Annotated in this window: 52 protein-coding genes and 1 riboswitch (2 of these 53 running past the window's edge); of the genes, 23 read left to right on the top strand and 29 right to left on the bottom strand. The window is 46.4% G+C overall.

Translation table 11 applies throughout. The features are described from left to right. The 3 genes in view from AWQ21_RS15635 to AWQ21_RS15625 are tightly spaced (at most 45 nt apart) and all read left to right on the top strand, a layout consistent with a single transcriptional unit that may run on beyond the window. Positions 1-755, top strand: partial view of a prefoldin domain-containing protein gene (locus AWQ21_RS15635; protein WP_065715616.1) — the 3' portion only. Its footprint begins 250 nt before the window's first position; the window shows 755 of its 1,005 coding nt (coding positions 251-1,005); its start codon lies beyond the left edge, outside the window; the stop codon is at positions 753-755. Positions 756-800: 45 nt separating this feature from the next. Continuing rightward, positions 801-2,318, top strand: coding sequence for a hypothetical protein (locus tag AWQ21_RS15630; protein WP_157094817.1), 1,518 nt, complete (start codon positions 801-803; stop codon positions 2,316-2,318). A gap of 35 nt (positions 2,319-2,353) precedes the next feature. After that, entirely contained in the window at positions 2,354-3,601 is a 1,248-nt protein-coding gene (locus tag AWQ21_RS15625; protein WP_065715614.1) for a TM2 domain-containing protein, read from the top strand. Here the strand turns inward: AWQ21_RS15625 and AWQ21_RS15620 are convergent. From AWQ21_RS15620 to AWQ21_RS15610, 3 genes are all read right to left on the bottom strand, one after another. Further along, positions 3,598-4,803, bottom strand: coding sequence for a serine hydrolase (locus AWQ21_RS15620; RefSeq protein WP_065715613.1), 1,206 nt, complete (start codon positions 4,801-4,803; stop codon positions 3,598-3,600). The genes AWQ21_RS15625 and AWQ21_RS15620 overlap by 4 nt on opposite strands. Before the next feature lie 126 nt (positions 4,804-4,929). Then, on the bottom strand, positions 4,930-6,768 hold the full coding sequence (locus AWQ21_RS16445) for a protein kinase domain-containing protein (protein WP_065715612.1): 1,839 nt from the start codon (positions 6,766-6,768) through the stop codon (positions 4,930-4,932). A gap of 362 nt (positions 6,769-7,130) precedes the next feature. Then, positions 7,131-7,670 carry a DUF3592 domain-containing protein gene (locus AWQ21_RS15610; protein ID WP_198159740.1) on the bottom strand — a complete coding sequence of 180 codons (540 nt, stop codon included), beginning with the start codon at positions 7,668-7,670 and terminating at the stop codon, positions 7,131-7,133. A gap of 475 nt (positions 7,671-8,145) precedes the next feature. On the opposite strand from AWQ21_RS15610, the gene AWQ21_RS15605 reads away from it, so the two are divergent. The 5 genes from AWQ21_RS15605 to AWQ21_RS16005 all read left to right on the top strand — a co-directional run bounded on the left by AWQ21_RS15605 (position 8,146) and on the right by AWQ21_RS16005 (position 11,258). Further along, positions 8,146-8,445, top strand: a complete 300-nt coding sequence (locus AWQ21_RS15605; RefSeq protein ID WP_065715610.1) for a DUF3240 family protein — start codon at positions 8,146-8,148, stop codon at positions 8,443-8,445. 92 nt (positions 8,446-8,537) lie between these two features. Next, on the top strand, positions 8,538-8,966 hold the full coding sequence (locus AWQ21_RS15600) for a pentapeptide repeat-containing protein (RefSeq protein ID WP_065715609.1): 429 nt from the start codon (positions 8,538-8,540) through the stop codon (positions 8,964-8,966). Positions 8,967-8,985: 19 nt separating this feature from the next. Beyond that, positions 8,986-9,519, top strand: a complete 534-nt coding sequence (locus tag AWQ21_RS15595; RefSeq protein ID WP_065715608.1) for a hypothetical protein — start codon at positions 8,986-8,988, stop codon at positions 9,517-9,519. Positions 9,520-9,672: 153 nt separating this feature from the next. Further along, positions 9,673-10,764, top strand: a complete 1,092-nt coding sequence (locus AWQ21_RS15590) for a glycosyltransferase family 2 protein (RefSeq protein ID WP_065715607.1) — start codon at positions 9,673-9,675, stop codon at positions 10,762-10,764. Next, a complete protein-coding gene (locus AWQ21_RS16005) occupies positions 10,752-11,258 on the top strand; it encodes a hypothetical protein (RefSeq protein ID WP_071932310.1) in 507 nt (168 codons plus the stop codon). Before AWQ21_RS15590 ends, AWQ21_RS16005 begins: the two co-directional genes overlap by 13 nt. 164 nt (positions 11,259-11,422) lie before the next feature. Here AWQ21_RS16005 and AWQ21_RS15585 read toward each other — a convergent pair whose 3' ends face one another. Then, on the bottom strand, positions 11,423-12,661 hold the full coding sequence (locus AWQ21_RS15585; protein ID WP_065715606.1) for an RNA-guided endonuclease TnpB family protein: 1,239 nt from the start codon (positions 12,659-12,661) through the stop codon (positions 11,423-11,425). Positions 12,662-12,689: 28 nt separating this feature from the next. Here AWQ21_RS15585 and tnpA point away from each other — a divergent pair, with 28 nt between their 5' ends. Then, the gene (tnpA, locus tag AWQ21_RS15580) at positions 12,690-13,100 is read left to right on the top strand and encodes an IS200/IS605 family transposase (protein WP_065715605.1); all 411 of its coding nucleotides are present in this window, start codon (positions 12,690-12,692) and stop codon (positions 13,098-13,100) included. Between the two features lie 43 nt (positions 13,101-13,143). Here the strand turns inward: tnpA and AWQ21_RS15575 are convergent, their stop codons facing one another. The 3 genes from AWQ21_RS15575 to AWQ21_RS15565 all read right to left on the bottom strand — a co-directional run bounded on the left by AWQ21_RS15575 (position 13,144) and on the right by AWQ21_RS15565 (position 14,877). After that, positions 13,144-13,701 (bottom strand): ferritin family protein, encoded by a 558-nt coding sequence (locus AWQ21_RS15575; RefSeq protein WP_065715604.1) that lies wholly within the window; start codon positions 13,699-13,701, stop codon positions 13,144-13,146. Positions 13,702-14,091: 390 nt separating this feature from the next. Continuing rightward, positions 14,092-14,625 (bottom strand): cytochrome b6-f complex iron-sulfur subunit, encoded by a 534-nt coding sequence (gene petC, locus AWQ21_RS15570; RefSeq protein ID WP_065715603.1) that lies wholly within the window; start codon positions 14,623-14,625, stop codon positions 14,092-14,094. A gap of 57 nt (positions 14,626-14,682) precedes the next feature. Further along, positions 14,683-14,877: a DUF2892 domain-containing protein gene (locus tag AWQ21_RS15565; RefSeq protein ID WP_065715602.1), complete on the bottom strand. Its 195-nt coding sequence runs from the start codon at positions 14,875-14,877 to the stop codon at positions 14,683-14,685. A 513-nt stretch (positions 14,878-15,390) separates the two neighbouring features. Here AWQ21_RS15565 and AWQ21_RS15560 point away from each other — a divergent pair. The 5 genes from AWQ21_RS15560 (at position 15,391) to AWQ21_RS15540 (ending at position 21,643) form a co-directional block, all read left to right on the top strand. Then, entirely contained in the window at positions 15,391-16,413 is a 1,023-nt protein-coding gene (locus tag AWQ21_RS15560) for an iron ABC transporter permease (RefSeq protein ID WP_065715645.1), read from the top strand. Beyond that, positions 16,410-17,243, top strand: coding sequence for an ABC transporter ATP-binding protein (locus AWQ21_RS15555; protein WP_065715601.1), 834 nt, complete (start codon positions 16,410-16,412; stop codon positions 17,241-17,243). The genes AWQ21_RS15560 and AWQ21_RS15555 overlap by 4 nt, the downstream gene beginning before the upstream one ends. A gap of 99 nt (positions 17,244-17,342) precedes the next feature. Next, positions 17,343-19,994 carry a TonB-dependent hemoglobin/transferrin/lactoferrin family receptor gene (locus AWQ21_RS15550; protein ID WP_232315168.1) on the top strand — a complete coding sequence of 884 codons (2,652 nt, stop codon included), beginning with the start codon at positions 17,343-17,345 and terminating at the stop codon, positions 19,992-19,994. A 113-nt stretch (positions 19,995-20,107) separates the two neighbouring features. Further along, complete coding sequence (locus AWQ21_RS15545; protein ID WP_232315167.1) at positions 20,108-21,043, top strand: ABC transporter substrate-binding protein; 936 nt, start codon at positions 20,108-20,110, stop codon at positions 21,041-21,043. 60 nt (positions 21,044-21,103) lie between these two features. Further along, a complete protein-coding gene (locus AWQ21_RS15540; RefSeq protein WP_065715600.1) occupies positions 21,104-21,643 on the top strand; it encodes a hypothetical protein in 540 nt (179 codons plus the stop codon). Between the two features lie 38 nt (positions 21,644-21,681). Here the strand turns inward: AWQ21_RS15540 and AWQ21_RS15535 are convergent, their stop codons facing one another. Continuing rightward, on the bottom strand, positions 21,682-22,590 hold the full coding sequence (locus AWQ21_RS15535) for an MORN repeat-containing protein (protein ID WP_232315166.1): 909 nt from the start codon (positions 22,588-22,590) through the stop codon (positions 21,682-21,684). Positions 22,591-22,648: 58 nt separating this feature from the next. Beyond that, positions 22,649-24,082: a TonB family protein gene (locus tag AWQ21_RS15530; RefSeq protein WP_232315165.1), complete on the bottom strand. Its 1,434-nt coding sequence runs from the start codon at positions 24,080-24,082 to the stop codon at positions 22,649-22,651. Between the two features lie 358 nt (positions 24,083-24,440). On the opposite strand from AWQ21_RS15530, the gene AWQ21_RS15525 reads away from it, so the two are divergent. From AWQ21_RS15525 to AWQ21_RS15490, 8 genes are all read left to right on the top strand, one after another. After that, positions 24,441-25,538: a hypothetical protein gene (locus AWQ21_RS15525; protein WP_065715598.1), complete on the top strand. Its 1,098-nt coding sequence runs from the start codon at positions 24,441-24,443 to the stop codon at positions 25,536-25,538. A 68-nt stretch (positions 25,539-25,606) separates the two neighbouring features. After that, a complete protein-coding gene (locus tag AWQ21_RS15520) occupies positions 25,607-26,764 on the top strand; it encodes a DUF1822 family protein (RefSeq protein ID WP_065715597.1) in 1,158 nt (385 codons plus the stop codon). Between the two features lie 24 nt (positions 26,765-26,788). Next, positions 26,789-29,191: a CHASE2 domain-containing protein gene (locus tag AWQ21_RS15515; RefSeq protein ID WP_065715596.1), complete on the top strand. Its 2,403-nt coding sequence runs from the start codon at positions 26,789-26,791 to the stop codon at positions 29,189-29,191. Positions 29,192-29,255: 64 nt separating this feature from the next. Continuing rightward, the gene (locus AWQ21_RS15510) at positions 29,256-29,996 is read left to right on the top strand and encodes a DUF928 domain-containing protein (RefSeq protein ID WP_198159739.1); all 741 of its coding nucleotides are present in this window, start codon (positions 29,256-29,258) and stop codon (positions 29,994-29,996) included. A gap of 7 nt (positions 29,997-30,003) precedes the next feature. Further along, on the top strand, positions 30,004-33,135 hold the full coding sequence (locus tag AWQ21_RS16100) for a CHAT domain-containing protein (RefSeq protein ID WP_083998098.1): 3,132 nt from the start codon (positions 30,004-30,006) through the stop codon (positions 33,133-33,135). Between the two features lie 63 nt (positions 33,136-33,198). Then, positions 33,199-33,381, top strand: a complete 183-nt coding sequence (locus AWQ21_RS15500) for a DUF2281 domain-containing protein (RefSeq protein WP_065715593.1) — start codon at positions 33,199-33,201, stop codon at positions 33,379-33,381. A 93-nt stretch (positions 33,382-33,474) separates the two neighbouring features. Further along, complete coding sequence (locus AWQ21_RS15495) at positions 33,475-34,509, top strand: glycoside hydrolase family 10 protein (protein WP_083998097.1); 1,035 nt, start codon at positions 33,475-33,477, stop codon at positions 34,507-34,509. Positions 34,510-34,630: 121 nt separating this feature from the next. Further along, the gene (locus tag AWQ21_RS15490) at positions 34,631-35,479 is read left to right on the top strand and encodes an SH3 domain-containing protein (RefSeq protein WP_232315164.1); all 849 of its coding nucleotides are present in this window, start codon (positions 34,631-34,633) and stop codon (positions 35,477-35,479) included. A 56-nt stretch (positions 35,480-35,535) separates the two neighbouring features. On the opposite strand, the gene AWQ21_RS15485 is transcribed toward AWQ21_RS15490, so the two are convergent. The 13 genes from AWQ21_RS15485 to AWQ21_RS15425 form a co-directional block, all read right to left on the bottom strand. Further along, entirely contained in the window at positions 35,536-36,141 is a 606-nt protein-coding gene (locus AWQ21_RS15485; protein WP_065715591.1) for a hypothetical protein, read from the bottom strand. Between the two features lie 69 nt (positions 36,142-36,210). Beyond that, positions 36,211-36,525, bottom strand: coding sequence for a hypothetical protein (locus tag AWQ21_RS15480; protein WP_157094815.1), 315 nt, complete (start codon positions 36,523-36,525; stop codon positions 36,211-36,213). Between the two features lie 14 nt (positions 36,526-36,539). Beyond that, positions 36,540-37,412, bottom strand: a complete 873-nt coding sequence (locus AWQ21_RS15475) for a hypothetical protein (protein ID WP_065715589.1) — start codon at positions 37,410-37,412, stop codon at positions 36,540-36,542. Between the two features lie 54 nt (positions 37,413-37,466). Then, the gene (locus tag AWQ21_RS15470) at positions 37,467-37,811 is read right to left on the bottom strand and encodes a hypothetical protein (RefSeq protein WP_065715588.1); all 345 of its coding nucleotides are present in this window, start codon (positions 37,809-37,811) and stop codon (positions 37,467-37,469) included. Positions 37,812-37,935: 124 nt separating this feature from the next. Next, positions 37,936-38,313 (bottom strand): hypothetical protein, encoded by a 378-nt coding sequence (locus AWQ21_RS15465; RefSeq protein WP_065715587.1) that lies wholly within the window; start codon positions 38,311-38,313, stop codon positions 37,936-37,938. Next, complete coding sequence (locus tag AWQ21_RS15460; protein ID WP_065715586.1) at positions 38,310-38,543, bottom strand: hypothetical protein; 234 nt, start codon at positions 38,541-38,543, stop codon at positions 38,310-38,312. The genes AWQ21_RS15465 and AWQ21_RS15460 overlap by 4 nt, the downstream gene beginning before the upstream one ends. A gap of 22 nt (positions 38,544-38,565) precedes the next feature. Next, positions 38,566-39,270: a hypothetical protein gene (locus tag AWQ21_RS15455; protein WP_065715585.1), complete on the bottom strand. Its 705-nt coding sequence runs from the start codon at positions 39,268-39,270 to the stop codon at positions 38,566-38,568. A gap of 456 nt (positions 39,271-39,726) precedes the next feature. Next, the gene (locus AWQ21_RS15450) at positions 39,727-41,013 is read right to left on the bottom strand and encodes an NAD(P)/FAD-dependent oxidoreductase (RefSeq protein ID WP_065715584.1); all 1,287 of its coding nucleotides are present in this window, start codon (positions 41,011-41,013) and stop codon (positions 39,727-39,729) included. 5 nt (positions 41,014-41,018) lie between these two features. Next, entirely contained in the window at positions 41,019-41,891 is an 873-nt protein-coding gene (locus AWQ21_RS15445; protein ID WP_065715583.1) for a CoB--CoM heterodisulfide reductase iron-sulfur subunit B family protein, read from the bottom strand. Positions 41,892-41,896: 5 nt separating this feature from the next. Further along, entirely contained in the window at positions 41,897-42,508 is a 612-nt protein-coding gene (locus AWQ21_RS15440) for a 4Fe-4S dicluster domain-containing protein (protein ID WP_065715582.1), read from the bottom strand. A 27-nt stretch (positions 42,509-42,535) separates the two neighbouring features. Beyond that, on the bottom strand, positions 42,536-43,597 hold the full coding sequence (locus tag AWQ21_RS15435; RefSeq protein WP_083998096.1) for an FAD-dependent oxidoreductase: 1,062 nt from the start codon (positions 43,595-43,597) through the stop codon (positions 42,536-42,538). 64 nt (positions 43,598-43,661) lie between these two features. Then, positions 43,662-44,708 carry a heterodisulfide reductase-related iron-sulfur binding cluster gene (locus tag AWQ21_RS15430; RefSeq protein ID WP_065715580.1) on the bottom strand — a complete coding sequence of 349 codons (1,047 nt, stop codon included), beginning with the start codon at positions 44,706-44,708 and terminating at the stop codon, positions 43,662-43,664. 51 nt (positions 44,709-44,759) lie between these two features. After that, positions 44,760-45,467: a 4Fe-4S dicluster domain-containing protein gene (locus AWQ21_RS15425; protein WP_065715579.1), complete on the bottom strand. Its 708-nt coding sequence runs from the start codon at positions 45,465-45,467 to the stop codon at positions 44,760-44,762. 364 nt (positions 45,468-45,831) lie between these two features. Then, a riboswitch (Fluoride riboswitch) is annotated at positions 45,832-45,911 on the top strand. Between the two features lie 99 nt (positions 45,912-46,010). On the opposite strand from AWQ21_RS15425, the gene AWQ21_RS15420 reads away from it, so the two are divergent. Continuing rightward, positions 46,011-47,627, top strand: coding sequence for a sodium:proton antiporter (locus tag AWQ21_RS15420; protein ID WP_065715578.1), 1,617 nt, complete (start codon positions 46,011-46,013; stop codon positions 47,625-47,627). On the opposite strand, the gene AWQ21_RS15415 is transcribed toward AWQ21_RS15420, so the two are convergent. The 7 genes from AWQ21_RS15415 to AWQ21_RS15390 form a co-directional block, all read right to left on the bottom strand. Then, positions 47,624-49,240, bottom strand: a complete 1,617-nt coding sequence (locus AWQ21_RS15415; RefSeq protein ID WP_232315176.1) for an alpha/beta hydrolase — start codon at positions 49,238-49,240, stop codon at positions 47,624-47,626. The genes AWQ21_RS15420 and AWQ21_RS15415 overlap by 4 nt on opposite strands. 644 nt (positions 49,241-49,884) lie before the next feature. Beyond that, the gene (locus tag AWQ21_RS15410; RefSeq protein ID WP_065715577.1) at positions 49,885-52,323 is read right to left on the bottom strand and encodes a hypothetical protein; all 2,439 of its coding nucleotides are present in this window, start codon (positions 52,321-52,323) and stop codon (positions 49,885-49,887) included. A gap of 43 nt (positions 52,324-52,366) precedes the next feature. Beyond that, positions 52,367-53,485: a PilW family protein gene (locus AWQ21_RS15405; RefSeq protein WP_065715576.1), complete on the bottom strand. Its 1,119-nt coding sequence runs from the start codon at positions 53,483-53,485 to the stop codon at positions 52,367-52,369. Continuing rightward, positions 53,436-53,891, bottom strand: a complete 456-nt coding sequence (locus AWQ21_RS15985) for a prepilin-type N-terminal cleavage/methylation domain-containing protein (protein ID WP_071932308.1) — start codon at positions 53,889-53,891, stop codon at positions 53,436-53,438. Before AWQ21_RS15985 ends, AWQ21_RS15405 begins: the two co-directional genes overlap by 50 nt. A 206-nt stretch (positions 53,892-54,097) precedes the next feature. Next, the gene (locus AWQ21_RS15400) at positions 54,098-55,252 is read right to left on the bottom strand and encodes a prepilin-type N-terminal cleavage/methylation domain-containing protein (RefSeq protein ID WP_065715575.1); all 1,155 of its coding nucleotides are present in this window, start codon (positions 55,250-55,252) and stop codon (positions 54,098-54,100) included. 257 nt (positions 55,253-55,509) lie between these two features. Next, positions 55,510-56,298, bottom strand: coding sequence for a zinc ribbon domain-containing protein (locus AWQ21_RS15395; RefSeq protein ID WP_065715574.1), 789 nt, complete (start codon positions 56,296-56,298; stop codon positions 55,510-55,512). Then, a protein-coding gene (locus AWQ21_RS15390) for a hypothetical protein (protein ID WP_065715573.1) crosses the window boundary here: on the bottom strand, positions 56,292-57,671 show its 3' portion. 1,206 nt of this gene lie beyond the right edge of the window; the window shows 1,380 of its 2,586 coding nt (coding positions 1,207-2,586); its start codon lies beyond the right edge, outside the window; the stop codon is at positions 56,292-56,294. Before AWQ21_RS15390 ends, AWQ21_RS15395 begins: the two co-directional genes overlap by 7 nt.

Raw genomic sequence — 57,671 nt, 5'->3', positions numbered from 1 at the left:
ATAAATCAAACAAATACACAAAAAATTCAAGACCAACTTCCAACATATCCTCGCAGCCTTTGCGTTCAAACCCCAGCAAAAAGGCAAATAATATAAGTGGTCATAAATTTTCTGACCACTTACCTAAACTAGAAATAAATGAATTATTGGAATCACTGGACAAAAAGGTAGAAACTTTAGTTGACCAAAACCAGAAAATAGAACAACAATTGCAAAAGCTTGAGAAGCAAATTACTTCAATTAGTTCTCAAAACTCTCTTTCGTCCTCAAGGTTTTCAGAAAGACAACAATATCCAGTCCAAGATAAAACTAATTATTCAAATTATCCTGTTCATTCACAACCTGCTCCAGTTGTACAGCGAGATCCATACCAGGAAGTCATTACGGCTTTCAATACCAAAGATACAACTTTCTTCCAGCAGAATACTACCTATTATTTAGCTTTAGACGAAAGTACGATTGGTGGTGAGACCAGTGCAGGAGCGAAGCGAATCGTAAAATTCATTGATATTGACAACCTTAGAGATGCTCTTTGTTTAGCCGTCAATGTTAACTCTGAATATTTATTAATTCCTAACTTCTTTAGTCCATACTATGAAAATTTAGATCAGTGGTTATCTGACAACATTGACATTTTTGATTATCAAGGCAACGGGCAAACTGTCGAATTAATTAGACCTGGCAAAGTCCAGTACTCCCAAAGTGAAAATGGCATCTGGAATCTAATAGAACCCGTAAGATTACAGTTGAGCTAGGTTCATTTAATCAATCTAATTTTAAAAAAGTTGTTCTAAGCCATAATGAAAAATTTTAGATGGTTACTCATTCTTTTACTTATTGTCGGGAACATTACCTCATGTGGAACGCGAGATAGAGAACAAAGTCAGTTTCCTCGCAGTGAGACCTCGATGCCAGTAGAGTCTGACAATCTCAATAATGAAGAAAGTTCTGAGACCTTAGAAGCAGAAGTAACCGACAGGTGGCGCCCAGGTCTTGGCTGGGTGTCCGAGACCTCGACGCCAGTAGAGCCTGACAATTCTAGCAATCAAGAGGATTCTGATAGATCCAGTTTTCCATGGAATACTATCATTGTTTTTATAATCTTCAGTTGTGGCTATTTAGCACTTTGGGCTCCAGGCATTTTGGGATACATGCAATTAAAAATATGGGTTAATGCAGAGAAGAAGAAAAAGGATGATTTTCGCAAACGCTCATCTGATAAAATTAATGAATTAAATCAAACTGTGCAGAATTTAGAGAAAGAATTCGAACAATTTAGGAAACAAATTTCTTCAGATCATTCTCAAAGCTCTTTTTCAGCACCAAATTTTCAAGAAAAACAACAATATCAAATCAGAGATAAAATTGACCATTCAAACTATCTTGATTATTCACAATCTGCTTCAGTTGTACAGCAAGATCCATATCAAAAAGTAATTACAGCTTTCAATTCTCAAGATACAGCTTTTTTTCATCAGGATACTTATTATTTAACCTTGGATGAAAGTACAATTGGTAGTGATGATACCAGCACAAAAGCAAAAAGAATCGTAAAATTCATTGATATTGACAATCCCAGAGATGCTCTTTGTTTAGCTGTCAATGTCAACTCTAGATATTTACTAATTCCTAATTTTTTTAGCCCATACTATGCAAATTTAGATCAGTGGTTATTTGAAAATAGTGATATTTTCAATTACCAAGGCAATGGGCAAACTATCGAACTTATTGAACCTGGTATTGTTCAATATTCCCAAAGCAAAAATGGTATATGGAATTTAATAGAGCCTTGTTCTCTTCTTCTTGACTGGGAATATAATTCTCAAACTGAGTTAGACAATGAAAAAATTCAAAAATCAAAATATAAAGTAAAAGAAACTCAAGATAGTAAAGTAAGACAAAATTCCTCTGAAAAACATACTAGTAAAAATCAGCAGTTAATCATTGCGTTTAATATACAATCACAACGGTATTTTCGCTCTGCTTATTTGGCAACAACAAATTATACAAAGAACCAAAATACAAAAAAAATCTACTTTAACGAGGTAGAACAGCACCGTGATGCAGAATTTATGATTATTGAAGTTGACAACACATATCTGCTAGTGCCTGACTTTATGTCTCCTTATTACCAGCAATTTATTTCTCAGGAAACTTTTTCCGACACATTTAACATTAGTGGTTCCGGTAGAGAATTTTATCTTAAGACACCTGCGCAAGCTAAAAAAGATACTGATGGAAATTGGCTATTAACTAGTCCGGGAGAATGTCTAAAACTAGATGACATGGACAGTTTACTAATTTCTTCTACTCTATAAGTTGAATCCACAAAAAAATATTTTAGAAAATAATCATGGTTCGCAGAAATTCAGCAGCAGCCCTCGCCATTTTATTAGGCTCCTTTGGTATTCATAAATTTTACCTAGGAGAAGTATTCCTCGGAGTTCTTTATCTTTTATTTTTCTGGACTTATATCCCAACAATTATTGGCATAATTGAAGGAATTTATTACTGTTCTCTAAGCGAAGACGAATTTAGACAGAAGTTTAATATTCCTACAGTCCAAAACAAAGTTTCTCAATATCTTGCTAATAATAGCTCAGAAAATGCAGCGCTAAAACAAAATAATCAAAAACTAAATTACTTAGAGCAGACTATTCAGAAATTAGAAAGAGAACTCCAGACCTTAAAAAGTAAAAATAGAGAATTGAGCTCTATTATTATTAGTCAACAAGATTCTATTGCGGGCATTAAAGAAGCCCAATCTCAAATATTTACCCAGATCTCTGTTCAAACGTCATTTCAACCAACAGCGCAACCTAAAAATATCTTTGACCATTCCATCGAAAACTATTCTGCCCGCACAGTTGTGACTGCTTTTCTCAACAAAGATGAAACTTTTTTCAGGGAACGTGGCATGGTTTTACTCACCCCAATCCCCAAGAAAGAAAGAAAATCAAACTCAAAAGCCGATTTAATGCAGGTTCTGGATATTCCCAAAGCCGCATTTATTACTGTCCAGATTAACCAAGAGCATTTTGCTGTGCCTAATTTTCTATCCCCCCATTATAAAGATCTAGAATCTCTCTATTCAGGTACTAAAATGTTTAAAGTTTATGGTTCTGGGGAAGAACTAGCATTAAAAAAACCAGCCAAGGTAAAACAAACCGATGATAATAGCTGGCAAATTCAAGAATCAGGCTTATATTTTGGCCAAAATGCTGAATTTGAGATGTTAGTAGAAGCCTTTAATGAGAAAAACCAAACGTTCTTTGATAGTGCTTATCCCGTTACTATCAGTCAAAGCACTTTAAGCACACAAATTAATAAAGATGAAATTATCCAGTTTGATCAGGTAGAAACCCACCGTGATGCAGAGTTTATGATTGTTAAATTTGACAAACAATGCTTTTTAGTACCAGATTTTCTTTCTCCTTATTATGGACAATTAACTTGGCTCGATATGGGAAAAGACATTTTTAGATGTGACGGCCAAGGTGCGATTGTAAGCTTGATTAAACCCGCTGAAGTCAAAGGAGAAAAAGACGGTATTTGGACGCTCATTAAACCCGGTAATTGCCGTCTCACGGAAAGTACTTAGTTAGTAGGATTTACCCACGACTGAGCCTCAGTTTGTGGTGCAGCGCCAGCAGGGGACTTGATTTTTGAGTGGACGAGTTGGGCGATCGCCGGGAAAAAAGTTTCATTTTCTGAATAGGCAGGGTGATCGGCGAAAACACTCAGGACATATTTTTGTTGACCATCGGCACTCTCGATGTAAGCAACTTCATGGCGACCTTGACTTGTCCAACCAGCCTTTGAGTAAAGCTTGGTGTCTGGAGGAAGACCTTCACCAAAGAAATGCTGCACCGGATTAAAATAAGTTTTTGGACTTTGCCAATCTTGGCTCAGATCTCGCGCTAACAGTTGCAAAATCTCTGAATTGTCAGTGGGTGAGATTCCTTCTCCGACCGCAATTTCTGCCATTAAACGGGCAGCTTGGTAAGCACTCAAACGATTACGGATCGGTTTAGTCGCATCTTCAGGATTTTCTCGCATTTTTAGATCAAAACCGATGGGTTCCATAATTTCTACATCGGTGATCGGATAGGTTTTTTGGGTAATATTTAAACCTGCATAGCCAGCAGCCTGAAAAAAGCCGTTGAGTTGACCGCGTTGGGTATACCAAGCGCCGAAATTATCAGGAGTTGCGCTGGTTTGGGTTTGGGTCGTGCGGGTCATCGCATCAATGATCCGACTGGTGGCATTGTTGTCAGATTGCTCGACCATGAGGGCAACATCTTCTGCATAGCCAGCGTAGTTTAATAAGCCTTGCTCAACTTGGGCGTAAAAAGCGACTAGCCAAAAGAGTTTAGGGACACTTGCAGGATAGTGAAAGGTATCCGGTCGGTAGCTGGCGATCGCCTGACGATTGAGATCTACAAGCACCATAGACATCGCTTCCGGTGGCAGATTTTCAGCCTGGGCTAGCCCTTGAATCTCTGTGATAATGCCCTGCAGTTGAGCGCTAGGAGCATAGTTGCGCAGTGGATCTTGGGCATTGTACCAAGCCCGCCAAATTGGTTGTACTAACAGGGTTTCTGGAACGGCGGCGACCTCATTACCCGCTGAGTCTGGGGGAGCTGGAACAGGAAGTTCTTCTTGAGATCCAGTTTCGACAGTCTCAGTTGACTCGGTTGTTTGCTGAGTTGGCCCCAGAGAGGCCCGGATCAGCCAAACACCACCGACAACAATGGCGATCGCCATACCACCCACCAGAGCCACAAACTGCTGGGGACTCATAGCAACCTGGGATCGAGGACGACGATTTGGTTTTGGCTGAGATGATTTTGGAGCAGGCTGATTCAAACGAGTAAACCTCCACATAATTGAAGAAAAAAGCAATAACCGAACTGAATTGAATTAACTTTAGCGACGCCAAAGTACCTCGATGGTGTTGTAGTCAGCGATTTTCCAAGCACCATTGACTCGACGGAGGTTATAGCGCACCAATCGCTGGTCATAGCCGCTAGCATTGCGGTCAATATTGCCATTGGCGTTATAAAGGATTCGTTGTTCTGTAACAACCACATCGGCGATCGCCTGTTGTCCATCCACAACCTGGAGGTTTCTGACCTCTTCCACTGCCTGATTGGCGAAAGTGTAGTAAGACCCATTATTCTCAAGCCATTCCACCGAACTCTGTTGACCATCACTGCGGCGGATATTATCATTAAAGGCTTTGCCTGTCAGAATCTGCGTGCCACAACTGCGGTTATAGGGATAATCAAACAAATCCTGCTTACAGTTCAGCCAATCAGCGACCATATCTGCTGCCTCTCCCTGGGATATCGCAGCAGGTGGCGGTGATGTTTTTTGGGCTTCTTCGATCCGAAAAATTTGACCCGTTTCTTGGGTCAATTGATTAATAAAGCTCTGGGTTTTATCCCGCGAGAGAAAACTTGCCACTTGAATTGTATTATCACTCCGCAAGAAAGCATCGCCACAATAGTTGCTTTTAACCCGCTCTAACGTCGTAGCCTCACCAATCACTCGGTACCAAGTGCTGGCATCACCCAACGAATCACCACAACTATCCTTATAAGCTAGAGGAGGAAGTGTTTCTGAAGCTTGTCTGGAATTATCAGTAGAGCCAGAATCCGTTTCAGCTTGATTACTTTCTAGGGAAATGATGCCTTCACCATCAGGGCGATTGAGCAATTGCGTACTGAGAACAATCCCCCCTAACAAGAAAGCACCGACTACACTCCCCGTCAAAATTGCTTTTTGCCAATCAGCCATTCCCCTGGCAGCCGGCTGAATTTGACTATGATCGACCGCCGTGCCGCTACCTGCCACGGCAACCGTAGGATTGTGGATTGTTTGGGGTTGAGGAGTAGGGGGAACGACTACAGGCGATGGTGTTGCGACTGAAATCTCTGCTTGCAAAGCTGTGATCATCGCTTGGGCATCATTGAAACGGTCTTTGGGCTGGGGTTGAATGGCTTGTTCTAAAACTGTGGCTAAATGTTCATCGGCGACATTATTGCTTTGAAACCAGAGACGCCAGAGAATTTTGCCTGTTACTGGATCATTCGGTAGTTCACTAGGCAACTTTCCGGTCAACAGATAAATCGCCGTTAAACCGAGACTATACAAATCACTACTAAAAACAGGCCGACCAATACTTTGTTCTGAGGCCATGAAGCCTGGCGTACCAATCACAATTGACTTGCCGTTTTGATCTGAACCAGCTTTTGTCATGTTCATGGTTTCTTTAACGGCACCAAAGTCAATCAATACGGGTTGGCGATCGCCTTTGCGGAGAATGATATTGTCTGGTTTGATATCTCGGTGTACCAGTCCTTGGTTATGGATAAAGTCGAGAACAGGCAAAATTTCCAGGAGCCATTTTTTGACATCAGCACTTGACCAGGGGCCTTCATATTGCACTGCATCCTGTAGAGTGACCCCCTCAATCCATTCTTGAATGAGATAAAACCTCTTTGCTTCCGCGACATAGGCATATAAGCGAGGAATCTGCTCATGATCATCACCCAATTTTTCAAGAAGTACAGCTTCCCGTTCAAAACGATCCTGCACGAGCTGATGGGCAACGGGATCATTAGCAATGGGTTTGAGACGCTTGATCACACAACGTCTTAGGGATGGCATATGCAAGTCTTCAGCGAGAAATGTATCCCCGAAACCACCCTGACCCAGTTTCTGCAAAATCCGATAACGACCGTCGAGAATTTTTCTGTTCATTTCCCCATGGTGTCAAAATTTAACATCCATCTTACTGGAACTCGACTAAGAAACAAATTTCTTGCCCTATTTATGGCAAGCTTTAATCAGAATTACGCTCAGCTCGGCAGCATTTAAGGTGTGCTGACAACCATTCTATGGTAAAGGTTCATTTATATTTGTTGATTTCCCGATCCTGCCTTTAAGAGCTTATTTATAAAGCCCCCCGGCCCCCAGCTTGCCGGAGCTTTAGTGAGGAGATTTAGGGGGCGGATCAAGACATTGACTAACTTTATAAACAGCCTCTAAGGGAACTGAGGGTAATGATTATTAATCAAGTGACTACTTGATTAAGTGCAAACTAGGGGCGATCGCAGCGTGCCTTACTGCCCTGAAGTGATGTTTGCAGATTTGCCAACAGCATAGAATAGCCACCCCGACCCGCCAAAAAAGACTCCCATCAAGAGTGGAGTAAATGTTCCCCAATTCCAACCCGTGGTGAGAACCGCTTCGGTTGGCTGTTTAGGATCGTAATACACGATAACTGTCGTTCCTTCTGGAAAACGCGATATGGCTTCGGCTTCGGCATCAGAACGCTCTTTGTACCTACGACTAACCCGATCACCTTCTCCCAGTGAATAGCGAGAAGAGAAGTAAGAATGTCCCTCAACATCGTAGGTGTAGTTAACGGATACATAATACTCAACATAAGTATTTAGTGTCGCTCCAGGAGACCCCTTTGACCTAGTTTCCCTACGGATCTCAGTCTGCACAACAGAGCCTTGTACAGAGGGCCATGACAATGATTGATTAGCAATAACCAGAAAATAAATTCCAAAAATACTTAGTAGTCCACCCAAAATACCGAGTCCAAGACCAAAACGGGAAAGGGTTTTAAGGGCTTGAACTTTTTCATCAGACATTCGGTCATCCTCCAATTTTTCTTCTTGCCTATTACTAAGAGCCTGTTTATAAAGACCCCCGGCCCCCATTTTGGGGGATTTAGGGGGCAAACCAAGAAATTCGTTTACTTTATAAATGACCTCTAAGAGGCATGGAGTAGTTCATAGCTTCTCATTAATTGGACAATTGGACAGTTGGCACATAATTCAAATCAAAATTATTTGAGCAAATCTTAAAAGAGCTTATCATAAAAGACTTTTTGAAAATGCTTATCCACAGAATTTAGATATCATGCCGATTCATTTACCCCAAAGATTAAAACATAATGACTAATTTTCGATGTAGGAAAATAAGGCGACTAGAATAGACATAGAGGTAGGTCTTTTCTACCTTTTGGGGCTAAATTGATTTCGTTGTATGCTTGAGTATAAAAAAAGAACAAACATACGATCTTATTAAATTACCCATGGGCAATAAAATTGTCGGAGGTTTCTCATGTCTACTGATTTTACCAAAGGTATGTTAGTAACGATTATTAGTGAAGCAGTTTTGCAAGAAAGTTTTGTTAGACTACTTACCGAATTAGGAGTATCTGGTTATACAATTATTCCAGCCCAGGGAGCAGGCAGTCATGGTAAGCGCATGGGTGATGTTGCTGGATATAACACAAATATTCTACTTCAGACAATCGTTAACCCAGAACTTGCAACTCGATTATTGCAAAATCTAAAATCATTGCAAGAGACTCACGCACTGGTTGCATTCCAACAACCCATAGAAGGAATATTTGATTAAAGATAGTCATTATGACTATGCAATATGTTCTTCTAATCTGCTTCGAAATATCCAATAAATTTTGGACTAAAGATCTTATTTGGTTAATAATCATGAATGCTCAAGAAATGATCCAACGATATAAAGCGGGCGAACGTGATTTTAGTCATGTGAATTTAATGCAGAGCTGTCTAGATAATGCATATTTAGATGGTGTGATTCTGAGTGGTTCAGATCTCAAGAAAGTAAGTTTGACGAAAGCTCAGTTACGGCAGGCAAATCTTGCTAATACTGAGATGGTTGAAGCTTGTCTGAGAAGTGCGGATTTGAGTGACACAGATTTTAGTGGTGCAGATTTACGAGGAGCAGATCTCAGTGGTGCAGATTTACATGGTGCAAATTTAGGGGGAGCTGACTTGCGTGGTGCGAATGTCCAAAACACAAATTTATCGGAGGCTGATTTACGTGGTGCAGATTTAACAGGTGTCTATTTGCAAAAAACCAATCTTCTGGGTGCAAATCTAAACGGTGCTTATTTCTAAAATATAGAAAGACTGAATCATGCTCAAAATTTCAGTTGATTTTCAAATACCTTTTCCCCGATCTTTGGTGTATGCTACCTATCGGGATGAATTGGTAGAGTTAGGATTAAGCTTGCCTAATGTAAAATCATTAGAACTTAAATCTCACCAGAAAATCAATCAACAAGTTTACTTGGAAATAGAATGGCACGGAGGTGGTAATATTCCTAATGCTGCCCGAAAGCTTTTGAGTAAAAGCCTATTCGATTGGACGGAATATGATGTCTGGAATAACCAAACATTTACAGTAGACTGGCATATCAGAACCCATGCTTACCAAGAAGCAATTAGCCTATCTGGTCAAAATCGTTTTCTAGATCAAGGTGATCGCACATTAGTCAAAAACCGAGGTTTACTTCAGGTTGACCTTAGCGCTATCCATGGTGTACCTTCTTTTACGCGTAATCAGATGGTTTCCTGGATTGAGAAGCTCTTGGCTAAAAGGATTGAACCAAATTTGATTCAGATGGGACGGAATGTAGAGAGTTATCTAGAACAAATACGGCAATCTTAGTCAGTTTAGATTTGATATTAAGCCAAAAGTAAATATTGACTTACCCTTGGTTATAACTACTCAAGATAAAGTTTGTCGAGCAAATTTTTTAATCGAACATTGTTATAATTAAGTAACAATAAATTTCCAGTCGTGCAGGATGGCTAAATCATAATGGATTTAATGTCCGTCACTCTGGTAGTGCGTTGGCTCATTGGTTGGGCTTTGATGTGGCAACTCCCACACATACCAGATTACTCAGTGATCGGTTCCCCTAAAGTCTCCGTCTTGATTCCGGCCCGTAATGAAGAGGATACACTTCCTCATCTACTAAGCGCCCTAAGGCAGCAAACATTCAAGCCTTACGAAATCATTGTAGTTGACGATCAATCAACAGACGCCACTACCCAAATCGCTCAGCAAGCTGGAGTTAAAGTTGTGCGAACTGCACCTCTACCTTCTGGGTGGACAGGTAAAAACTGGGCTCTCAAAACCGGATATACTCACGCATCTGGTGATATTTTTGTCTTTCTCGATGCTGATACGGAACCCAGTGCAGATTTACTACGGCGGTTGGTAGGCACAGTTCAACATCTAGGGGGACTGGTTTCTATCCAACCCTATCACCGCACAGAATACCTTTATGAACAGTTAGCTTTACTGTTCAATCTCGTAGGCCTAATGGCTGTAAAATTAGGGCCTGCTGGAGGTGTAGCGTTTGGTCCGGCTATGGCTACGAGCAAAGTGGACTATGAGCAAGTCGGTGGCCATGATTGTGTGTCGGGTTACGTGGTTGAAGATTGGTTTATTGCCCATGCCTATGAACAGGCTAAACTACCTGCCAGTGCCTATATAGGCCATGGTCAACTGGACTATCGGATGTACCCAGGTGGGCTCTCTGACCTGATAGATGGTTTTAACAAGAATTTTGCCACTGCTGCTGGACAAGTCTCTAAAATACGCATGTTGGCTGTTTTGCTGTGGCTTTCAGCATTATTTTGGACAAGTTGGTGTCTGCCTGCAGCTTTATTGGGTTGGCCAATAGTTGGTGATTCCTCTTTGCCATACAACTTACTTCTTTATATTGCCTTTGCTCTCCAACTCGCAATTATCATCAGGCCAGTAGGCTCTTTTCGATGGATGGCTTTACTTTTCCCAATTCCGGTAGTGTTCTTTATTGGCGTATTTATAATGGCAATTTTCAAGTTAAAACGAGGACAAATTGATTGGAAAGGACGCATTATTAGCACTCAATGGAAAGCTTAATCGCCTTGCCTATTTTTCGTCCATCAGCTTCGATAATAATTGGATTATGTGTTGGAGGTTGGACAACTTGGTCATTTGTTGTGGGCTACCTATGCCATCGCTTACCACTACATTTTCTTGAAAACGACACTTGCCTGACACTACCCTATTTTTTCGGGGAAACACGGAGCTGCTATGAACATCATTTAGGTATCAAACGCTGGAAAGATCGATTACCAGAGGCCGGAAACTTTTTTCCAGGGGGATTCCGTAAAGATGCCATTGATGGTAAAAATTCTGCTGTATTATCTCGATTTCTAGCTGAAACTCGTCGAGCAGAATATGTCCATCTAGGAATATGGGCGTTCTGGATAGTAACGATGCTATGGACTCCGGGATGGGGCATCGTCATCAATTTTAGTTTTGGAACGATCCTCAATCTGCCCTGTATATGGGTACAGCGGTATAACCGTCTTCGCCTCCAAGATATCCTCAGGCAACAATCTAACTGCTAAATAGGGGTCACATCAGGAGCGGAAGAATCGTATGCTAAGGCTTTGTTGCATATTCGCTAGGCAGACAACATTGGGCTTATCGCTCCCTAAACTTTACCGAAGAAAAATGGGTCTAAAGTCCCGTCCTTCTGGGATGGCTTTTGATACAAATGAACTACTCCAGCCTAAGAGGCATGGAGTTTCCGTCGTTTCATCGCCCCAAGTTGCCTCATGCTTCCGCAATCGGTAGAGCTTGGCGGCTCCGCGACTAAAGAGGCAAGTCCCTTGCCCCTTGCCCAGGCTAAATTAACCTGAGCTGCATTGATATCTCTATCTTCTACATGGCTACATTTCGGGTTTGAGCAAATATGTACCCTGTCTGCCAATGTCTTTGGCGTTAGCTCCCAGCATTTAGCGCAACGCTGTGAGGGCTTTAGTTTCCGGGTAGGAGACTCTACATAGAATCCACCCGCCTCTGCCAGTTTGTACTCCAGGCATTGCCCTATCGAGGCAAATCCCACCGACAAGATAGAACGGTTTAGCCCTGCCTTTTGGCGTTTTTGCTTCTTCCCTTTTCGGGTCATGTTTTTGACGTTTAACTGCTCACCTGCCACTAGGCTATTACTGCTGACTATGCGGCTGGTGGTTTGATGAATCCAGTCCTCCCGTTGATGTGCAACCTTCCGTTGTAACTTTGAGAGCTTCTGCCGTTGGCGTTTCCACCGACGAGATGCTCTTACCTTTTTCGTGCGGTTTGGGGCACGCTTCCGTCTGAGTTGCTTGGATGCTTGCTTAACCTGCTGTTCTCCCTCCTTAATAAAATCTGGCTTGCTGATTTGCTCTCCTGTAGAAAACGTAATCGCCTCTTTGCAGCCTAAATCAATACCGACAGACCCATCCCCAGCTTCCCGCTTGGGTTCACATTTGACCGTGATTGAGGCATACCATTTCCCATGGCGGAAGAATATCGTGCAGGTTGTTGGCTTTCCCCAGGTACGGGCCTTGCCCCTCATTTGCATCCTTCCCACATTGCTCAGCTTTAGATAGCCATGTTGACCTTCTGTTTCTACCTTCCAGCCTGCACCGCAGGGATACGTCCACCCTCCATAGCGTCGAGCTGCCTTGAACTTTGGGTATCCCCCCAATCCCTTAAAAAATCGGTTGAAGGCAAAGTCCACTCGCTTTAACGTTGCCTGTAGGGCATGGGACCCCAGCTCCTTAAATTCTGGCCATACTCTCTTGAACTCCGGCAAACTATTTTGCTGCTCAAAGTAATCCACGGAATGATTGAATTTTTGGTACTGGGTTTTGCGATTAGCTATTGCTGCGTTGTACAAATTGCAGTGCAAGCGCCGCCAATAATGTAGCTTTTGTTCTTGCTGCTTATTGGGATAGATACGGTAAGTGATGCGGCGTGTTAGCATGATTGAATTATAACTTACATATAAGTAAATGAAACCTACTCATAGAAAGGGAGCACACTCCGTTTTCTCCATTTACCTTCATCTCGTTTTTGTGACGAAATATCGCCGCAATATTATTGATGAAGCAATGCTGCAAACTATGGCTGAAGTATTTCAACGGGTTTGTACAGCCAATAAATGTAAGGTTATTGAAATCAACGGAGAACCTGACCATGTCCATCTCCTGTTAGATGTCCACCCCAACAACAACATTGCTCAGTTCGTCGCTAGCTTGAAGGGGGCTTCTAGTCGCATTCTCCGCAAGGAATATCGTGACTGCCTCGAACAGGTCTACCGTAAGCCTGTCTTCTGGTCTAGCTCTTATTATGTTTCTTCTGCTGGGGGCGCGCCATTAGAACGAGTTAAGCAGTACATCGCTGACCAAGCGGGAGTTAACTGATTTGGCTACTTCTGTTTCTCTTCAGTAGCCGCGCTATTCTTCCCTACCCTACAGAGGGATAGGGAAGGATAGCGCCCAAGTTCAGGCAACGTTCGAAGGCTGGTTTGTGCCGATTTAGGGAAATAGAACGCAGTTGTGTAAAGGTGGTGCGCAAGTCATCCTCTTGAACAAAGTCTAGAAACCGATCGTACATCTCAACATTGTCAATCTCAGCGGCGATCGCCATTCGACAAGCTTCTTGAACCGTTGCGGGAGCATCCACCTGATAGGCAAAAGTATCTTCGGGGATCGGTAGATTGTACTTACGGAACAATTGACTTAAATGTTCTGCGTGGCGCGTTTCTGAGTGAATAATCTTGCTAAAGGGGCGAATTACCCCAAATTTCTCGATGATAGCTTGATACAAGGCCCGGGCGCGGTATTCATCTTGGATGGCTTCCACCATCGCCTGTTGAGTTTCTGGGGCGATCGCCCCCGGTGCCGCTGCGAGTTCCTGGGATGACACTAGAAGGGCGAGACAAAGACCAATGCCTAAATAATGGTTGAGGTGGTCTTTCTTACTAGAACAATGCTGATTTTGATGGCGATATTGGTGTCCCATGGAAGATTTCCTATGATTAATTTTAGAAAAGAAGCTGGATTCAGAGCTTATTGATAAAGCCCCCCGACCCCCAGTTTGGGGGAGATTTTAAGATGATTAACGGGGTCAAAGTTCCCCAGTTTGCCGGAGCTTTAGTGAGGAGATTTAGAGGGCGGATCAAGACATTGACTAACTTTATAAATAGCCTCTCAAAAAAAGTCGGCTTTGAGTTGAGATTTTTATTGCTTAATCCTTTGACATTAAATAAGTGCTAGATGTAAAGTTTATGGATAGATTAAATTTCCTAAAAAAGAAAAAACACAGTTTTAATCGAGAAGAAAACATCAGCCTTTTGAGCATCCTTAAACCGTGCTGAATTGGATCTAAGAAAACTTTAAATCCCCAAAAATATTAAACCCACCAAGGTTTTGCACCAGTACGTGGATCAACTTCTGTCCAAGGGGCAATGCGGACATAATCCCCTTCTAAATAGATATGGGCAAGTCGTAGAGGGAGTGGTGCTGGGCCACGAACCACACGCCCTTCGGCATCATAACGGGAACCATGGCAGGGACATTGAAACTGGTCGTCATTTTCATTCCACGGGAAGGTACAACCAAGGTGAGTACAGTTATCGACAATACCCCAAGGATGTAGGGTGCCGTCTTCTTGAATGGTTAAATAAGTGGGTTCCCCTGCCAACCCGGCGACTAGGGCTCTTGTGCCTGGTGCTTCGGCCAATAATTGGCTTGCTGGAATCAAATTGCCGTTAATATCTTTAGCAAGAATTGATCCATCTGCACCCACTTCTTTGGGGGGACTGAAAAATTTTGCGACAGGATAAAGGGCAGGGCCAATGGTACTGGCAACCACTGCACCTGTGAGAAAGTTTAATAATTGTCGCCGGGAAAGGGAAGGGCTATCGATGGGCAGACTATCTTCCATGAATGATGCTCCTTTCTTAAATAAAATTTGTTGAATTGTTGAACAAAATAGGTGCTACTAACGGGTATTGATCTTGAGTAAGCCGTAGAGCATACAGGAACCCAGTACGGCACTTAAGGTGAGAACAGCGGCAACGGTCACTAAAGCAGTACCGAGGACAGAGCCACTGTAGATAAATAAGCCGAAGTAGGCCAAGGTGCTTGCAAGTAAGAGGCGAATGAGGCGATCGCCAGTGCCAACATTGTTAAACATTTTGTTTATCTCCGACCCAAAGGTTGAGTAATGGAGCTGATGGAACCAAATATCGAGCATGGATATTGATGCTGCTTTTGGCTGACATCCAACTTATCTATCAATATAAAACTAATTAGCTATGTAGTCAATATTTCTGGTTTGCTGGATTTGTCTGCTTGTCCAGGCGGATCTCGCCACAAAACGCCCAGGGGCTTGTTCTGGCCTGGCTTCGATAGCTGGCAACACTTGCTCAACTCTAATTGAAAAAGATTTCTAGTAGTTTGCTTGACAGGACAATAATGATCCCCTAAAGTCTCTAGGTTAATGCTAATTAATTGCAACTTTAGGGAGATGTCATCGACCCCATAACATTAGTCAATCGCGGTTAATGGGCCATGGGGTTTTGCTTGAATTAAGTTATTGACAGTTATTTTTCTCGGTTTTTTTAACGTGTCCAAGGCCCAGGCAATGTCTCTGAGCCGCTTATCAATGGACTTTATTTTTGCTATTAAATTTCAGCTATTGAGATCGATGCTTAGGTGTTTTCCGTTTTCAACTCAGGATTATTCTCAACAAAGGGTGGCTTGGACATCTGCTCTACTCGCTGTCCTAGTGGTGATCACCAGTATTGTTGCCCTATGTCAGGGGGCTGTAACCATGAGTTTGGATCAAGTCTGGCAAGCGCTGAGACACCAGGGTGACCCAATGTTTCAAACGATTATTTGGGATTTGCGCTTACCTCGCATTGTGGTGGCCTTGGTGGTGGGAGCCGCTTTGGGGTTATCCGGTGCGCTTCTCCAGGGGTTACTCCGCAATAGCCTCGCCGATCCGTTTATCCTCGGCATCTCGGCGGGGGCCGGTTTGGTGGCGATCGCCTTTATTACCCTCAATGTCCTAGCGATTTGGATTCCTTTGGGGGCCTGGCTGGGGGCTTTGGTCACCGCAGCGGTGGTCTATGGCCTCGGCTATGTGGGCGGCGGCCTGTCCGTAGAGCGTCTGGTACTGGCGGGGGTGGCGGTAAGTTCCCTGTTTGGGGCAGTCCAAACCACCCTGATCCTCTTAGCGGATGACAGTCGTATCCAGGCGGCTCTCAACTGGTTAATCGGTAGTCTCAACGGTCGCGGTTGGCAGGATTTAAGCTTGGTGGCCCCCTATCTGAGTGTGGCCTTGATTGTCGGCTGTTTATTGGGACGGTCTTTAAATTTGCTGAATCTCGGTGATGATGCGGCGGTGGGTCTGGGGGTTTCCCTGGTGCGATCGCGGTTACTGATTGGCGGCATTGCCAGCTTATTGGCAGCCAGTGCAGTGAGTATTTCTGGCCTTATCGGTTTTGTGGGTTTGGTGGTGCCCCATGGGGTACGGCTCTTAGTAGGAGCAGACTACCGCTGGATTTTACCCCTCTCGGCCCTGGCTGGGGCGTGGGTCTTAACCTTGGCGGATCTCCTATCTCGCTCTGGGGCAGTGGAATTACCCGTGGGAGCTGTCACAGCCCTGTTGGGATCACCATTATTTATTGCGTTGCTCTATCGGCGAGGTCGGGAGGCTCAGGCATGACATTATCGCAGGCATTAAAGGTACAACCACCGGAATCTTCAAGGTCATCTTTGCTCGAAGGGGAGCATCTGTTTGGAGGCTATACCAAAAGGTCAGTGGTTCAGGATGTCAACTTAACGGTGCATCCAGGGGAATGGCTGACCATCGTCGGGGGAAATGGATCGGGAAAGTCCACCCTACTCCGGCTCTTGAGTCGCATTCTCAAGCCACAACGGGGAGTAGTGCGCTTGGACGGAAAAGCAATTCAGCGGCGATCGCCCCAGGAAGTGGCCCGCAGTCTGGCGATTTTACCCCAACAATCCCGGATTCCGATGGGCTTAACCGTACGGCAGCTGGTCGGTTTAGGGAGAGCCCCCCACCAAAACTGGTGGCAGTGGGAATACAGCGAGGCGGATCACGTCCAGATCGATCAAGCCCTGGCCCAGACCCAACTGAGTCAGTTTGCTCATCGCCCCGTGGCGCAACTGTCTGGTGGAGAACGTCAACGGGCTTTTCTCGCCTTGGCCCTGGCCCAAAAGCCAAAGATTCTCATTTTGGATGAACCCACAACGTTTCTGGACATCCATTATCAACTGGAACTGTTGGAACTGCTTAAGCAGTTAAACCGCGAGCAAAATTTGACCATTGTCACCGTTCTTCATGAGCTAAATTTGGCGACCCGTTACAGCGATCGCCTAGCCATGGTTAAGGACGGCAAACTCTTTGCCCTGGGGACACCCACTGCGGTGATGACTCCAGAAAATCTACGGTTTGGTTTTGGGGTAGAAGCGGTGACAATACCGACCCCTGTGGGCTTACAAATCTGCGTTTTAGGGCCAGCCTCGGTTTAATTAGGCCGCTGATACTGCTCAAATCTGGTCTTTGTTTCCATCAGATCATGCTCTACCTATTGCAATTACATCTATTTATACTCATTAACTGATTTATCTATGAAACCTTATCAGCTGCGTTATGGTTTGGCGTTGTGTGGCTTGGTACCCTTCATGTTTTGCGTATCCCCAGGGGAGGCGATCGCCCAAATAAATCCGGAAACAAACTTCTTGGCCCAAGCCCAACCCGTGACCATCACTGGAATCCGCCTCGATCCCCAACCCGACCGCGTGAACATCATTCTCGAAACGGCGGCGGGGCAATCCTTAACCCTACCTGGTCAACCCTTTATTCAGCGAGGCACAGATCTAGTCGCAACCGTAGAACCCGCCATCCTCGCTCTACCCGATGGTCAAAATTGGCAATTTACCGCACCGACCGCTGATATTGCAGCGATTACAGTCGAACAACAGGGAGGCGATCGCCTGGAAATTATTGTCCAGGGTCAAGGGGAATTACCAGCAACGGCTGTTTCCCTCGACACCATGGCTGCCATTGCGACCAACGAGGACATGGTAGATCTGGCGGAAATGACTCTAAATCTAGACGCGATGCCCGTCGAAGAACTCGAAATTACAGTGTTGGGCACGCGATCACCGCGCCTTGTGAATCGTACCCCCGGCTCGATCAGTGTGATTGATGCCGAAGAAATTGACGATAATCTTGTCCAAGATTTGCGGGATCTTGTCCGCTACGAACCCAATGTTTCTGTGGGAAATGATCGACGCTATGGGCTGCAGGATATTAACATCCGGGGTCTAGGGGGCAATCGAGTCCTGATTCTTAATGATGGTATTCGGATTCCGACCCAATTTACCTTTGGCACCCCGGCTTTGGGACGAGATTATGTGGATCTTGATAGCTTACAACGGGTAGAAATTATTCGCGGCCCGGCCTCTGCCCTCTATGGCAGTGATGCCCTCGGTGGGGTAGTTAGCTTCCAAACCATTGATCCCAGCGATCTTTTGGCTTTAACCGACAAAAATAACTTTACGCGGATCTCCACCGGCTTCGAAACCACCGACAAAAGCTTAAATTATGGTGCAGTGACCGCCTTCCGGGCCGGTTCCCTGGAGGCATTAATTGGCTATAACGGTCGCAGTGGGTTCGAGGCCCGCCTCCCCGAAGGCAATGAGTTTGTGGATGACCGCTATGGCGATCGCGATAATTTCCTTGGGAAGTTAAATTTCAACCTCAGTGAAAATTCTACCCTGGCCTTTACCACCGAAATTTTCCGCAGCACCAATGAATTCCAAGTCGCACCAATTACTGCGCCCCTGCTTCAAGGCCCCCGGGGGTTCCAGGGCCAAAACGAAACCCTCGAAGCAGATTCCTATCGGGAACGGTACAGTCTTGCTTACCTCTATGACAACCCCGACGGAGGAGGCTTCATTGACAATGCCAAGGCGCAAATTTACTACCAAAATGCTGGTGTTGATGAGCTGCGCACCCAGGATTTCTTAAATTCCGCAGAGACAGAACGACGTTTTCGTAATCTCAGTAATACCTTTACCGACGAGCTGTTTGGTGGTGAGGTACAGCTACAAAGTAATTTCCGTTGGGGCAATATTGATAACCGTTTAACCTATGGCTTTGATTTATCAAAGACCAATAATGAACGAACCAGAGATGGCTTAGAAACCCGCTTTGATGCCGCTGGTAATGTTACCCTAACGACCAATCAGGTGGGTTCTGATAACTTCCCAGTGAAGGATTTCCCAGATTCAGAAACGACTCGCTTTGGGATCTATCTCCAAAATGAAATGGCCTTGTCGGATACCTTTACCCTTTTGCCCGGTCTGCGCTATGACACCTATCGCCTCGATACTACTATTGATGAGCTTTACCAACGCAACAGTCCTGATGCCGAAGCTACTGACTTTAGTGATTCTGCCTTTTCCCCTAACCTAGGCTTTGTGTGGCAAACCTCCCCAGAAATTGCCCTAGTCGGTCGCTATGCCCGGGGTTTTCGGTCACCTTTGTACAGTGAAATCAATGCGGGCTTTACAAATTTAACCAGCCCTTTTTTCCGCTATAAAACCCTATCAAATCCGAATCTCAAACCGGAAACCAGCGACACTTTTGAGTTAGGGATTCGTGGTGATTTCCCCCGGGGGAATTTTAGTGTGACGGGTTTCTATAGCTATTACGAAAACTTTATTGAAACCTTTGCCAGTGCTGGGGTTGAATTTATTGATAATGGCCCACCCGTTAATTTATTCCAATCCCAAAACGTGGGCGCGGCCCGTACTTACGGTGTCGAACTGGCTGGGGAATATCGCTTTAGTGATCAACCCCACGGGTTTAGTGTGATTGGTAGTTTGGGTCTGACGGTGGGGGATGACCTAGAAGATGACGAACCCCTGGAAAGCGTGGAACCCCTCAAGGCGGTGTTGGGCTTGCGATATCGCGGTCAGGAAGATCGGTGGGGTACGGATCTGATTGCCACTTTAGTGGGTGAACCACGACTCCGGGGCGATCGCCCAGCGGGTTCCTACAGTCCAGAAGGGTATGCCGTGGTGGATCTATTGGGCTATTACAACATCAATCCTAATCTCAAGCTGAATGCGGGGATTTTTAACCTGTTTAACAATCAGTATTTCCTTTATTCCGATGTCCGACCCCTCTTAAATTCGCCGGAACCTGTGGATATTGACCGTTTTGCGCAACCGGGGGTTAGCCTACGGGCCGGTTTAACTTGGCAATTTTAACGTTGATCCCCATTTAATCGACAAGGATAAAAACGCCCTGTTTTCCCTTTGTCGTTCGCTCTTCATTGCACTATTTTTGCTGAATTTTGTTGTTTACCTTTTGGAGAATATCCATGTCTAACGCAATTTCTGCCCAATTTCGCCATAGAACGATGATGCCGTTTTTTTCAACCCGACGTTCCCTCAGTGTATTACTCGTTCTAGCGCTGGCCGGGGGCTGTGGCCAAACACCACCGAATTTATCAGACTCCAGTGACCCAGCAACGGCGATCGCCAACCAAGCACCCACCCCGGAAACAGCAACAAAAATTGTGGCTTTAACGTCCCTATCGGCGGATATTATTGCCCGTCTTGACGCGGAAAAATTAGTCGGCATCCCTGGCAGTCGTCTTTTAGCAAACAATCCCGTCTTTCAAGATTTACCTACCGTCAGCGAAGGCCAAACGCCCCCCAGCCTCGAAAAAATTGTCGCCTTGAAACCGGATTTAGTCGTTGGCGCAACGGGATTCCATGATCAAGTGTTGGCAAGATTAGAAGAGTTGGGCATTCAAACCCTCGCCACCGCTGTCCCCGATTGGCGATCGCTCGAAGAATTAACCCAGACCCTCGCCGAGAAAACCCAAACCGACCCGACGCCCCTACTCCAAAGCTACGCCCAATGCGTGCCCCAAGGTGCTTCTCCGGACGATCCGACTCTGGTTTTAGTCAGTAATCAGCCGATCCTCGCCCCCAATAAAAACAGTTGGGCAGGGGATTTGTTGACCCGTTTCCAGTTCAATAATCTCGTTGCCGATCTCCAGGGGGATAGTCCCCAGCAAGGTTATGTGACTCTTTCCCCCGAAAAGGTTCTGACGGCTAATCCCGAAGTTTTGATCATGGTGGATGTGGGAGATGATTCGATCAATCAACTTAAATCCGCTCCCTTTTGGCAGGATTTAGCCGCCGTCAAAAATGACCGCCTCTATACTTTTGATTATTATGGCCTTGTGAATCCGGGGGGCATTGACGCCATCCAAAGCACCTGTGAAAAGTTGCAAGGGATCACCTAAATTGCTGCCCAATCAAGCTTTTTCCTTCATAATTCTCCTATTTCCTCAACCCCAAAACCCATGCCAAACGCCAATGTAACCCACCTCCAATCCCTTTCCTTCCAGGAGGCGATCGCCTTTACCCAAACTTGGTTAGAGCAGGTCGCAGCCCAACAACTCACTGATGCGGAAATTCTCACCCAAATGCAGGCGGTGTTAAGCCATCGAGATGGGGTGCGGGGCTTTTTTGTGAGTTATTTAACGGGCAATAGTCCCCTCGCGGATCAGGTGCCAGAAATTTTCCTGGAAGGTTTTACCCAGGTGGCAGAACATATTTACGAAATTTTGGTGAAAAATGTGGCGATGTCTACGGCCATGGCGATCGCCCACCGACGCAACGGCGATTTTACCCAGCAACAGGGTTCAGAACGGGTCAAGACACGCTCTCTGAATCTTCTGCAACAACTGGAACAGCGCAATTTAGCCGTCTTTAAAAATGAACGGTTGCGCCTGCTGCAAACCCTCGAAGCTGGTTCAGGAGATTACCAAGACTTTTTAGAGCGTTGGCAATATGACCCAGAGCAATGTGAGGCAATTCGGATGTCACTACAATCGATTTAGCGGATTCTCATCATGCCATTGGCGATCGCCCCAGGAAATCATTCAACCAGTTCCCCCGCTGCCCAAGTGCCTTCAATGCGGGTGCCATCGCTGAAAATATAAACCCCGGCCCCCTGGTAGAGATCATTTTGGAAATTGCCTTCGTAGCGATCGCCATCGGCATAGGCACAGACCCCTGGGCCGTTCAGTAGATTATCCCTAAACTCCCCTTCGCAGCGATCGCCATTGCTAAAGGTAAAGGTACCTTGGCCCATGAAGTTACCACCAACAAATTCCCCGGCATACTCATTGCCATTGGTCAGGGTGTAAACTCCTTCGCCAGTAATTGCCCCCAGGGCCACTTCCCCAGTGTACTGACTGCCATCACTAAAGGTAAAAGTCCCTTCACCGTCGGGAAGGTTATTCTTTAATGACCCCTCGTAGCGATCGCCATTGCTATATTCACAGACACCCGGCCCCATGAGATCGCCGTCGATGACAGTACCCGTACAACGCTCGCCATCACTAAAGACAAAGGTTCCCTCGCCGTTGGGGATGCCCGCCACAAATTCACCCGTGTAACTGCCGCCGTCAGTTGTCGAAAAGGTACCTTGACCGTGGGGTAGTCCCGCTTCAAACTCTCCCTCATAGCGATCGCCATTGCCATATTCCCGGATGCCGCGGCCCTGGATTTGGCCCCCTTGGAATTCCCCTTCGTAACGTCCATCCGCCGCAAAAGTATAGATTCCCTCGCCCTCTTTTTCGCCGCCGACAAACTCCCCTTCATAGCGATCGCCGTTGCCATACACACAGATCACTGGCCCCTGGAGTTGACCTTCCACCACTTCACCTTCACATTGGCCACCATCGGGTAAAGACACAGTTACCCCATTGGCGATCGCCGCTGTCCCCAGGATGCCCCAGAGAACCAGACCAAAGGACAAAAAACGATTGTGCTGCATCATCATAGTTAAAAACAATCCGGTAAATGGGTAAAACATAAACTCAAAAATTGAACCCAAAAACTTAGCTCCCAACCTCTGCTGGGGGAATTTGTTGCTGTTGCTGTTCTAATTCCGCCTGTCTTTGGCGTTCTACCTCAGCTTGTCTCTGACGTTCTAGTTCCGCCTGCCGTTGCCGTTCTGCCTCTACCTGCCGTTGTTGCTCTAATGCAGCTTGTCTTTCCCGTTCTGCTTCAGCCTGCTCCTGTTGTTTCAATTCTGCCTGACGTTGCTGTTCCTGTTGCGCCCGTTGCTGTGCCTCAGCTTCCTGTTGCTGGCGGGCTAATTCTGCCTGATGTTGTTGAGCCTCAGCTTCCTGTTGCTGGCGGGCCAATTCTGCCTGACGTTGTTGTTCCTGTTCCCGGGCGATTTGCGCCTGTCGCTGTTGTTCCACTTCGGCTTGGCGTTGTTGGGCTTCCCGCTGAAAATTTGTGCCGGGTTGGGCAAAGTTAATCGCCAGTCTAACCCGCCGTTGTTCGCCACTGGGACAACGAATTCCCCTTGCTGCTGATAATGCAGCCTGATCCAACGCCGCATAGTTACTAGATTGGACAATCCTGGCCTGGGCGACGCCGCCATTGGTTGCTGTGATGACCTCCACCACAGGACGGGCTTCGATACCACGGGAGGCGAGGGAGGCCGGAAATTGGGGTTGGCTTGGGGCAGAACAACCGGCACCAGAAGCCACAGGAGCCGCTGGAGGATTATTCACCGGTCGATTCGGGGTAGACCGCTGGGCACCCGTTTGGTTAGCGGGAACATTGCTATTGCCAAGATTATTTTGACGACCATTCCCTTGGAGGCCATTACGTAAAGCATTCAAGCCTGAATTCCCCGAAGTTTGCCCCAGGGGTCGAGAAGCAGTACCGGGGTTTGTCGGTTGGGAACGATTGGCCCCTGTCGCATTGTTATTGTTTGCGGCAATATTGCGATTGACCCCAGATGCAGCGGCCTGGAGTTGGCCCTGTAATGGATTAAAGTTTTTAGGCGATAGGGGAACAGGGGGATCCTCAACCACCTGGGGTTCTGGATCTGGTGCGGGTTCTTGGGGTTGTGACTCAGGGGATGTCTTCTGAACTTGCGGTTCTGGTGGGGCTTCCTGGGGGCGGACTGTGGGGGCTGTAGCAGTTTGTTTGATCTGAGGCACTAGCACAGGGCTATTGATCTCTGCACTTAGAGCAGGCACATTCGGATTTGCCGCAGGTATTGGCGGGGTACCCAGGGGCTCTGGGGGAGTTTCCTCAACAACTTCCGGTTCCTCAACAGGCGAAGTTTCAGTGACGATGAATTCTAAGGGTGGTTGTTCTGTAGAGACCGTTTCCACTGGAGGTAACCAGCGCAACCCGAACAAAGCTCCTGCATGGAGGGCGACAGAGCCTGTCAACCCATAGGTCAACCATTTTTTCAGGATTTCCTGTTCATTTTGCCGCTCTTGCTGACAAAAGTCAGACATACTCATGGGGGCTTTCCTTCTACTGGTTGCAAAATTACGCTAAAGTAGCCTCTACCTTATCATTAATAAGAATTAATATCAATAAAAAAAGCCCATTTTAAGCAGTCCATTGGATTTTGAGCGATTGAGTGATATTTTCCTTATTGTCAAAGACTGATTGAATCATAGAGTTTTAAGGTTCTCTCAGGCATTAGTTGGCTGATTGATCATTATTTAAAAAACTACTTTTGAGCTATTTTTAAGTTTTTTCAATAATTTTTCAATAAAATTAGGCATGTCTAGCTTTTTCGGATGAAAGGGGAGTTGCATAAATTTATCCCAAAGGGGCGATAAATAAAGTAAGGTCACATCAGAAGTACGGTGCATGGCATCCCAAGAACTGAATCAACTACGGCAACAACTCGGTCAAATACCGCCCCAAAGTCCAGAACGGCGGCGCACTCTGCGGCAAATGGGCATACAAATCCAACAATCCAAGGGGGGCCTCAACCACAAATTAACCCTGTGGATTGACCAGGCCAAAGCCATTGAAGAAGATCTGCTGCCGCCCATATTGAAAACGCTTTGCCAGCGGGAACTCCTTGCCCAGGCGATCGCCTTAATTGAACAATCCGGTAAACTCTGGCAGAACTACAATCCCCTGGATGAAGATGCTTACCGGGAGGCCTACCTGAAGACCTTGGAATATTTCTATCGCCATTACCAAGATTATGACCCTAGCCAAGCCCAGGTCACTACATGGCTCAATTTTCGCCTCAAAAATGAATTCAAAACCCAGCAGACCAAACAATACCACCGGCAACAACGGCAGGCGAATGCCCAAAGCGATGCTGGAGAAGACCTCGATTTGTTCAATCTTCTAGAATCCCCCAGCGATGGAGAGGCCGCCCGACAGATGAAAACGGGCATTGAAACCTGGATTGCCACAGATCCAGAGCTGCCAACGGTAACAATTAAGAATAAACCCGCTCTGAGCGCCCAGTGGTTACTCCAAGCTAGATTTATCGAGGAACAAGAATGGGGTCAACTGGCGAAAAAATGTGGGGTGACTGTCGCCACTCTTAGTAGTTTTTATGAGCGGCAATGTCGGGGCCGCTTAATTACCTTTATTGAAGCCAACTATGATTTTATTCCCCCCGATAGCCCGATCAACCCCTGCGAACATCTACGGGGTCTCCTGAAGGATAAGGCCCTGCAAAAACAGCACTTCGAGGAAAAATTCAACCATTGGCTGGCCACTGACCCACATCTCCAAACTCTAACCCTACGGCAAAAACCCAGTATCACCGCGCCACATTTTCTCAAGACGACCCTAGCAATCCTCCAAAAACCTCGACAGGGATTAACCCAGGTGGCCGCAATCCTAGAGGTTGATCCCAAATACCTAGAACGGTTCTATGAGTTTCACCTTCTGCCCTTCATTCAAGCCTTTGTGCATAAAATCCGACGGGAAGGCAGATAGATGGGTAAATACTTTAATTCCCAAAAACTTCTATGTCCTTCTTCGCGCTACAGATAAAGTTAAAGCCAATGAACCCAAACTCCCACCAACAACCCACCATTCCCCTCACCGCCCCAGACCGGCAGTGGGTGAAAAATATTGCGATTCAATCTGGTTGTGAAGGCGAGAAACTAAAGACGTTAATTAAAAATCTGTTGGCAGTGCGGGCGATCGCCCATTGGTTAGATATCTATGGCATTCCCTACGCCTGGGAAAAAAGCTATTGCAGTCAGCCCTTAATGCACCTCAATGAAAATTGTGCAGACTTATATTTGGCTGGGTTGGGCCGCCTGGAATGTCGTGCCACAACAAGCAATCAGCGCACAGTTGCAGTGGAGCCGGAAGCCTGGACAGACCGACTGGGCTATGTGGTAGTTCAGTTGCAGGATGATCTCCAAGATAGTCAACTGCTCGGCTTTGTTGAAACAGTGAGGGATGGGGTGATTTTCAGAGATCAGTTGCAACCGATAGAAGGCTTATTTGGGGTATTCGCTGCGGTGGAACTGCAAAATGCCCCTGTGAATTCCCTTAATCAAGTGGCGGAAACGATCCAAGCCTGGCTGAGTCGTGCCCTAGATAATGCCTGGCAGGTGGGAGACTTTTATTTTGGCCAGCCCAGCTTTGCGCCAGTGCGCAGTCAGACCACAGTACGCAAGGTGATCGCCCAACTCCAGAACACCAGCAATGAAGCCAGTAAACAGCGGCTCATGATTACCCTGGGAGAATTAGCCCAGACAGAGACGAAAGGCGAGGCGATCGCCACTTTGGTGAATATTTTGCGGCAGAGTACCCAGGAGGATACCCGCTGGTTAGCGGCCAGTACCCTCGCCCGTCTAGACCCCAAGCATCCCCAGGCGGCCCATCGACTGCGGAAAACCCTTGCTGCTAGTCTCAGTCTTTTGGACAATCCCCTTGAATTGAACATTGCCCTGATGCCCAGCATCAACCAAGAGATCGACGCGATTATTGAGGTGGGTTGTGCCAATAGCCAACAGCAGCTCCCTAATGGTTTGCAGTTGAGTCTCTGGTCGGCAGAAAATGAATTAATCGACGAAATCAGCGTCACTGCTAGCCAAGGGACACCAAAAAATTATTTAAAAATGACCCTAGAGATCGAACCGGGCACAGATTTTCGGGTGCAACTGAGCCTAGGCGCACAGCAGGTGAGTGAACTGATTCATCTCTAATATCTGCATCCGACTCAAGGAACTATGGCACAGCGATTGATCATCCTAAAAATAATTACGGGCAGTTTTAAGGCGGGTTTTACTGTTGCCCTCGATGTGGAACAGCACCACCAAGGCCAGATTCAGACTTGTCTAAAGGATTACTATGGCCATTTACCGCCCCTACCGGAAAATCTCAACCTCGAACAGCACTATCATGCTTGGCTAGAAACCATCCGCACCGCCCCCAGTGACCAAGCCCAGACCCACCGGGGTATTAAGGTCAAAAGCAAACAGGCGATCGCCAAACGTTATGAAGCCCCCCGCAACCAAAGCCGCCAAGCCCTACAAGCAACGATGGCGCAATGGCTAACGACATCAGACCCCAGGTGGCATGACCTCGAAAAACAAATCCTGCAATGGTGCCAACCAGAGCAGTGGCAAACCTGTCTGGTGATACAAATTTCCCAAGCCCTCTACCAAGATAATCCGGCTACCGCTGATCTCCTGGGTAAACTGCCCTGGCGCGAATGGCCCCTCCTGCAAACGCAACATATTTCCCTGGCACTTAATACCCGTCAATACGGCGAAGCTCCGTTAAACCTTGCACCCAAAACCGCTCGCCGCCAATATATCCCCTGGTACCGGGCTTTTTTCCCAAGAACACGGATTCTCCATTTAATCGGTGATAGTGGTGGCCTGGATCTCAAACCCGATCAACGGGTACTGGCCCAGCTCAAGGATGCTGAGATTGTCACCCTCCAATCTCCCAGCTATGGGGAACTCAGCCGTCGCCTCCGGGATCCCCGTGGTTTTGACCTGCTCATTTACTCGGGCCATAGTGAAGCTTGCTATGACGAAGATTTAGCAGCGATGCTCCTCAGTGAAGCAGATGGGGTGACGATCCAAGATTTACAACGCTCTTTCCAAAAGGCGATCGCCAATGGTCTCCAATTTGCCCTGTTTAATTCCTGTGCCAGTAGCCAACTCGCGGAAACCCTCCTCAACTATGGCCTGAAGACGATTATTTCGATGCAGGCGGAAATCCCTGATCCCGTCGCCCACCACTTCATCGAACGCTTCTTTGTTCACTATGCCCAGGGAAAACTCCCCCTCTTTCGAGCCCTGGGGGAAACCCTGATAGATCTCGAAGAATACGACCAAGATTATCCGGGGGTGGCCTGGTTGCCCCTGATGCACCACAATCCCAGCACGGTGCCGCCCCGCTGGACAAGTCTACGCAGTAAACCCCGTTCCATCCGTCGTCAGGGTCTGGTGGGTATCGGGGCGATCGCCGTCACCCTAGCCCTCCGTTCCCTCGGTTTATTGCAGCCCCTAGACCTAAAATTATTTGATCTATTTCTGCGGAGTCAGCCCTTCCCCAAGCCAGAGACAGAACGGGTCGTGGTCGTCACCATTGATCCCGATGATCTCGATATTCTGCGACAAAATGGCCTCCAGGTAGAGACAGGCGATGATGTCATTGCCGATGCAGCCTTGGCGGATGTATTAGAAAAAATTCAAGCCTATGAACCCCGCTGGTTGGGTTTGGATATCATCCGGGATCTGCCCATTGCCGATGCTGGTACAGCCCAATTGCAGGCACTTCTACAGTCCAGTGAGCAGCTTTTTGTTACCTGTGGTTTTCCCGATGAAACGGGTAATGAACAGTTGCCGCCCCCAGGTATTGATCCGGCTTACCTGAGTTTTAATAACTTTCCCATCGATCCCGACCGGGTCATTCGCCGCCAACTGCTCTACCTCGATCCCCTAGAGAACTCAACCTGTAATGCGTCCCAATCCCTTGCTTTTTCCCTGGCACTGAACTATCTGAGCGATGCAGGGATTGTGCCTATGGACAGAGCCAGCCTCACTTGGAATGATGCTGTTTTTCCGGCCCTGGCTGAAACCCCTGGCAGCTATCTCAATCAGCGGCGCTTGGGTGGGGGCTATCAAATCCTCTTTCGACCGCAACCGCGTGGCTACTTACGGGAAATTAGCATCACCACCCTCTACGCGGACAGTGATCAACGGCTCAACCTCAAGGATAAGGTGGTACTTCTGGGCTACCGTCACAAGGATCTCCACCGCACGGCCTTTGGCCCAGAGATTCCAGGGGTGGTGATCCAAGGGCAAATGGTGCAGCAGTTTTTGGATGGGGTACTAGAAAATCAGCCTCAGCTTTGGGTTTTAGCGCCCTGGGGGGAAATGCTTTGGTTAGTGGCCTGGGGAGTCATACCCAGTTTTGGGATCGGTCTATTGTTAATCTTTGGGCAATCCCAAGGGAAAGGGTATGGCCTATTGTTGGGGTGTGGCATCGTTGGAAGTGGCTTTGCTTGGTTTGTGTTGAAAACCTGGGGGCTATGGTTGCCTTTGGGATCTCCCTTAGTGCTGTTATTGGCATTATTTGGGGGTACGATAATAGCAGCAAGAACGAGAGAATCATAAACTTTTGTTACATAGTCTAGGAATTTGCTAGTAGATGACCCAAGAGCCCCGAAATATGATTTTTATGACTATTTTATCTCGTCTTGCGCTGTGGACGGGCTTAATCTTGTCTCAGGGTCAAACGTTAGCGGCTCAACCAGCGACAGAGACAACCCAAGGTGCTTCGAAGCCGAAGAAGGAAAAACCGATTCGGTGGCAACCGCCGGCTGATGTGGGGAGTTCGGGACGGCGCACGGGTAATCCACCGCCCACGGTGCAGGGGGGCTCCCGGAATGGTTGTGTCTATGAGGGAGATTTACCGTTAACGGCGTTGATTCCCAGTAGTTATGAGGGCAGGGTCGGGGTAGAGGCTCCGGTGCTCCAGGTTTATTTTCCCTACAGTGGTGAGCAGCAAGTGAGGCTTACGGTTCAGACCTATACGGGAACGGAACTTTTAGAAGTTTATCAAGGGCAGTTTTTGTTAAAGGATGCGATGGGTTTTGTTGGGTTGCCGTTACCGTCTCAGTTAGCCTTAGAAAAAGATCTGGTCTATCGCTGGCGATTTTCGGTGCTCTGCGAGGGCAAAATTGGCGATTATGTAGAGGGGAATTTTAGCCTGGAACCAAGGGAGCTTGAGCCGGAGTTGGTCGCGGAGTTGGCGGAAGCTTCAGCACTAGAAAAGGCGGAAATTTATCTAGAACAGGGTTGGTGGTATGACGCAATAACGGTTTTGTCTGGGCTACGGACTGATTCCCAGGGGACGCAGTTATGGGCGGAATTGCTCACAGTGGAAGGGTTGATGGGTTTTGTTTTAGTTCAGGAGTAGTTGAGTGATGAGTTCATTTTGGTTGAAGTCTTTGAGGGGGTTGATGGTTCTAGGGATGACGTTACAGCCAGTAGAGTTAATGGCTCAGGAGGAACCGGAGTTTTTATTAAATGTGCAGAAGGAGCTAACAGCAAAGGATTCCATGTTAGAGGATGGTAGTTTCTTGGATTCATATTCTTTTGATATGAAAGAAGGTCAAAATATAATTATTCAACTAGAAAGTGAGTATTTTAATCCTTACTGGACGATTTTTAATAATGAAGGCGAGAAAGTCCTTGAGCAAAACGATTTAATTAGCTTTCCAGACATGGGCTATTTTTTAGGAGGTTTAGCTCCCGGAGCTTATTTATTAAAAATAACTGCGGCAGACAACTCAATAGTAAATGGGTACTCTGTACGCATCAAAGAAGCAACAGAAATAGATAAGCAAAAAAATCAAGCTAGAATTCTTAATAGACTGGGGTTGGCATATAATAATATAGGGGAAAAAGAACTAGCACTTAATTCTTTTCAAGAAGCTCTCGCAATCAATAGAGCAATTGAAGATTTAAAAAGTGAATCCGATAATCTTAACAATATTGGTTATTTATACATCTCTTTGGGTAAGACTCAAGAAGCACTTGATTATTATCAGCAAGCTTTATCCGTCAGCGAAAAAATCAGTGATATTTCAGGAGTGGTAACGACTCTTGGTAATATTGCTTCAGTTTATAGCTTGCTAGGAGAATATGATAAAGCACTAGCATCTTATATTGAAGTACTTGTTAAACAAAGAGAGATCCAAGATATTTCTGGAGAAGTCACTACATTAAGTAATATTGGATACCTCTATACTTCTATAGGTGAAAATAGAAAAGCATTAGATTATTATTATGAAGCTTTATCTCTTAATAAAAAAATTGGCGATAATATAAGCGAGGGTATAACCCTCAATAATATTGGATCAGCTTACCAATATTTAGGAAAATATGATAGAGCAATAAATTATTTTCAAGAATCTCTTTTAATAAAAAAAGATCATAATGGAGAGGCAACAAGCTTAAATAATATCGGATCAGTTTATGAAATTTTAGGAGAGAATCAACAATCACTTGATTATTATCAACAGGCCTTGTTAATTATTAGAAAAACTGGTTATCGATTTGGAGAAGCTGGGAGCTTAAATAATATCGGATCAGTTTATAGCTCATTGGGAGAGTACGAAAAAGCATTAGATTATTATTTGCAAGCTCTATTAGTTAGTCGAGAAATTGGCAGTCAGTCAACTGAAGCTACAAGCTTGAACAATCTTGGTTTATATCATTATATATTGAATGATAAGGAAAAGATATTAAGCTACTATCAGGAAGCATTAAAAATCAACCGAGCAATAAATAATAAATTGGGCGAGGCAACAGTCTTAAACAACCTTGGATTATATTATACTTCATTACAGAATTATGAAAAAGCATTTGATTATTATCAACAAGCTCTCTCTCTTAGCAATTCCATTATGTATAATCTCGGGGAAGCATCCTCTCTAAATAATTTTGCGTATCTTTTTTTTGAAAAAGGAGATTATCAAAAAGCTAATCAATACTTTTATCGGTCTCTTGAACTAAAAGAGTTAATCAACAATAAAGATTTAGATGATGTTCTCAAAATATCTTTTTTAGATACTTATCGAAATACATATAAAAGTTTACAAAAAAGTTTAATTACAGAAAATAAACAAACAGAAGCCTTAGAAATTGCTGAACGAGGCCGTGCTCGCGCCTTGGTAGAACTCCTCAACAAGCGCTTTTCCGGTAGTGCCGAATTTATCCCCATGGCTAAACCCACAATCGCCGAACTCAAGGCGATCGCCAAAGACCACGACAGCACCCTCGTTACCTATTCCCTCATCCCCAGCGAAACCGCCCCTCGACAATTTGAAAACACAGAACTCTATATCTACGTCATTACCCCCCAGGGAGATGTAGAATTCCGCGCCGTTGACCTCACCCAAAGGCCAAACTTCTCAGAGGCGATCGCCGCTGCCCGTAAAACCGTTAGTACTCCACCCCCAGAACGAGGCGATCGCAGTGGCGCAGGGCATACAAGCAGCTATCAATTTACTGATTTCCAAGTAGGCGATTACGTCAAACTCCAAGGCGAATTTCCCACCGACGAACCCTGGCAGATTATTGCCCTCAACCCCAACAGCCAAACCCTCACCCTCGACCAAACCCAACGGGAAACCCCCCTCGAAAACGTCAGCCCCAACCGCATTGCCACAAAAACCGATACCTCTCTCCAGCAACTCCACCAAATCCTGATCGATCCCATCGCCGACCTCTTACCCAGCAATCCCGATGATGATGTAATCTTTATGCCCCAAGACGCCCTCTTTGGGATTCCCTTCCCCGCCCTCCAGGATGCCAATGGTGAATATCTCATTGAAAAACACACCATCCTCACCTCCCCCTCGATCCAAGTCCTTAGTCAAACTGCCGCCCAAAACAAACGCCTCAATAGCCAACCCAAACCAAGTAATCGAGCCCTAGTAGTGGGTAATCCCTTCCCCTACCCGAAAAACCTCAATTCCCTCGAAAACGCCGTCACCGAAGCCCAGAATATTGGTGAACTCCTAGGCGTTAAACCCCTCCTGGGCAAAGCCGCCACCGAAGCAAAGGTTTTAGAACAAATGTCCCAGGCGGACATCTTGCACTTCGCCACCCACGCCAGCTTCGACGACCAAAATGGTATCCGTAGCGCCATCTACCTCACTGCTGAACCCAATGCCCCTGACGATGACCTCTTTGAAACCCCAGGCCGGATCACCGCCGAGGAAATCTTCAACCAATTTGAAAACAATCCCCTCAATGCCAGATTAGCCGTCCTCAGTGCCTGCGATACCGGCCAAGGAGAAATTACAGGGGATGGGGTGATTGGCCTATCCCGCTCCCTGATTGCCGCTGGGGTGCCCAGCGTGCTTGTCTCCCTCTGGAGTGTGGATGATGCCTCTACGAGCGAACTGATGACAGAGTTCTATCGCCAATGGCAAAACAACAATGTAGACAAAGCCACAGCCCTCCGCAATGCGATGCTCCAAACCAAGGCAGAATACCCAGAACCCTACTACTGGAGTGCCTTTACCCTCATTGGTGAGGCCGAATAATCGGCAGTAAACCGAAAAAATTCGCCACAATGAAAATATTTAGTCCTTTAGCCTCCATCAACCATGACTGCTGCCGAAAAACTCCACCAACTGATCCAAACCTTACCGGAAGACCAGATTAACGAAGTGCTCCACTTCGCCGAATTTCTCCAGCAGAAACAACAGCAATCAGCTTCCGCAAACGTTATTCCCCCTGGGACTCTGACAGGATTGCGGGGCATTGTAAAACATCGTGAGTCAACTTGATGGTGTCGTTACGCGAGATCGCAAAAATTTTACAGATAGCCAGATGCCAATTTACTCTCCGACGGACATCCTTCGTCAGATCTAGGATATGTGATGAAAATTTTTCATAAATTAGCCAAAATCCCCCAGCCTCTGAAGTGGAGCATCAGCATTGTTTTTCTGTTCACAGTCCTGATTACCAGACATCATGCGCCGGCTCGACCAGCCTACAACAGCGAAAAAATCTATGGTCTCTGGCTGACTGATGTGAGTGTTCTGGCCTTCACCTATACGAGCTTCCTCGACGAAGTGCTCCATGGCATGGCTGGTTCTGGCTATGACCGGGTTTATTTCAGTGTCTATGGTTATCGGGGGCAGCTCTATCCCAACAAAGAACGCCCCGATCGAATCCCAGAATTACCCTTTTTCCGGCCCCTCCAGTCCATGGCCAAAGAATCCCGCCGCCAAGGTCTAAAGCCCTTTGCCTGGTTTGAATTTGGCTTGATGCTCCCTGCGGATGATGCTCTGGCAAAGAAACATCCTGACTGGTTATTGAAACTCCCTGACGGCACCACAGCAATCGAAAATACAGGAATTCAAACTGTCTGGCTAGATCCAGCTCACCCGGAAGTTCAGGCCTATATCCTGAGTCACATGAATGAGATCCTCAAGGCAAAAGATTTAGCTGGCATTCAGCTCGATGACCACTGGGCCATTCCCCGCGAATTTGGCGAGCATCGTGCTGCCCTTACTGCCCTTACTCAAAAAGTTCATGACCACATCAAAGCCAAAAATCCTGAATTGATTCTGAGCTTATCCCCCAATGCCTACGACTTTTCCAGAGAAAAATATAATCAGGACTGGCTCCCCTGGGTACAACAGGGCCTTGTTGATGAAGTAGTGATCCAAGTTTACCGGCCTACCCCCGAAGCTGTTGCCCAGACTATTAAAACCTCTGGCATTGAGACCGCCGCCCAATATGTACCCGTGGGGATTGGTCTTTATACCGGCTATCGCCAGGGACAACCCTTTACCCCTGACGCCATTGACCAGCAAATCGAGGTGGTGGAACAAAAAGATTTTGGCTACGCTCTCTTTTCCTGGGAATATCTAGCCCTACGGTATTTATTCAGTGCCATACCAAAGTAAAACAACCCAGCAATTTATTGGTGGCATTTAAAATAGACTTATGAACCCCATAAGCCATCGATTGTTTCGATTAGTTTGCTTTTTTGGCTGTCTATGTGTTTTAACGAGTTGCCGAAGTAGATTGCCCCAGGAAAACGCATACCCAAATTCAAAGCTCCCGGAAGCAACGGAAGCATCTTCTAAGGAAATTGTTAGGGGCCAAGCCGATTGGCAGACTCGTCTGATGAAAATGGGCGCGAAAGCAGAAGATATTTACTATGTCAAATTCTATAAGGATGCGGCTGGTCGAATGCATGGCAAAGTGACCAGAGATTATGGAGGAAGTGAAGTCGTTTTTGAACTAGGACTCATTTCCTGGGCACCGGAAACGGTACAGCTGGCTAGGCAAACTAAACAGCAATTTGGTGATGTGATGGGGGCTCACTTTAATATCCATGGTCTACAGAAAAGAACATCCCTAGGGATTCAGAATTTTATGCAGATCCACCGTGGCTTTGCGCTCCATGCCCCCATCTGGGGTGAAGGTTCTCTGCAACATAATGGCTTCATTGATCCCAATGGCCATGGCTGCGTTCGGGTTACGGAGCATCAACGTCTGTATGATTTGGCAAAAAGCTTAGAGGGCTATCTAGCCCATGGCCAGGGTTTACCCATTTTGGTGGATTACTCTGTGTTTATCGACACTGATGCGGTTGTACCTTCAATGGTTCAATCCTTCTTACCCAGTAACTTGCCAACTTGGTGTGCAGTTAATGTTTCGGCAGAAGGAGGTTTAGGTCGTGTTCGAGCGGAACCATCTACCGACTCTGTGATTATTCAAGAATTGACTCACGATGCAAAAGTACGGGTTGAGAGAAAGGTTATGGGTGAGAACATTAATAATTCAACGGACTGGTATTTTGTCACCTTCACCCTTGGTGGCCCCCAGGAAGGTTATATTCATGCTTCACTGCTTGATTGCACGCGATAGTGGGGATAGTAGGGCGATTTTTTCAACAGTATGTGATTTATGAGATTGGGTAAGAGTCAACTGGGCTGAAGCCCTAACAATCTGCCTGTATTCGGGTCTTTGAGTTGTCCTTTGTGGAAACGCTGAAACGAATCCCGCAGCAAGCGTACATCGTCCAGACAGTAGCGCACCACACCTTCATATTCACCCTGTTGCCAGCGCAGTGGTGCTAAGGCTCCATCACCGATCTTGCCCTGACCAAAATTGGCGATCGCCAATCGATCTAGTTTGTAGGAATAATCTTTGGGTTGATTCCGCCAATCACTTGAGCCAAACACCTGACGACGAATCAGTTGCAGCAGGTCAAACCGCGATTGAAATTCTGGAAAACCATTCACTCGAAGTAATGGATCATCAAAACTACGCGAATTAAATCCCACCGCCTGATCTGCGTACTCCCGAAATAAGGCGATCGCCTGTTCATTTGCGGCCTTATTTTTTACCTGCGGCTGCCGCTGCCAATCCAACGTAAACCAATCAAACCGATCCAAATCTGAGACATAAAACCCGCAAACCGCAATCCCCATATTCGCCTTATCATCCCAACGGTGGACATTCTGAAATGGCATATAAGCTCGGTTTGGGTTAATGGTGGCAATAATTTCTAAGTCAAAAAAAAGCATGGTGAATCAATTCCAAAAGCAAAATAAAAAAAGGCGATCTACCTCGGTAAACCGCCCAGTGACAAATCCCTAGGCGTAGCTCGGGCGACTAAAAAGACTGCGGACCTTATTCCAGCCCCAGTTAAAGTAACTCACCAAACAATCTTTCGCAACTTTGACCGTTTGTTTCACACCATTGACCACCTGCTGCACCGTTTGAACCGCAGCGGTACCGGCCTGTTTTGTCGTCTGGTGTACGCTGTGGGCCACCTGTTGTACTGCTTGAGCCGTAGCTGTTCCTACCTGCTTAGCTCCTTCCCAGATACGACTGGCTACCTTTTCCACCAACTGCCAGAGTTGACCGAGGATGTAGTGAATCGCGTCTACTAATTTTTCAATCTTCACAACCACCCAATGAATTAACTTGCTAAACGGGGGAAATGTTTTTCGAGATGCACCACAAACTTTTTGATATGTTTCATGGCCAGCTTGCAGAGGGAAACAAGACCATAGGCGATTAATAGTTCCCGAATCCCCGGAATGAGAGACAATAGCAAACCCACAATAAAAGCACTACCCACCTGATCAGCGTCTCCTGCTTGGATTAGGGGCACAATGCAATCCCGAACTAATTTTTCCCGTTGACTATGACTGCGAATCAGTTCTTCCCGGTGATGGACAATGTAGCGGAACAGGGCGATAATCCGGGGGCCATAGGTGCGCATGATGGCATAGGTACAAGCCAGTCCTAAACTTTGGGCGAGACTTTCCATCCCTGTATAAATTGACTCCGCCAGACCATCATAATTATTGCTAATCGCCAAATCATTACTGGCTGCCAGATCCGGGGTGAAGTTTTGAGAGCCCTGCTCCGGCGCTAAATTGCTTGGTAAATCATCGGTATATTGATTTTCGATCTGCATCGCATAATCATTCGTTTCCTGGATAATCTGCTCTGCTTCTGCGTTGGAAATTGGATTCTCTTGACGAGCCTGGTTTGGGTAACCATAGTCACCGCCACTTACTTCTAAAACAATATTGTCGGGATCCCCAGATAGCTCTGGATGGGTGTGCTTACTCTGAATATGGCTAATCTGAACGGCAATTTCATCACCATAATCCTTGAGAAAGTCCATAATTTCATTGGGACTATCCTTCAGATGATCCGAAATTTCGTCGAAGAGTTCTTGGGGGGTTAACCCCTCATGGTTTGCAGCCCGTTGGGCAATGTAGTCTTGAATATATTTGGGTTGATTCGCGAGGTCTGTGTAGTCTAATGTCGCAGTCTGCATTGTTTTCTAAAGGTATAAGTGATCAAAATTACTTAGAAAGTTAAGGAGAAACGGTTAAGCCATAATCTGCAGCAATTTGCGGTATTTCAGATCAATGTCTGCAGTTAGTAGCTCACCGACAGGTGTTTTATAAGTTTGGGCTTTTGGAGTAGCAAGGATTTGGAACCATTGGATCACCTTCTCCTGCTTGCCATAGATATTTTTGTTCCATTTCCAGCCGATTTTGAGTTGAGTCCCGTGGGGAAAGTTACGCAGGGTAGCTCCTTTTTGCTTAAAGGCGACATAGGTATTTCCGGCTTGGTCGGTGATGGTGTAGTTACAGCGGTAGGCATCGCGGAAACTGCGGCCAGAGGAATGTTTGCTGCTGGCAATAGTGATATGGGAATAGTTGAGAGGCATGGGCTTAAGGCCGTGAGAAATTTGTGAACGAGGTGGAAAACTTCACTGTTGCAATCCAACTTTTGATTAGCTATCGAGGGTTCGAGAAAAAGTTATGCAGATTTGCAGAAAATTTTTTGCTGGCTTAAAAAAGAAATTCCCAGCTATCGAGGAGACCATTGTCGTTAAAGTCTCCGTCCCAGGCATCGGAGAGGTTATCCTGCTGGGCGGCCCAAATTTCATCCTGAGTCACAACCTGATCGCCCCGAGCCGCATTCACATAGGGATCTTCTAGGAAGACATTATTTAGATCGCCGCTGAGGTGCGGATATTGACTTTGGGGATAAATGTGGGAAATATCTTTGTGGCGCATAAATTCTTCAATCGCTTCTGGCCCCTGATTTTTCACGGTGTCCGGTAAAAGAGTGTCATAGGCCAATTCCGGATCAAGGCCGTAGGCTCCAAACCGTTGGGCTAGATATTGCTGTTGTTCCAAAGGAAGACCGTAGTAGTCTAGACTCATTTTTGGCGAGTCCTCCAGTAACGCAAAATTAACCAAATAGCGGCTTCTCCAGCGAGGAAGATCCACACACTCTGGGTGACATAACCCAAGGCGATCGCCCCGGATGTTGCCCCTAGAGCCAAGAGGCGACGGCGGCGTACATCCCGTTGAAATAGTTCCCAGCGATTATCCTCAATCGTGTTTAATCTTTGGTGCTGGGCAAGGCTAGATTCTTGTTGTAAATGATCCATGGTGATGTTCCTCGATTCACAGTTAGTAAACGTATTGGTGGGGCGCGTTATAGGGAATCGCAACGAGATGCTGATTTTGCTGGGGGTTACGCCATAGCTCTACCGGAAGGTTTCTACCCATATCCGTTGGAATCATTCCTAACTGCTGCTTTTCCATCACCCAGTCCGTATCAAAACCAAAACCATTGATTCCGAAAACAGGGGTCGTTGAGCCTTCAACCTTTCCTAAGTGAGCCACATAACCATCGGGAAACTGAATCCCAAAGACTGTGCAAGGCCGATCTGTTTGGGGGTGCCGGATAATCATTAACAGACGCCGCACCGCTTCACCTCGATGCCGTTTCCGATGATAGATATAAGATTCCGGCGTATTGATCCACTCCAATTGATATTCCTTTAGCTGACTATCGCTGAGGCGATTTAACTCTGTGGCCACTCCTCCAGTCATTGCTGAACCGACTGCAGCACCTATAAAATCACCGAATTGTAAACCATCACCAAGGCCAAGGCATAGCCCGGCGATCGCCCCACCAATCCGCCAGAAAGATTGCTCCTGGGCCTTTTTCTGTTGGTAGTGATGAATGATTCTTTGGATCACCTCGTCTTCATTGACAGTCGGATAATTAATTTGAGAAGACAATAGCCCCTGATAGCGGGAGAAAACCCCAGGCGTTTCGTAGAGCGTCATCTCGGACAATACTTGGACAATCGGTTCAATTGCACTCATTTTGTATAAGCCCCATAGTGGGTGAACTATGGACTTATCTCCGTGCCATCAAAAAGTTATGCAACCAGACTCAATATTGTTTTCAAACCCCAGACCTCAGCCTAAAGTTGAATTTATAGCCGACGCTAGAGCAAAATGAGTAAAAGTGTATGGGCTCAGCTCACAAAACAGAGCAAATAGTACACTCAGCATCAAAGCGTAGACAAAAAAAATATTCATGCTGTCCCAAGGGCAGTTAGCTTCATTGACGCACTCCTCTGCCTAAAGACGAGAGGATTCTGGGTTCAAGCAGCAATCGCAGGTTTGCCCCGTCTTACATTGCCTAGCCCACCGAACAACGCCCTGCCCGGTTTTGAACTCTCGATTCTCCCAGCTTTAGCTCCTAGACGGGAAGCCCCACGCTGTAATCTTTGATTCAGCGTCGGGAGCATGTCACAAAGACGACCTTTGCTGCACTTAGTCTAGGTCTGGAGGAAGGGGACGCACAAGCTGCAATCCCAATGCCTTTAGGCCCAGTTTTTCAAACCAAGGTATCGCTAGGCCCCAACGCATTTTCGTGAGGAAAAATAGTTCAAATAGGGTTTTACTCCAACTTACCCACCGTCCTTCGAGGGCGACGCAGCGGCGACGTTTGACCATGTCTGGCTCTCGCTGTACCGGATCCGCGATGAAAATAATGCCGCGATCGCCAAAATCACTCATGCAAATTGCGGCGAGAGTTGGCGTTACCGGAACGCCCAAATTAGGGTTAAACTGGCGGGCAATATTGTGGGCGGCGGCCATCCCCATCGCTTCTGTCATCTGTCCTGTTTTTGGTAAACCTGTGGGGATCGGCGTGGCTTCATGGGGCGTTAGTTCGACGATTACCCCAGCCGCATAAACAGAATCAAACTCTGGATGTTGATAGGTAGGCAAGACAGGAATAAACCCCTGGGAATTGGCGATCGCCGGACAGTTCCGCAAAAAAGTCGGCCCCTGGAACGACGGCAAAACCATACTGTAGGCAAACGGTAGCTGTTCCCCATCCGCCAAACAAATCACATCCGGTTTAATGGCAATAATCTCTGCATTGGCGCAGGTGGCAATATCCTGTTGCTGTAAAACCTTCTCCACCAACTCCCGCGAGTGGGCCATACCCCCAATCCCCAAATGACCAACGTAGGGTTCTGAAGTGACTAACGTAATCGGTACCTGATCCCGCAAGCCCAAGCGCCGTAACTGCCAATCTGCCAACAGCGCAAACTCATAGGCCGGGCCAAAACAACTCGCCCCCGGTGCTGCCCCCACGACCAAAGGGCCTGGATTCTGGATGAATTTTTCCCAAGCTTCGTGGGCAAGCAGTGCATGGTGAGGGTTACAAACCGACTGGGTAAAACCTGTTTCAGGGCCGAGACCTGGTAAAGCATCAAGATCTAAAGCGGCTCCCGGTGCAATTACCACATAGTCGTAGTCAATTCGTTTTGTTTCTGGCCCCACCGAGACATATTTTTCCTGGGGATTGATCTGCTGTACAGATCCTTGTATCCAATGCAGACCATGGCGATGGGCCAACTCTGGCAAGGGCAATTGCACCTGATCCAATCTTTTCAGGCCCAGGGCTACCCAGGGCAGGGAAGGAATAAAGGTGAAGTAGGGCGTATCAGAAATGAGGGTAACGGTGTGGTCAGTGGCCAACAATTGCCTCAATTCATAGGCCGTCGGGAGACCACCAATGCCAGCGCCGATTACAACAATATGAGCCATTCAATTTAAGCGTGTGCGGTGAGTTTAGCGAGGACAGGTCGGGTTGAAACTAGATGTTTGTCCAAGCCTAATTTACGGGGGGCAATGCCCAGGGCCAAGCCAATGAGTTCGGTAATGTACAAAATGGGTAGCTTGTAATTTACATTGTAGGCTCTCTCAATGTCCGGTTGACGGAGTTCTAAGTTTGTTGAACACAATGGACAAGCGAGAACAAGGCAATCTGCACCAAGTGATTGGGCTTCATCCAAAATATTTTTGGTTAACCGGTAGGCTGTTTCTGGCTGAGGCACTAAAATCGGGCCGCCGCAGCATTTTGTTTTCGCCCGGAAATCGAGCACCTCTGCGCCACAGGTCTGGGCAAGGCGATCCATGGCCATCGGGTTCACGGGAGAGTCCCAACCGGTCAAATCTTCGGGGCGGGTTAAGAGGCAGCCGTAGTAACAGGCCACCTTGAGACCAGTGAGGGGGCGTTTAATGGCCGGGGTAAGATCCACATCGTTGGCAAGGACATCGACGACACTCCGCACCTTGATCGGTTGGGTCGGAATATCGAGGCCCATCTGCTGGAGAATCGGTTCAATTTGTTCCCGTTCTTCGGGTTCAGCGAGGGCGCGGGCCGCTTTGGCAGATTTGTTATAACAACCAGCACAGGAAGCAAGTAAATCCTGTTGTTGCTGCTGGGCGAGGACGACGTTACGGGCGGCGAGGGCCATGCCCACTTGACGGTTTACGCCACCGGCGACGGAACCACCGCAGCAGGACCAGTCTTTGAGTTCTTCGAGGTCAATGCCGAGGGCCTTGAGGACGACTTTGGTGGAGAGGTCAAATTCTTTGGCAGAGGTATGAAGGCTACAGCCAGGATAGTAGGAAAATTTCATGGTGTTTACGTTTTTGATGGTTCTGGGGCTTGGGTTCTGGCCTGGGCGATCGCCTTTTGGAAGGCACAGGGATGTTTCACCTGGGCAGGGAAGGGAGACAGTTTGCCTTTGAGGGCCAGTTGGATTCCTAGGGGGGCCTGGTCAACCATCGCCTGGAGGCCACCATAGGCATACATTAGTTCTGGTTCAAAGAGGATGCCTCGTTTTTGGATTTGTTCGACAAAAATTTGGTTAAAGTGGGTGGAGTCGTTTTCAATGCCAGCACGAATGGCGATCGCCTTGACCGCTTCGATCACATCACTGGGGCGAACACCGCGAGGACAGCGGGACGTGCAGGTATGGCAGGAGGTACAGAGCCAGAGGGTATTACTTTGCATTACCTTTTCCCATTCTCCCCGTTGCACCATTAGCACTAAACTGCGGGGCGGGAGATCCATCTGGGCGGCATTGGGACAGCCCCCAGTACAAGTACCGCATTGCATGCATGCATTAATCAGTGCGGCTTTACCCCCCTCGGCGGCCACCTGCCGTTGCAATTGACTATTCATGCGATCGCCATCCACTTGCCGATCCTTTTTGATGCCAAAAAAACATTTTTTCTTTTTTGCTATGACCATCGTCTTTTATTTAGCTAATGCTGATGTTTAACGGGCAGAAAGGCTAGCTTCCGCAGATTGAGAATGGGGGATAGCGGCCTGCTGGGCTAAAAAGCCAAGGATTTCGGCGGCGGCAGATCGACCATCGGTGATCGATTCAACAATCGCCTTCGGCCCTGTCGCAGTACCGGCGAGAAAAATTCCCGGTCTGGGGGAAGCATTATTGCTATATTGCTGATTCGCGGTCACATAAAAGCGATCGCAACCGACCTCTAGCCCTGCCACATCCACCAAGTCCGTATTGCCTTCCATCCCGACGAGCAGCACCACCAAATCCACCGTGAGCTTCATCGGTTTGCCGATTAGGGTATCTTCCACCCGCAGATGGAGGGTACTGTCATTATTTTCACTGGCTTCAGAAAGGCGACCGCGAATAAACTGAATGCCATATTTTTCCTGGGAGGTGCGATAGAGTTCTTCGTAACCCCGGCCAAAAACGCGGATATCCATATAGAGGTTATAAACGCTGCAATCGGGGATCAGTTGCTTGATTTCGATGGCGTCTTTGATGCCGTTGGTGCAACAAACCCGTGAACAATAGTTATTGTTGACTTTTTGATCCCGGGAGCCGACACAGTGGATGATGGCGATTTTTTTAGGGACTTTGCCCTGAACTGTGCGTAACCGTTGCTCCTTGAGCATGGCGTCGAGTTCCACCGATGTAATCACGTTGTCGTAAATGCCGTAGCCATATTCTTCTTTAAAAGAAGCATCGAAATGGTGAAATCCGGTACTCACTAAAATGGCATTGGTGGCGATCGCCTCCCCGGTGGAAAGGTGGACTTGGTAGTGGGGAGCTTCCCCAGTAATCCTTTCGACGGTGGTTTCCGTGAGAATCCGTACCCCCCTTAAGTCGGCCCGAAGATTGTCTAAAATGTCTGCCGCATCTGTAAAATCCGGAAAGACCTTAAACCAATTTTTGACGTGACCCCCCAGCTCTGGCGCCTTTTCCACGAGGATTACCTGGAACCCAAACCGTTGGAGTTTGCCTGCTGCCGCCATTCCGGCCACACCGCCCCCAATTATCACAACCGTCTGTTGTTTCATCATCTGTCGCTCTCTCGTTTATGGAATCTTGCTGGATTATCGAAGCGTTTAAAAAAAAGACATCGTTTTAGAAAGGACGCCGCCGTTCCTCAGGGGTTTTTGAGCGGTCGTAGGGAATGCCGATGGCATCTAAGAGGGGTTCAATGGCTACAGCCTTCGCGTTTAAACCACAATCCTTAAAGGGGTCATAACCCAACAGCAACCCCGTCAACTGGGCATAGTCGAGGACACAGACCCCAAAATCTTCTTCGAGCACTTCCCGGATTGTGCCCTGCTCTGCGTCTAAAAAGACGGTGCAACCGGGACAGTTGGTCAGGATTAGTTTGCAATCGGGGTGGGCGGCCTTGAGGCTTTTCATTTTTTTGTACACCGACCCGGCAGTGTAGTCGCGGTTTTCGGGGAAAGCACATTGTCGGAAACCCATGCCACAGCAGTGCCGCCGTTCGGGATAGTCCACAATGTCGGCCCCAAAGGCTTCTAGCAGTCCCACCAACACCTGGGGAAATTCGGCTCCCCCCATGGCTTCTTCGGGAAAAATTTTCGCGTAGTGGCACCCAACGTGATCCGTCGCCTTAATTCCTTTGAGGGTATATTTCAACTTGGCGGCGAGCTTGTGGCGGTTGGCAAAAAATACATCGGAAGCATGGACCACCGAAGGGCGATCGCCAGAGACATGGGGCACCCAGAAGTCGCGACCCGTGGTTTCCTTGAGAGTTTTAGCGGTATATTCCCGCAGGGCTGGTTCTTCCTCCCAGAGTTTGATCACCTCGGTGTAGTTGGCAAAAGAAGTCACACAAAAAGAAAACAGCTTATCAACCCCCAACTCATGGTGCGCCAGGGAAAAATTACGGGCGGCCACCACCATTTGCGTTTCTAAATTAGCCACATCCCCGTGGTATCCAATCGCCCCACAGGAAGTATGCCCCGCGGCTTCATGAAGTTCGATGCCCAAATCGTTCTTTAAAATTTTGTAGGCGATCCCCTCGGTGTAAGGGGCAGCGCTCTGGAGGAAACAACTGCGGAAACAGCCCCATTTTTGCCCATCGGCATCATCGACGGTGGGTACTGCTTTTTGATGTCTTTCCCAAGCTTTAACACGACCAGTAAATTTCATTGGTATTAGTTCCTAAACGCTAAATTCAGTGAAAATCAGTAAAAAGTGAGACTAATCTGCCTCTGGTAGGGGATAGTCGCGACTGTCTCCGGTTTCTAGCCAGGTTTGCCAATATTTCTCGACTTCTGATTTATTGCCTAATTTCTTTTCCATCCCCGCCTCCACTGCATCCATCAAGGCGATCGCCCCGGTTTTTTCGTAGATGGCCCGCAGTTCATCGAGGTCTGCCGTCGGGATTTGCCGGTGGGAACCCGGACTATTTTCTAAATCCATGGGCACACCCCACCATTCCCGCATTTCTGCCATATGTTCGTAGTAGTATTCCCAGTTTTCCCCTAGTTCAGGGAAGTGCTCTGGCGTAATATTTTTCGCCAGCAGAGTGTAGCCCCGGTCGAGCATATTCTGCCCAAAAACCCGCTTGGCGATCAGTTGCTGACGTCCTTTTTCCGATTCCGCAAAATAACCAAGGCGCACCGACAATCGCCGCAGGGCCAAGATCACCGAAGCCGCACTGTTTCCCCGGGGGCAACGGGTTTTGCAAGAAAAACATTGGCCACAGTACCAAATTTGGTCGGATTTTAATAACGCTTCAATGAGTTCATCATCTTCCGATTGCACCGTGTTCATCACTTCCCGGGGGGAATATTCATAGAATTCTGCCGCCGGACAAACCGCTGTACAAACCCCACAATTTAAACAGGCATTCATGCCATGCTCATACAAAATATCTTGTTTAAGCGCCTCAAAAAGCTGACCCATAATGTCCTTCCCGTGAGAATATTTTTCTCGGCTTTTAATTCTTTAATCTCTATTTAGTTATAGTATTGTTTAAAAAAATATGACAATGGGCACAAATACTTAATTAATTTGGGGATCACAAACAAAAACAGCTTAAATAGCTTGTAATTAAGAAAATCAACATTTGTATTGATTTTTTGTGCATTAAAAAATATCTTCTATTTAGGATTTATTTAATCTTTTGCTCAACGCAAGATCAATTTTTTACCCTAGGAAACTATGTTTCTGTCGAGAATCTTTTAGAGAAAAATGAATCGCACGTTTATGGTTGATGTTATCAAGGGCAAAAAGGCGATCGCCCTTGACACCGTTTTTGTGATATAAATTGGGCGATGGTGATGGAGCTCACCGAAACCGCCCAGGATTTTTTTAAATTGCGCCTCGGCTAATGGCTCCTACGCTTCCGACTTGTGGTGAAGCAGTAGGGCTATTTTGATCTGGGCTGCACTGATTTTTTTCGCTACAAGTCACGTTGATTAACCACCCTAATGACAACGTGATCCCATGTTAGAAAGTATTATCTGGATTCTTTTGCTCGGTTTTTTTGGGGGGCAGATCGCCCAACGCCTCAGGATTCCTGCCCTCGTGGGGATGGTGCTCGTCGGCATTGTCCTTGGCCCCCAGGTGGGGAATGTCATCGCCCCAGAAACTTTGGCGATCGCCGCTGATCTCCGGACGATGGCGGTGATGGTGATCTTGATGAAGGCAGGTCTGGGCCTCGACCGGGATAAATTGGCCCAACAGGGTAGTGTGGCCCTCCGCCTCGGTTTTTTACCGGCCGCCTGTGAGGCGATCGCCATTATGTTAATTTCGGTGCAACTTTTCCAATTTGATTGGGCGACGGGGCTGTTGCTGGGGTGTGTACTGGGGGCCGAATCACCGGCAGTGATCGTACCAGGGATGCTGCGGCTGAAGAGTCTCGGCTGGGGTGTCAAAAAGGGAATTCCCGACGCAATTTTGACGGGGAGTGCCCTATCTGATGTGTTGTTGCTATTGGTGTTTAGTCTGCTGCTGGCCTTTCTCACCCAAACCACGGAGACAGGGGTAACGTTAATCGGGGGTTTAGGCCTGAGTCCCTTGCAATTGCTGCCGCTGCAAATTGTGACTCAAATTAGCCTCGGCGTTGTCATCGGTTGGGTGACGGCGCGTCTGCTGGTTTCTTTGTTAGCCCGACAAAACTGGACAGATAATGCGGTGCAAGACGGGTTAATCGCCGCTGGTTTAGCCCTACTCTTGGTCATTGGGGCAGAATATCTACCGATTTTCTCTGGTTATCTGGCGGTGATGGGGACGGGTTTTTTCTTAATTGAGTTGGATGCGCCCCTGGCCCGTCGTCTGCGGGGGAGTTTCGATAGTCTGTGGGCGATCGCCCAGATCATTCTCTTTGTTTTATTAGGGGCCAGCATTCAACTGGGCGTCCTCGGCGATACATTCTGGGTGGGTCTATTGGTCTTGGGAGTGGGTACTTTGGGGGGGCGATCGCTCGGCTGGTATCTCTCGACCCTTGGGAGTAACTGGACTGGGCGAGAGCGGCTTTTTTTGCTGCCTGGCAACTCTGCCAAAGCAACTGTGCAAGCGGCCATTGGGGCAATCCCCCTGAGCCAGGGCGTTGCCGGGGGAGAAATTATCCTCGCTTTATCAGCCCTTTCTATTCTGGTGACGGCGCCCCTCGGTGCCTGGGCAATTCCCACCTTTGCACCCAAACTCCTAGAACGGGGCGACATTGACCCAACCAAAGTTTCCGTGAGTCGCCGCACTGTACTCTTGGCTGCCGTGGATACATCGCCCTTGGCCCAACAGATTTTAATCAAAACCGCCGAATTAGCCCGCCGTAGCGATGCGGAGGTGATTGTTCTCCATGTGATTCGCACCGATAATCCGGCTGCGTTACAACAACTACGACAACAGACCCGCCGTAACCTGGCAGACATTCGTTATCAATTTATTGCGGCCCCTGGGCCAGTCCCAGCAACAATCATCGACATTGCCAACACCCATCAAGTGAGCGAAATTATTATGGGTAAACGTGACCATTATCTGCCGAATAACTTGCTCATCGGTTCGGTATCCCAGGCCATTTTAGAAAAAAGCCCTTTACCTGTGGTGATTATTGAAGCCTAATTAATATCGATCTGATTTTCTTGTTTGAATTCGGCGATCGCCGCTTCCAACTCCGGCAGCGAATCTTGGGTAATCATGAACGTTTTAAATTCCTCGTTTTGGCTGAGGTACTGCCCGTAAGCTGGATCTAAATAGGCGCGGTACTGGTCATCCTCGGCCGTGTAGACCTGGAAAAATGCAAGGGCGATCGCCTCACTATAATCATTCAACAGTTGGGGGCTCGGCAGATTCAACCGGGGAATGCGATCGAGCAAGCTCGTGATCCCCAGATCAAGCCGCGAAATATCCACATGGGCCTGACCCTCCTCTAGGATCAAATATTTTTGCTCACTGCGAATCCACGGAAACGAACGAACCTGCTCAAAAATAAAGGGCGTCGCTGGATCATAACTCCCCGCCACCACCGCAATGGGAATGTCAATTTGACTCAACGCCGCCTCCCCAAAAATACTCGCATTGACCGGATTCGCTGCAATTACCGCCTGGATCCGTTGATCACGAAAATTGTAATCCTCTGGAGAAAGCTGTAGCGCCCGACATTGCAACAACAACGCATTATTAAAAATGCCCCACTCTGCGGCACAATCCTCATTTAACTGCTCAAAATTTGGCGTCGGAAAAGCCCCGGCCACAGCCAAGGCTGTATAGCCCCCATAGGAATGGCCATAGATACCCACATTTTCTAAATCCAGCCGTCCCCCAAACTCGGCCCCATTGCGCCGCTCCAATTCATCCAACGTAAAACTAATATCAAGGGGGCGATTCACAAATTCCTGTAAATCAGACACCTGGCGATGGTAACCCGCCGTAAATTCCTCCAAATAGGCCAAATCACTCCCCGGATGTTGCGGTGCCACCACCACAAATCCATAACTGGCTAAGTGTTGCGCCAAATTACGATGCCTTTCGGGAGCAGAGGCCAGCCCATGGGAAATCAGAATAACGGGCACTTTCTCCCCTAGAGGCTTTTGGGGACGATAGATCTGGGCATAAAATTGGCGATCGCGTGTTTGATCCGTCAACTGCCAAGTCTCCATCTCCACCTCAAATATTCCCATCTTTCTCAAATCAGGCCGCTGGCCATAATCAGCCACAGCTGCAAACTTTGCCTCTTGCTTCGCCAATTGTTCCACTTCATCAATAAACCGTTCTGTTCCCGTTAAAATCGTTGAGACATTTTTCGCGAAACCAAATGCTTTTTCTAAATCAACCTGAACATCAACGCCCAAATTATCAAGCACATTTAATAACGTCAGACCATCTTCCTCAAAGGCAGATTTAATAATTGCTCCCCGCAGCGCATACTTCCCATTACGTCCTCCGCGAATATTCACCACTTGACCAAAAGACTCTAATAATCTTTCTCCTTCATCGGTTTTTAAACTACGAGCCAACAGCACCGGATCAATTTCAACTTTTCGGGTGAGAGCCGTTTGGAGTAATTGGCGTTCTTCTGTTTCGGCTCCCACAATATCCAAATAAAATTTCAGATCGAGAGGCACATTGCCCGTTTCAGCAAAATTTTTGAGAGAATCAACATCTAAAGATTCTATCAGTGGACTGTAGATGAAATAAATTTTTTCAGCTGCCTGAGATGGTGTGCCAAAAGCCACGACGGGAAACAATCCCAAGCCTAGACTGAAAAGCCAAGATGTAATTTTATTTATCTTTTTTCCCACAATCGTTACCTTATTGATGACTAAATCAATTGCCAATTTAAATATCTATATTATTTTAAGATCATATAAATTTTTATGTTTTTTTACCATGCAGAGTTTTTCCCTTAAATTGTCTGGATCAATAGCATGGTCATTTTATGTTTAAGAGGTTGTCTGAGAAATATCAAATGTTGTCAAGTCGCCCCCTCAATCCCCCAATTTAGAGAACTTTTTTATCCAAAACCTAGGCAATTACCCCAAGACTGGAGGGCAAGGGAGACTTTTTAAACAGCCTCTAAAACTAGCAAGCTATAAAAGCATTTCAAGATATTTCAAAATGAATTTAAAATTAGGTTAAACAATCAAAAAAAATCAAAAAATTAGTTTTTCTAAGAGCTTATTTATAACCCCTCTGTCCCCAATCTGGGGAAGGTTTTAAGATGATTAACAGGATCAAAGTCCCCATTTTGCCAGAGCTTTAGTGAGGATATTTAAGGGGCGGATCAAGACATTGACTAACTTTCTAAACAGCCTCTAAGACCAAAGGTATCAAAGGTATTGTAACGTCGCTACTTTGGGCAGATAGTTAATTGTTCCGCTTAGTCAAGATAACGTTCAAATGCAGATTGCTTAACGTGAATAAAACGTGGTGACAGAGGCGGCAAGGCACCATATTCATTAAATGACATATCATATTCCCAATCACGGTTGGGTGCACCATATAGTTGATTACTCCAAGTGCCAGAAACGTGCCTGGGTGTGCCCAAGCTGACAAAAGAGCCACGATATCTGAGTGTTCTACCACCCCAGTTTTCAGAAAAGCGTGGATAATTTTCTAGGCCGCCGTTATAGCCACTTGTCGCCGCAGAGTTGGTAATATCTGTATTCGCCAGGAAAGCGCTATTGATTTCGGTGTTAACTGCATTTGCTTTATTACCACCGGGGTCATTAATATCAGGGTTACAGCCCCTACCGGAACTCTTATTGACTAAGCCATCTTGGTTTCGACAGGCTTCAGATAAAACATTGAGAGAATCAGCTAACACACTTGCAGGCTGTTTATTCACAGTATTGTAATTGCCTTGTACATAAACAGCTTGATCGCTAGCAAATGTTAAACCAGTGGGATTAGGATTATTTGCGGTGCTTGACAAGGCCATTAACTGTTCACCGCCACTCAAAATAAAACCATAGGGGCTATCAGAGGTTTTTGCTTTCGAGTAATCATCTTGGTCAATTGTTCCATGAAAAACAAGTCCGCCTTCACTATCATCTTGAGCGGCCAAACCTAATTTTTGAAATGAGTTATTAGGAGCAGCATTGTCAGGATTTGCGCGTTCAAATAGCAATTCATCCGCTTTCTTGTGTTGATCTAAATTGCCCTGATTGTTGTTGAAGTCCACATAAATGCCATCACGATTCCACGCCGCCAAACTCTCAAAATTAAACTGTAACAATCTCATGTCACGGTCTTCGCGGTCATTATAGAAACGGTAAGTAGAATTATGGCTGGAGTTATCTCGACCAATATCTCTAATCGGAGCCGGAAGGAAACAACGTTGGCCCTGTTCAATATTATTTGAATCTTTGTAAGAAATGGCCGCAATTTGCTTTGGCGTCAAATCAAATAAGTCATCTTTCTCCGATTGAGTAAGACTTGTGCTCAATCGGTTTCCTAGTGCTTCTTCAAAAGCCTCTTTTAAATTACTTGAAGTATTTATTTTAGAGTCAAGTTTAGAAAACTGGATTGGTTCAACTTGAGCGGCGATCGCCGTTTGTAGCGATTCAATGATTTTGCCTTTTTCTTCATTATCATTGGTGATGGACGAAATATTTGGACTAGAAGGAGCTGAACAATAATCCGCATTTTCCAAATCATTCCCTAACATAACTGGCTGTTGCAAACTCCGTAACTGACCTTCTGTAAGGTCTTGATATGTCCCTGCACTATCACGAACTTGAATTTCAAATGGAACATTTTGCAAATAATCATTTGAACTGGTTGCTGCAGGTTTATATTCAATCCTCAAGTCTGCCTTCTGATAATAAGCGCCGGAAGTATCAAGAAATGAAGGAGAGGGAATAATAACAGGATCAACACCAACCTGTACTTGCGTTCCCCAAGCCGCTTGAACGCGCTCTGGATCCATTGGATTAGTAGTCCGGTTAGTACTGCCGGTGCCATTGCGGAGGAGATTGAGCCAATTACCAGCCGCATCCCTAATTCGTACTCTGCCGTCAGGATAAGTATCATTATTGTTTTTGCGCCGATTGAATAAGCTACCACCAACGGTTACTTGCTCAGGTAAACTTAATCCATTATTATTATTTGCTCCCAGATATAAACTACCATTAGTATGTACAGGCCCCCTTAGATCCATTGTTGGCCCTGGTAGAATTTCTAAGTCATTTGCATAAAAGGCAGCAAACTGGAACATTGGAATTAAGCGGCTCGTGATATCCATTTTCAGGCTTGCTCCGAGTTCTGAGCTAGGCGCTGCTGTTTCTTTTGCGACTGAATGAATGGCAAAAGCATATTCCAACATACTAAGATTTTGGAATAGCTCACCCCTTGGAACGATCCCCGGCCGTGGGTCTCCGCCATTTTTGGCGATGATATATGAAGCAGACTCAAAAGGTGATTGATCCCTCGAACTTTGCCGGAACGTTTCAACTTCACATCCAAAGTCTCCCGAACCGTCATTATTAGAATTGTCATCTAAACAGGCTTCAACTGATTCTGGAGGTGCGCCACTCGGTGTGTTGTAACCTGTGAATGTTTGGCGAATGCCCTCAACCCTCAAATTAAGGCTGGCTTCAGCCGCATAAAAGGCACTATTCGTATCAGCAGAGGCATTGGAACGGAGTTTTTCGGTTTGAGTAATCCTCGCATAGGCAGTCAGCAAGGCTAGGGTTGATAAACAGATCACCAAAACAACAAAGAAAACATAACCATCTTCTTGCTGATTTTTTGTTTTTAGTGATTTACTTACAGTTTTAAAATTCAGAAAATAAACTAATTTTAAAAGCGTATTCATAGCTTGCTATTCCAGAAGATTATTGACTTAAAATATAGGTAAATTAGTAATTAAAAATATTACGAGGAACAAAACTTCGTGACAATTGCAGAATCTCACAATTGTTAGGGTCTTCACATCTTCTTTGTAATGTTCTCGCCGCTGATGACTCAGGATCTACTTGTAAAGTTATTTCTATTGATCTGATCTGTGACCAAGAATAGTCATTAGGGAGTTCTTCAGAGCAATCATCGCTACTGGTTGGAGGAATGATAGAACAGTTGAACGTTTCGCCTTCCTGGGCAATTACAGCTGTTACTTCTAGCAGACCAATATCATTGGTAAGATTAAGTATATTTTCATTATCATCATTAATAACCAACTGAAGAATATTATTTTCATCATCTATTTGATAACGACGTTCTTCGATTAGATAAATGCGGCTACTGCTGTCTGCATTGTAATTATTTTTCCAGGTGCCTTCGCTTCCATTTTCTAAGGCAATGTACTCTAGATCATCAGAGTTTGTAACTGCATTATCATCTTCATCAAAAAGAAGTTCGTTTTGGTAGTCAAAAAATTCTCCTTTGCCATTGCCATCGTATATAAAAGCTCTTACTTTTCCACCTTCAATTAGACGATAATTGCGAATATTATCCCATCTATCCGGCCAACCATCATCATTAATGTCGGATGCTAAAACTACTTCACATCCAGGCAAGGGAGTTTCATCGCCATTTTGATCAAGAATGACGATAGCATCACGAGAACCGGCCTTAATATCTTGGCAAACAGGCATAGACGCAGGTAACAGTTGGCGACGAATGACCAATTCAGTCGGATCTGTCTCTAACAAAATAACGGGAAAATTAGGATCGCTATTATTTAGGCCCTCACCGGCTTGTCGAACATCTCCACCAATGGCATCCAAAGGAAGACGCAAAGCCTGTGTAATATCTGAACGAGCTTTATCATTAACAAAGACTTGACGATTAAGCAGACTGCCAAAAAGGGCTAGGCTAACTACCAAAAAACCAATTGACAATCCTACTAAAAGTTCGGTTAGGGTAAAACCATCTTCACTCTTTCGTTTCTGAAAAGTGAGTAGGTTGAGATAGAGTTTTAATGCGCTTCTATCGGAGGGCAGTGTAGACGGTTTCCACTGTGTAAACTGTGTTTTCATTGTATTTTACTTCTAGTAATATATGTCGTATTGGATTACTGGGATCTTTCTCTGTACTACAGTTAATGGAGCCATCCTCTGCTGTTTCAATTTCTTTAGTACATACATATAAATTATAGAGATATTCTTTACCTAAACTCCTGCCTGTTGCACCTTCAATTTTTTTGGGAGTGCTTATATCTGTCCGGATTGTGTCGAGTTTTTGTTGAGATAATGAAACTGCACCAGTCCGAACTTCGCTGTCGATATTGCTTTTTTGTTGCGTGAAAAACAGAGGTGCAGAGACCGCAAAGATAATGGTAAAAATAGCTAGTGCAGCCATAGCTTCAATCAAAGAAAAACCTTTACTGCAGTGTTTCCTGAGTAAGAGCTGTTGATGTATTTTTGTTAGATCATGATGAGACATTTAAAAATTACCAACTATTTTTTTAAATAGGACATGTGATTTGCTAAATAAAAGGGTAGATGCTGCTCTTTTTACTTTTATGAAAAATCTCGGCTTAGAAATAAACCAAACAGAAATACAATTATAATGAAAGTTTTGGTGCGTTTTAAATTCCCCAAAAAGCCAAGAATCGATAATTCTAAGTTTCATTTGAAAACTTATCGATGTCAATTGAACCCCAGACATATTTCCTTATCCTCTCCAGTATATGCTTCACATGATGCGGCCCGATTTCCTGCTTGATTTTGAGAATTAGCCCCATCAGACTCACATTGAGACTTCTCCTGCCCAGTAAGTCCTTCACATGATGCGGCCCGATTTCCTGCTTGATTTTGAGAATTAGCCCCATCAGACTCATCACCATCAGTTTCAATAGTCACGATTCCTTCTTGATCAATTCCCACTTCAAGTTTTGCTCCGGATGCTACATCATCATTTTCTTCGGTCGGTACTTCAATCGGGGTTTCTTCTTCGTTATTTTCTGGTGGATCTGGAGAAAGATCTGGGGAAGGTTCAATGGTTTCTCCTTCTAGGGCTTGAACTATGACTGAATCAATCATGCCTCCCTGAAAGACGACGACCTTCCAAGCTTTTTTGTTTTTTTCAGTAGCTAGCGTAATTTCTAAATCTTCTTCCCTGACACCATCGCTGTCACTAATCGTGGCAATCCCACGACTATCAAAACAAAGCTCCCAATCATCGCCAAGATTGCTTTCCATGGCGATGTTATCGGACAATTCTAGATCTTCAGCAAAAAATGTACGGTCATTTCTCCAGGTTTTAAGAATGCCGATCTCTGCACCACTGTTTTGAGCTGTGCCAAGGGCCTTACCGAGCGTTATTGTAGAAGAGCGACTATCAGTGGTCAAAACAATATTTTCGTTTTCGTCACTGCCTATTGTGAGATGGTCACCAGGTGCAAACCCTTGTACAGAAACAACTTTTAGCTCCTGAGTAGTCGCCGTCGCATTTGCTGCAAGCTCAGTCGAACTGGTGTCACAGCTACGGGTGTCAGATGTTTCGACAAGTAGTAGGCGTGTGGGATCTTGGGGATCTGGACGAATTCTTAACGCTGAGGATACGGCGATCGCCCGTGATCGTGCCTGTGACAAAAGACCACTAACTTGATATGTTGCATTTTGTAGCGGATTATTGATCCACCTGATTATGGGCACTGCAATTGCTGATAGAATACCGACTATAGAAAGAACAGTCAGCAATTCTATTAAAGTGAAACCCCGTTCCTTACTCTTCACATAAAGTCCCTCATCGTTACGAGAGAAAACATAACAGACGTGTTTCACAAACAAGAGATCGTTCATTTGTACTAAACACTTGCCAGGATTTTTATTTTCTCAAGACTATCTTACCCAATAACAGGATATCCAAGACAATATTGCAGGAATTAGGCCAAGCGCCCCAGGAGAATGCGAATGGATACCAAATATATCCAAGCCGACGCACTCTTAGAAGTCATTTATACAGTTAACTTTTGGTGGGTTCGGGAGGCAGTAAGTCCCGCGCTTGTCGGTTCCCACCAATGGGGATGAGACAAGCCTTTGATTCGGCGCTAGGTAGTTCACGCTAAAGTCGTACCGCAATGGCTACAGAACTTTGCCCCAGGGCGAGACGTGTGGCCGCATTTCGGACAAGCTGCAGTATGCTCAATAGGCCCAGAACCCGCTGCAACAATCGCACCACAATGGGGACAAAAATGACTGTTTTGGGACAGAAGATGATGGCATTGGGCACAGCGCTGATTCACACTGGTTGGGGGAATGGGATGATTAGGGGCGATCGCCTTTGGCCTTTGTTGATCGACAGGTTCAGTTCGCACCATTGCCGCCAATTCCTCGAAGGGTAAAGGGCCATCCTCAACAGTGACATGGCGACGGACAAAGCCACAGCTGGGACACCGGGGCAAATCTTCAAACCAGCGGCTACGGCACTGGGGGCATTGGGGCAATCGTTCTGTGATCGGTGGAAATACTAAATCCCTTGAGCCATCGCCATTAGTTTGCCAATAACCCCGGTGGGAAAAATAATTTAACAAAGCTTTCCCTTGGTCAGGTCGCAAGCTTAATTCTGCCGCAAGTAAAAAAGCGCCGATCGCCTGAAACTGATAATCCCGAATTAAAGTTGCAACGCTATAGCCACCTGGCAAGGGCTTAAACAATACGGCCGGTTGCTGCTGGGAAAAATCTGGCGGTGGGGAACCCGCTTGCACATAGGCTAAAAGATCCCGGGCTAAATCAGGCACCTGGGCCATACGCTGGGTTGCATTCCATAATAACGAAGTCGGTTGATATCCCAAATTGGCGATCGCCGTTGCTAAAGGTAATAACGGATGTTCTTGTGGCGTTACCATACTTCTCGCCCCCAATCATCTTTAACTTTTAGAGTACCGGATTTAACGAGGTCATAGATTTGCTGCCGTTGCTGGGGTGTTGCTTTACTGACAAAATCCATGAGCGTTTTTTCCCGTACCCAGGATTTAGGTGGTTGATTTTTCGGAGCCTGTTCTGCACCTCCCTTTAGTTGATCCCACACATCTTTGATGCTTTCTAACTCTTTCTTGTAGGCTTCTTTGCTCAAGGCATTGCCCAAACGATTACCAAAGGATTCGGCGTCATTTTCGTTATATTGACCCGCGTAAATCACTGGATCAGTTTCTGGCCCTGTATATTTTTGGGCATTAGTTGTTGCAGCGTGGCGGGCCGTGGGATTTTCCATAGGGTTATTCGGATCCCACTGTTGGGCGTGTTTAACCTCGTGGCCGATGGTGGCGATCGCCTGTTGGGGATTTTTGTACATGTACGAATCAGTATTAAACACAACTCGCCCTGTATTCGGATCGAAATGGGCATGAACCATCTTGCCATTGGCATCCTTTAAGCCAGAACCAAAATCTACCTGTACTGGCCCGACTCCCAATTTATGGCCACATAAATTCGCAATATATTGTAGAGTTTGCTGTTTATCTGTATCAGAGAGCTGATTCCAACCCGTTCTTGTCAGTGGACGAATCTCAGAATCACCTGTTAACGCCTCAAGACTATCAATAATCAAAGCTGTATCAACAATCCCTTCAACATATTGATCATGGTCAGCTGTAGGCACTGGGGTACTAAAAATCGTTGCCCAATCATCGCCAGAATCTCCCGTAATTTGAGAAGTAGGAATCTTGAATGAAGGATTATCTTTGAGGGTGACAAATTTTCCATCGGGTGTCACCTCCCAATCACTGGAATATACTTCCCGCGATCCAATCCATTGATTTACCCGTGGGTCAAAAGGCACATCTGGATTTACAGGGACCCAACTATTGGGGTTATAGAAAGGTGCATTTGGCATCCCAGGTTGCTTCGGTACGCCTGGCCCTTGCCCCGGTGAAGCTGGAAAATTTTGTCCTGGTGGGATGTTCACATTGCGGACTGGATCATTTCTCGTACCGCTTCCAGTAATGTTTTGTTGCCACGGCGGATTATTAGCATCGGGATAATCTCGGAAAGGATCATCCGGTGTTCCACTGCCATAGATACCTGGGGTTTGCGGTGGATTATTCACATCAGGGTAATCCCGCAATGGATCTTCTCTCGTACCCGTCCCGTAGATGCCCTTTTGCCATGGCGGATTATTGGCATCGGGATAATCTCGGAAAGGATCATCCGGTGTTCCACTGCCATAGATACCTGGGGTTTGCGGTGGATTATTCACATCAGGGTAATCCCGCAATGGATC

It is taken from the genome of Picosynechococcus sp. PCC 7003 (assembly GCF_001693255.1).
In the GTDB taxonomy this organism is placed as follows: Bacteria; Cyanobacteriota; Cyanobacteriia; order Cyanobacteriales; family MRBY01; genus MRBY01.
This window is presented reverse-complemented; position numbering and strand designations above follow the sequence as displayed.

Excerpts from the sequence above, each read along its gene's own strand:
- AWQ21_RS15630 (WP_157094817.1), top strand. The coding sequence starts at position 801 with ATGAAAAATTTTAGATGGTTACTCATTCTTTTACTTATTGTCGGGAAC.
- AWQ21_RS15625 (WP_065715614.1), top strand. The coding sequence starts at position 2,354 with ATGGTTCGCAGAAATTCAGCAGCAGCCCTCGCCATTTTATTAGGCTCC.
- AWQ21_RS15620 (WP_065715613.1), bottom strand. The coding sequence starts at position 4,803 with ATGAGTCCCCAGCAGTTTGTGGCTCTGGTGGGTGGTATGGCGATCGCC.
- AWQ21_RS16445 (WP_065715612.1), bottom strand. The coding sequence starts at position 6,768 with ATGAACAGAAAAATTCTCGACGGTCGTTATCGGATTTTGCAGAAACTG.
- AWQ21_RS15610 (WP_198159740.1), bottom strand. The coding sequence starts at position 7,670 with ATGTCTGATGAAAAAGTTCAAGCCCTTAAAACCCTTTCCCGTTTTGGT.
- AWQ21_RS15605 (WP_065715610.1), top strand. The coding sequence starts at position 8,146 with ATGTCTACTGATTTTACCAAAGGTATGTTAGTAACGATTATTAGTGAA.
- AWQ21_RS15600 (WP_065715609.1), top strand. The coding sequence starts at position 8,538 with ATGAATGCTCAAGAAATGATCCAACGATATAAAGCGGGCGAACGTGAT.
- AWQ21_RS15595 (WP_065715608.1), top strand. The coding sequence starts at position 8,986 with ATGCTCAAAATTTCAGTTGATTTTCAAATACCTTTTCCCCGATCTTTG.
- AWQ21_RS15590 (WP_065715607.1), top strand. The coding sequence starts at position 9,673 with ATGGATTTAATGTCCGTCACTCTGGTAGTGCGTTGGCTCATTGGTTGG.
- AWQ21_RS16005 (WP_071932310.1), top strand. The coding sequence starts at position 10,752 with ATGGAAAGCTTAATCGCCTTGCCTATTTTTCGTCCATCAGCTTCGATA.
- AWQ21_RS15585 (WP_065715606.1), bottom strand. The coding sequence starts at position 12,661 with ATGCTAACACGCCGCATCACTTACCGTATCTATCCCAATAAGCAGCAA.
- tnpA (WP_065715605.1), top strand. The coding sequence starts at position 12,690 with ATGAAACCTACTCATAGAAAGGGAGCACACTCCGTTTTCTCCATTTAC.
- AWQ21_RS15575 (WP_065715604.1), bottom strand. The coding sequence starts at position 13,701 with ATGGGACACCAATATCGCCATCAAAATCAGCATTGTTCTAGTAAGAAA.
- petC (WP_065715603.1), bottom strand. The coding sequence starts at position 14,625 with ATGGAAGATAGTCTGCCCATCGATAGCCCTTCCCTTTCCCGGCGACAA.
- AWQ21_RS15565 (WP_065715602.1), bottom strand. The coding sequence starts at position 14,877 with ATGTTTAACAATGTTGGCACTGGCGATCGCCTCATTCGCCTCTTACTT.
- AWQ21_RS15560 (WP_065715645.1), top strand. The coding sequence starts at position 15,391 with ATGCTTAGGTGTTTTCCGTTTTCAACTCAGGATTATTCTCAACAAAGG.
- AWQ21_RS15555 (WP_065715601.1), top strand. The coding sequence starts at position 16,410 with ATGACATTATCGCAGGCATTAAAGGTACAACCACCGGAATCTTCAAGG.
- AWQ21_RS15550 (WP_232315168.1), top strand. The coding sequence starts at position 17,343 with ATGAAACCTTATCAGCTGCGTTATGGTTTGGCGTTGTGTGGCTTGGTA.
- AWQ21_RS15545 (WP_232315167.1), top strand. The coding sequence starts at position 20,108 with ATGTCTAACGCAATTTCTGCCCAATTTCGCCATAGAACGATGATGCCG.
- AWQ21_RS15540 (WP_065715600.1), top strand. The coding sequence starts at position 21,104 with ATGCCAAACGCCAATGTAACCCACCTCCAATCCCTTTCCTTCCAGGAG.
- AWQ21_RS15535 (WP_232315166.1), bottom strand. The coding sequence starts at position 22,590 with ATGATGATGCAGCACAATCGTTTTTTGTCCTTTGGTCTGGTTCTCTGG.
- AWQ21_RS15530 (WP_232315165.1), bottom strand. The coding sequence starts at position 24,082 with ATGAGTATGTCTGACTTTTGTCAGCAAGAGCGGCAAAATGAACAGGAA.
- AWQ21_RS15525 (WP_065715598.1), top strand. The coding sequence starts at position 24,441 with ATGGCATCCCAAGAACTGAATCAACTACGGCAACAACTCGGTCAAATA.
- AWQ21_RS15520 (WP_065715597.1), top strand. The coding sequence starts at position 25,607 with ATGAACCCAAACTCCCACCAACAACCCACCATTCCCCTCACCGCCCCA.
- AWQ21_RS15515 (WP_065715596.1), top strand. The coding sequence starts at position 26,789 with ATGGCACAGCGATTGATCATCCTAAAAATAATTACGGGCAGTTTTAAG.
- AWQ21_RS15510 (WP_198159739.1), top strand. The coding sequence starts at position 29,256 with ATGACTATTTTATCTCGTCTTGCGCTGTGGACGGGCTTAATCTTGTCT.
- AWQ21_RS16100 (WP_083998098.1), top strand. The coding sequence starts at position 30,004 with ATGAGTTCATTTTGGTTGAAGTCTTTGAGGGGGTTGATGGTTCTAGGG.
- AWQ21_RS15500 (WP_065715593.1), top strand. The coding sequence starts at position 33,199 with ATGACTGCTGCCGAAAAACTCCACCAACTGATCCAAACCTTACCGGAA.
- AWQ21_RS15495 (WP_083998097.1), top strand. The coding sequence starts at position 33,475 with ATGAAAATTTTTCATAAATTAGCCAAAATCCCCCAGCCTCTGAAGTGG.
- AWQ21_RS15485 (WP_065715591.1), bottom strand. The coding sequence starts at position 36,141 with ATGCTTTTTTTTGACTTAGAAATTATTGCCACCATTAACCCAAACCGA.
- AWQ21_RS15475 (WP_065715589.1), bottom strand. The coding sequence starts at position 37,412 with ATGCAGACTGCGACATTAGACTACACAGACCTCGCGAATCAACCCAAA.
- AWQ21_RS15470 (WP_065715588.1), bottom strand. The coding sequence starts at position 37,811 with ATGCCTCTCAACTATTCCCATATCACTATTGCCAGCAGCAAACATTCC.
- AWQ21_RS15465 (WP_065715587.1), bottom strand. The coding sequence starts at position 38,313 with ATGAGTCTAGACTACTACGGTCTTCCTTTGGAACAACAGCAATATCTA.
- AWQ21_RS15460 (WP_065715586.1), bottom strand. The coding sequence starts at position 38,543 with ATGGATCATTTACAACAAGAATCTAGCCTTGCCCAGCACCAAAGATTA.
- AWQ21_RS15455 (WP_065715585.1), bottom strand. The coding sequence starts at position 39,270 with ATGAGTGCAATTGAACCGATTGTCCAAGTATTGTCCGAGATGACGCTC.
- AWQ21_RS15450 (WP_065715584.1), bottom strand. The coding sequence starts at position 41,013 with ATGGCTCATATTGTTGTAATCGGCGCTGGCATTGGTGGTCTCCCGACG.
- AWQ21_RS15445 (WP_065715583.1), bottom strand. The coding sequence starts at position 41,891 with ATGAAATTTTCCTACTATCCTGGCTGTAGCCTTCATACCTCTGCCAAA.
- AWQ21_RS15440 (WP_065715582.1), bottom strand. The coding sequence starts at position 42,508 with ATGGTCATAGCAAAAAAGAAAAAATGTTTTTTTGGCATCAAAAAGGAT.
- AWQ21_RS15435 (WP_083998096.1), bottom strand. The coding sequence starts at position 43,597 with ATGATGAAACAACAGACGGTTGTGATAATTGGGGGCGGTGTGGCCGGA.
- AWQ21_RS15430 (WP_065715580.1), bottom strand. The coding sequence starts at position 44,708 with ATGAAATTTACTGGTCGTGTTAAAGCTTGGGAAAGACATCAAAAAGCA.
- AWQ21_RS15425 (WP_065715579.1), bottom strand. The coding sequence starts at position 45,467 with ATGGGTCAGCTTTTTGAGGCGCTTAAACAAGATATTTTGTATGAGCAT.
- AWQ21_RS15420 (WP_065715578.1), top strand. The coding sequence starts at position 46,011 with ATGTTAGAAAGTATTATCTGGATTCTTTTGCTCGGTTTTTTTGGGGGG.
- AWQ21_RS15410 (WP_065715577.1), bottom strand. The coding sequence starts at position 52,323 with ATGAATACGCTTTTAAAATTAGTTTATTTTCTGAATTTTAAAACTGTA.
- AWQ21_RS15405 (WP_065715576.1), bottom strand. The coding sequence starts at position 53,485 with ATGAAAACACAGTTTACACAGTGGAAACCGTCTACACTGCCCTCCGAT.
- AWQ21_RS15985 (WP_071932308.1), bottom strand. The coding sequence starts at position 53,891 with ATGTCTCATCATGATCTAACAAAAATACATCAACAGCTCTTACTCAGG.
- AWQ21_RS15400 (WP_065715575.1), bottom strand. The coding sequence starts at position 55,252 with ATGAACGATCTCTTGTTTGTGAAACACGTCTGTTATGTTTTCTCTCGT.
- AWQ21_RS15395 (WP_065715574.1), bottom strand. The coding sequence starts at position 56,298 with ATGGTAACGCCACAAGAACATCCGTTATTACCTTTAGCAACGGCGATC.